Here is a 55427-nt window from a genome sequence, read left to right on the forward strand (position 1 = left end):
ACGCGGCCCTGCGGCTCGCCGTACTTCGCGACGTACCGTGCGACCTGACCGCCACCCGTCGAGTGACCGATGTGTACCGCATTCTGCAGATCGAGGTGCTCGACGACCGCGCTCACATCGCTCGCGTAGTGATCCATGTCGTGACCCGTCGCGATCTGCGACGACCGGCCGTGTCCCCGACGGTCGCTCGCGATTACGCGGAATCCCTTGCCGAGGAAGTACAGCATCTGTGCGTCCCAATCGTCGGACGACAGCGGCCACCCGTGGTGGAACACGATCGGCTGGGCGCTCTTGTCGCCCCAGTCCTTGAAGTAGATCTCGGCGCCGTCGTCCGTGGTGATGAAAGGCATGGGCTTGTCTCCTTTGTGTGGGTGGATCGGTTCAGCCGAGGTCGGCGATCGCGTCGGTGATGACGGTCACGACCTCGTCGGGGTGGGAGCGCATCACGAGGTGCGGCGCGTCGAGTTCGATGACCGAGCGGAAGCCGGCGCGCTCGTACCCGAACCGCTCGACGTCCGGATGGATCGTGCGGTCGGCCGCCGAGACGACACCCCACGCGGGCTTCACCTTCCACGCCGCGACTGGAGCCGGCTCGCCGAACGCGAGAGCCGCCAGCGGACGCTGCGACACCGCCAGCACCTCCGCGACCTCCCGATCGACCCCGGCGGCGAAGATCTCGGGGAACGCGTCGACGTTCACCGACACGTCGGTGCCGGGCTCGCCGCCGTCGACGGGGAACGGCGTGTAGATGAGGTTCGCGGCGAGATCCGAGTCGGGGAAGCCGCCCTGCAGCTGCCCGAGGCTCTCGCCTTCGTCCAGCGCGTAGCCCGAGAGGTAGACGAGACCGACGACGTTCTCGGCCACCCCGGCGACGGTGATCACCGCGCCGCCGTAGCTGTGCCCGACGAGCAGCACCGGTCCGTCGATCTCTTCGACGACGGAGCGGATGTACGCCGAGTCGCCGAGCAGGCTCCGGTTCGGCACGGCGGGCACGTGGACCCGGAAGCCGCGATCGAGCAGCAACCGCGTGACGGGGGCGAAACTCGCGGCATCCGCGAATGCCCCGTGGACCAGAACGACGGTGGGTGAAGCCATGGCGGGCATCCTTTCGGAAGGGGGATGCTCGTCACGCTAAAGCGCTTACCTGCCGCTGTCGTGGCCCTCGCAGTACACGTCTCAGCGCGTCGCACCCCGGTGCTTCGCCAGTCGGCTGCCCGAGGTGGGAGTCACGGTGTCGGGGGAGGGCAGCGCCACTGTTCCGTCGAGCACCTTCGCCCGCAACTCGACGAGCGCGCGCTCGCCGATGCTGCCCGGAATGCCGTAGCAGATCACGGTGTAGAGCCCCGGATGCGCTTCGAGGATCTGCCATTTCATGTCGACCCAGCCGTGCTCGGGGAAGTAGTTCGGCGCCGTGCCCGAGGTCAGGGGGAGCGCCTCGTGCTGGTCCCACATCTCGGCGAAATCGGCATCATCGAGAAGCAACCCGATGATCTCCTGCCAGCGCGGATCCGACGGATTGCCGTAGTACCGGACCCGCGACACCGTCGTCCGCGCGCCGTCCAGCCACGAATCGAGCGCCCGCACCTCGGGCGGAGCCTCGAACTGCATGAGCGCGAGGTTGTTGCCGACCTCGACGTATCCCGGCGCGACTGCCCGGATCAGGTCGTTGACGACCATGATGTCCTGGTTGCGGTCGATGATGTACGCCGCCGTGTGCTCCCAGTGCGTGATCATCTCGACCAGATCCGGCGGCGGTTCCTCGCCCTGGTGCACCTCGTACGGCGCCTCCGAATCCGGCAGGGCGAGACGCTGCAGGTAGGCCGTCCCCGCCCGGTCGAGCCGCAGAGCGCGAGCCAGCGAATTGCACACCTGCAGCGACATCTGGTGTCCGCTGCCCTGCTCGAGCCGCCGGTAGTACTCCGCGCTGATGCCGGCCAACCGCGCGACCTCCTCGCGCCGCAACCCCCGCACACGGCGGCGAGGTTCGGAAGGGATGCCGACGGCATCCGGAGTCAGTGCCGCGCGGCGCGCGCGGAGGAAGCTCGCCAGCGCGCTCTTCTCCGAACCCGGTCGATCAGAAGTCACGCGAGACATCCTGCCCGAGACGTGTGTCGGGTGGGGGTGTGCGCGTCAGGCGTTGCCGCTGAGCAGCCACATCATGAGGGCGCTCGTCGAGATCAAGCCGGTGATCGCGGCGATCGATCCGAGCGAACCGCCCACCAGCGCCATCACCTTCGACTGGCCGCGCGTCAGCGCGTAGATCCCGAGGCCGAACGCCGTCAGACCGAGGAGAAGCCCGGCCCACGGGACGAGTCCGGTGAGGAACGCGACGATCCCGACGACCAGGGCGGCGACGGCGAGGCCCTTCTTCGGCTGCGAGTTCGTGGGGAGGGGCGGCGACGCCCGGCGGTCCGGTTCGGACCGACTCGGTAGTTGGGACATCGCTCCCTCTCTTGTCGACTGCTCCTCAGGCTACCGGGCGACTGCCGGAGCGATGTCGGAGGCCCTCACCACAATGGAGGTATGACCGAACGGCCCCGCATCAGCATCGACGAGCACGTGACGCTGCTCGCCGGTGTCGTGCACGACGCGGTCAGCGTCGAGCGGCTGCTGTCGCACCTCGAGGTCGTGAAGGTGAAGGTCCTCGCCCGGGCCAGCGCGCTCGCCGAAGCGAACGCGGCGGGCAGTGCGAACGAGCGCGACATGGCCCTGCGCGAGATCGCCGCCGAGCTCGGGGGAGCGGTCGCGGCATCCGATCGGGTCATGCAGCGTCGCATCGACGAAGCCCGCACCATCGTGGAGGACTACCCGGCGGCCCTGAAGGCATGGGAACTGGGTCGCATCACTCGCGGTCACGTCCGCGTGATCACGGATGCCGGGGCGAACCTCCCGGGCGACGTCCGCCCCATGGCCGAGGCGATCGCCGTCGAGCGGTGCCGCCATGACACCCCCAACCGGGTGCGCGCCGAGATCGAGATCCTCGCGCACCGGATGCACCCGCGCTCCTTCACCGAACGGCATCAGGATGCCGCGGCCCGCCGGTCCGTGCGCATCGTGCCCGGCCAGGACGGCATGTCCGAGCTGATCGCGAACCTGCCCACCGTGCTCGCCGAGGGCATCCACGACCGGCTCACCCAGCAGGCCCGTGCGGTCATCGACACTCGCACGGAGCGCGGCGGCATCGAAGCCGTGGCAACAGACGAGCGGAACACCGATCAGGTGCGCGCCGACGTGTGCGCCGACCTGCTGCTCGCGGGAACGCCCGCGCTCGACGACACCCGCGACACGACCGCCGGTCCGCTCGGCGCCATCCGCGCACGCGTGCAGGTCGTCGCCCCCGCGACCGCCCTCGCCGGCGAAGACCCCGCGTGCGACCTCGTCGGACGTTCGCCCATCGACGCCGACACCGCCCGGCGCCTCGCCGGCGGCGCCCCATCGTGGGAACGTCTCGTCACCGACCCGATCTCGGGCACCGTGCTGGCCGTCGACACGTACCGTGTGCCGCTCGCCATGCGGCGCTACCTGCAGGCCCGCGACCAGCACTGCCGATTCCCCGGATGCCGCATGGCCGCCATCCGCTGCGAGGTCGATCACACGCACGATCACGCCCTCGGCGGCAAGACCGAGGTCACCAACCTCGGTCACCTCTGCCAACGGCACCATTCGATGAAGCAGTTCACCAAATGGCGGGTGCGACAACTCGGGGGTGGCGTCCTCGAATGGACCTCACCCCTCGGCAGAACGTATCGCGAAGACGCACCGACACCGGCCGTCGCGTTCGCTCCTGCCTGAGATGCCCGAGACTGTCGACATGGCCGGTTTACATCACGTCGAACTCTGGGTCGCCGACCTCTCCGCTGCGCAGACCGAATGGGGATGGCTGCTCGCCGAGCTCGGGTTCGCCCGCGAGAGCGTGTGGACCGAGGGGGAGTCGTGGGCAGCGGGCGGCGCCTACCTGACCCTCACGACGTCGCCGAACCTGTCGACGGCCGTGCACGACCGGCGCGCTCCCGGGGTGAACCACATCGCCTTCTCGGGCGGATCGCGCGACGACGTCGACGCGATCATCGCCGCCGCGCCTGACCACGGCTGGCGCCCCCTCTACCAAGAGCGGTACCCACACGCCGGCGGCCCCGATCACTATGCGGCGTGGCTCGAGAACTCAGCCGGAGCCAAAGCCGAGATCGTCGCCGACGCACACTGACACTCGGAGCATGACAGCGGTGCCAGGATGGTCCGGTGGCCCCTGACGTGAACGCGCTCCAGAACCATCCCGGTGACGTCGAGTACCCGGTCCGCTCGCGTCGGCGATACGCCCGCGTGCTCGAGGCGAAGCGCAAGGCCGACCCCGCCGAGATGCGTCGACGCGCTCTGCCCGTCACCCTCATCGCCGCCCCGTCGGTATCGCGGCCTTCGTCCTTTCGTTCGTGTGGCAGGTCGACGACGTCATCGTCAACTTCTTCGCCTTCGCTGTCGGAATGGCGGTGGGCCTTTTGATCGCCTCGATCATCCTGGCGCGACGGGATGCCGGTGCCCCCCGCCGAGCCCAGCTCGCCTACATCGCGGCATCCGGTCGACAGGCGCTCACGACGCGGCAGCAGCAGATCCTCGCGCTCGACTGCGCGAGCGATTTCGCCGCCCGCGGTTGGAACGGTTCGCTCGCGTTCACGCCCACGTACTCCGAGCTTCCCCAGGAGCTGCGCGCGAAGCACCAGGACGGCGAGAAAGGGTCGCCCTGGTTCTCGCTGCCCGTCGCGTCGCTCAAGCAGCTGCGCGGCGCCCTCGACGAGCAGTTCAAGATCGTCACTAAAGCCGATGCCGAGCTGCTCGTCGCCGACACGCTCACCATCGGCCTCAACTCGCAGCGCTTCGCCGAGGTCGTCCACAGTGACGGCGGCGAGCACATGATGACGCGCGTCGCCGGGCTGACCGAGATGCCCGTCTTCGACATCCAGGACCTCGCCCGCGGCACGGAGGAGCACCCCGCCCGGCTGCTGCTGGCCGCCGACATCGAACGCGGCATCGGCGGCATCCGTTACGCGTACGTCGCCGGCTACCTCACGGCCGACGAGACGTGGGCGCTGCTCGAGCCGCTCGCCGAGAAGGCGTTCGCCACCTACCGCAGCTGGGACGACTACTGGCGCGAGGTCATCATCGCCACCGCGTTCCGCACCGATTCACTGCAGGCCGTGCAGAGTCAGCGCGACGCGCTCGCCGACCTTCGCAGGTCTTCGTGGCCCGCGGCATCCGTCACCTGGCCGGCCAGCGGGGCGCGCGCATGAGGATCGCGACCGACCTCGCCGAGATCGAGCTCGACGTCGTGCACCGTTGGCTGTCCGAGGGCGCGTACTGGGCGCTCGGCCGCAGCCGTCACGTCGTCGAGCGCGCCGCGCGAAACTCCCTCAACTTCTTCGCCCGGGACGACGACGGGACGCCCCTCGGCTATGCCCGCGTCGTCACCGATTCCGCGACGTTCGCGTGGCTCTGCGACGTCTACGTCGACCCGGCCGCGCGCGGGCAGGCCGTCGGCAAGGCGCTCGTCGGCGCCGTCGTCGCCACGCTCGAGCCGATGGGCCTGAAGCGGACGCTCCTCGTCACCGCCGACGCGCACGGACTCTACGAGCAGTTCGGGTTCGAGCCGTACCCGACGCCCGAGCGCCTCATGCAGCGCGGCTGACGCAAGGCCCGGTCACTTCTCGACCTCGCGGCCCTCCGCGATCCAGGAACCCGTGCCGCCTTCGACGTTGGTCGTCTCGAGACCGTGGTGCTCAAGGAACGCCGCCGCCCGCGCGCTGCGTCCGCCGGCCTGGCAGATGAGGTGCAGGTCGTCGAGCTCGCGCAGCTCGTCCACGTGGTCGGGCACCGTGGCGAGGGGGATGTTGCGCGCGCCGGGCACGTGACCCGCCGCGAACTCATCGGGTTCGCGGACGTCGATGATGTTCGCGGGGGAGGCCTCGGCCAGCTGCGCCGTCGTGATGGAGTGCATACCTCGATGGTCGCAGATCAGAGCGGATGCCGGGCGGTCAGGCTCGTCAGATGGTGCTCCAGGAGACGGCGCGCGTGCGTCGCGGGATCCGCCGGATCGGCCCACAGCAGGTGCAGCGCGAGCCCGTCGAGGAGCGCCTGCAGACGGAGCGTCTCGAGCGCGATGTCGATCTCGTCGGGCAGGTCGAGCTGACCCAGTGCGACGCCGCAGATCAACCCGACACCGTCGTGCAGGTCGCGCACACTCTCGGTCAGGGTCGCGTCCGTCAGAGCGAGACTCCCCAGCTGCAGCTGCGCGATCAGCTCGACCCGGCGAGTCGTGTCGAGCGGCAGCAGCTCGAGCAGGACGGCGATCGCCAGCGGCATCCGCTCACCCGTCAACCCCGTCACGCGTGCGGAGACGGCGTCGTGGATCCGGTCGACGCAGTACCGGCGGAGCGCGAGCTGGGTCGGGAACGCGCGGCGGAGGGATGCCGTCGCCAGCCCTGCCTCATCCGCGATTTTCCGCACCGAGAGTGCGGCGAGTCCGTCACGGGCGAGGACGCGCATCGCGGCATCGCCGATCGCGCGGTCGCGCTCGTCGTGGTCGATCAGTCGCGGCATGCTCTCATCATGCCGCGACCGCGGGTGCCTTCTTCGGCCACACGGTGTAGCCGAGCGCCCAGAGGGTATCGACGGCGACGATCACGCCGAGGATCGGGAAGAACCGCAGCAGCTCCGACGTGCGCTCGGGAGCCCCGACCAGCAGGATCAGCCCGCCCAGCACGGCCGCCGCGATGGCGACGGCGAGCAGCGTGCGGGGGACGTCCTTCCAGCAGGCGCGTGCGTAGTCCCAGCCGTACCGTCCGGGGCGCGGCGCCGCGCCCCGGAACCATTGAGCGAATTTCGCGTCGGCCCACGCCACCATCCGGTGTCCGTACGCGACCGAGACGCCGATGTAGAGCGCGGCCAGGCCGTGATGCCACGACGCGGTACCGCCCCCCAGGAGATCGACCCCGACGAGGACGAGCAGGATCAGGTCGATGACCGGAGCCGCGAGCAGGAGCATCGCTCCCAGACGCGGGCGACGGAAGACGTAGCGGGCGACGAGACCCGCGATGATCGCGAGCCAGAAGCCGATTTCGCAGGCGATGATCGCCACCAGGATCACGAGGATTCCTTTCGTCCGAACGAGTCCGATCAAAGTAGCACGACTGTGCTAAATAAGCCGGCCGCCGGTCGCGATAGCGTTCCTTCGTGATCCCGATCGAGAACCTCCTCGCCTTCGCCCTGGCGTCGATGGTGATCATCGTCATCCCGGGTCCCGGGGTCCTGTTCGTCATCGGCCGATCCATCGCGCTCGGCCGTCGCGCGGGCGTTCTCAGCGTGCTCGGGAACTCGCTCGGCAACATCCCCGCGATCCTCCTCGTCGCATTCGGCGTGGGGGCCATCGTCGCGTCGTCGGTCATCGCCTTCACGGCGATCAAGATCGTCGGCGCGATCTATCTCGTCTACCTGGGCGTCCAGGCGATCCGGCACCGGAAGCACCGAGCAGAGCGGGACGGGCGAGCATCGGCATCCGTCGTCACCCTGTTGCGACAGGGCTTCGTCGTCGGTCTCACGAACCCGAAGACCATCGCGTTCTTCGTCGCCGTCCTACCGCAGTTCGTCGCTCGGGATGCCGGCCCGGTATGGGCGCAGCTGCTGATGCTCGGCCTGATCTTCCAAGTGATCGCCCTCGTCTGCGACAGCACGTGGGCGGTCGCCGCCGGCACGGCGCGCGTCTGGTTCGGGCGGTCGCCGGGGCGCCTGGCGACGCTGTCGGGCGCGGGCGGGGTCCTCATGATCGGGCTCGGCGGGGCGCTCGCCCTCACCGGCGCGAAAAGCTGACGAGCGGGAATGTTCCGGAGCGCTGATGCGCTGGAACACCCCATGACGAACAACACGAAGCCTGCACAGTCGTCCGGCACGTTCCGCATCGGCGGAGACCTCGAGGTCACCCGCCTCGGCTACGGCACCATGCAGCTCACCGGCCCCGGCGTCTGGGGTCCGCCGAAGGACCACGACGAAGCCATCCGCGTCCTCCGCCGCAGCGTCGAACTCGGCGTGAACTTCTTCGACACCGCCGAGTCCTACGGCCCGTACGTCGCCGAGGAGCTCCTCAAGGAAGCCCTCCACCCCTACGCCGACGACGTCGTCATCGCGACGAAGTCCGGCCTCACCCGCACCGGCCCGAACGTCTGGCCGCCGCTCGGACGCCCCGAGTTCCTGCGTCAGGGCGCGGAGATGAGCCTCCGGCGCCTCGGCCTCGAGCGCATCGACCTGTTCCAACTGCACCGCATCGACCCGAAGGTCCCCCTCGCGGACCAGGTCGGCGAGCTGAAGGCGCTGCAGGACGAGGGCAAGATCCGCCACATCGGCCTCTCCGAGGTTTCGATCGACGAGGTCAAGGCCGCTCAGGAGATCGCCGAGATCGTCACGGTCCAGAACCTCTACAACCTGCAGCACCGCGACGCCGAGGACCTCCTCGACTGGTCGGAGGAGCAGGGCATCGGCTTCATCCCGTGGTTCCCGCTCGCGACCGGCGGCCTCACCGGCCCCGACTCTCCGCTGACCGACATCGCCGAGCGCAAGAACGCGACCCCCGCCCAGGTGGCTCTCGCGTGGCTGCTCAAGCGCTCGCCCGTCATGCTCCCGATCCCGGGCACGTCGAGCGTCGCCCACCTCGAGGACAACCTCCAGGGCGCCGTCATCGAGCTGACCGACGAGGAGTTCGCGGAGCTCTCGAAGCTCGGCAGCTGAGCCCCGGCATCCCTGGCGTCACGCGTCCACCTCTGCAAGGGTGGGCGCGTGACGCATTTCAGCGGTCAACCCGTCGTTCGGATGTGGACCGGTGTGGTGCGCGCCGAGGATGCGGACCGCTACATCCGGTACGTGGAGCGCACCGGCATGGATGCGTATCGCGCCACCCCCGGCAACCTCGGCGCGTGGCTGCTGACGCGCGACCTCGGCGACGGCCGCACGGAGATCACGACCCTGTCGCGGTGGGAGAACCTCGCCGTGATCGCGGCCTTCGCGGGCGACGACATCGAGCGTGCGGTGTTCTACCCGGAGGACGACGAGTTCCTCATCGAGCGCGACGAGCGGGTCCGTCACTATCGGCAGGCGTGACCGTATCTTCTTCACCTGATCCCGCGTACGGTGAGCACTATGTGGACAGTTCTCATCATCTTGTTGATCATCTGGGTGGTGCTGTCGATCGTCGGTTTCGCGTTCGAGGGTCTCTTCTGGCTCGGCCTCATCGGCATCGTGCTCTTCGTCGGCACCCTCGTGTTCGGCTTCATCCGACGGAGCGCCGCCAAGAAGAAGGTCTGACCGGGGCTACGCCTGCCGGTGGTGCACGCTAGAGCCATGGCTGCTGTCTCGTCGCTCTACCGGTATCCGATCAAGGGCTTCACGCCCGAACCCCGCACCGAACTCGTCGTGCAGGCCGATGGGCGTATCGCCGGCGACCGCGTGCTCGCGTTCCGCTTCGCCGACGCCACGGCTCCCGAGGACGACGACGGCCTCGACTTCTGGCCGAAGAGCCGCGGCCTCGCGCTCATGGACTTCCCGTCCATCGCCCGCCTGCACGTCGAGGTCGCCGACGGCATCGTGCGCATGAGCGACGACGGCACGCTGCTGGTCGAGGCAGGGCTCGACGACACGGGTCGCCGTGAACTCGAGGACGCCGCCACCGCCTTCGTCGCGCGGTCCTCCGATGCAAGACTCCTGCAGCGCGAGGGCGTCCTGCCCCTCCGGCTCATCGGCGACGGTGTCACGTCACGGTTCCAGGATCGCGCGCGCGGCTACGTCTCGCTCCACGGCGAGTCGACCGTCGCGCAGGTGGATGCCGCGGTCCCGGCATCCGTCGATGACCGCCGCTTCCGCTCCAACATCGTGGTGTCGGGCACTGCGCCCTGGGAGGAGCTCGACTGGTCGGGCCGCGTCCGCATCGGCGACGTCGAGTTCGAGGTCCAACGCCCCATCGGTCGATGCGCCGCGATCACCGCGAATCCCGACACCGGCGAGCGCGATGCGCGACTGCTGCGCGTGCTCACGACCGAGTTCGGTCAGAGCGAGGCGACCCTCGGCATCCTGCTGCTTCCGGTCGGCGACGGCGGCACGGTGCACGTGGGGGACGAGATCGTCGCCGACCGGAACTGACCGCCTGGGAGCGATCCCATAGACTCTTCGTCGGCATTCCCCATGCACTCTCCGATCCACACCCCCGCTCCACCGCGCCGCGACATCCAAGGCCTTCGCGCCATTGCCGTCCTCGCGGTCATCGGCGCACACGCCGCAGGATGGCCGGCGGGCGGGGTCATGGGCGTCGACGTCTTCTTCGTCGTCTCGGGATTCCTCATCACCGGGATGCTGCTGCGCGAAGCGCGTGACACCGGCCGACTCGCGCTCGGCTCGTTCTACGCGCGCCGAGCGCGCCGCCTGCTGCCCGCGGCGCTGACCGTGCTGATCGCCGTCGGGGTCGCCGGCTGGTTCCTCTTCAACCGCACCCGCGGCGAGCAGACGCTGTGGGATGCCGCCTGGGCCGCCGTCTTCGCATCGAACTGGAACTTCGCTGCGCAAGGCACCGATTACTTCGCCGACACCGGAGCCGTCTCGCCGCTGCAGCACTTCTGGTCGCTGTCGGTCGAAGAGCAGTTCTACCTCGTCTGGCCGCTGCTGCTCCTGATCGTCGTCGCCCTCGTCGGCCGCACGCGGGTCAGGATCGTCGCGGGTGGTCTCGCGGCAGCGGTCGTGGCGGGGTCATTCGGCTGGGCGCTCGTCCAGTCCGATTCGCAGGCGACCGTCGCGTACTTCTCCACGCTGACCCGCGCGTGGGAGCTCGGCCTCGGCGCGCTCGTCGCCGTTCTCGTCCCCCTGCTGCGCCGCATCCCGCGCGCGCTCGGAGGCGTGATGCAGTGGACGGGCGTCGCGGGGATCGTCGCGTCGCTGCTGCTCATCGACCCGACCGGGGGAGGCTTCCCCGCCCCGTGGGCGGCGGCGCCCGTCGCCGCCACGGCGCTCGCGATCGCGGGCGGGGTCGGGGGAGACCCGCGCCACCGACACCTGTTCCCGCTCACCAACCCGGCGACGGTCTTCGTCGGCGACGCCTCGTACTCGCTGTACCTGTGGCACTTCCCGGTGGTGGTCTTCGCGGCAGCGCTGCTCCCGGCATCCGAGTGGCATGTCTGGATCGTGCTCGGCGCGAGCGCCGTCCTCGGCCTCGCGTCGTACCTGATCGTCGAGCAGCCCCTGCGCTACGCGCCGTTCCTCGGCGGGATGCCGCGCGCCGAGGCCCGTGAACCCGAACCGGAGCCGGAGCCCGTCCCCGTGCCGGTCGTTGCGGTCGCGACGACGCGCCCCGCGGGGTGGACGCCGGGGACGCGATACTTCCCGGGATCATCCCGGCCGGCGGCTCCGCGCATCGAGCCCGCCGCGATCGCCGCGGCGCCCGCCCCCGTCGCCGAGCCGGTCCTCGTCGAACCGGCCACCGAGCCGCGCGGGAGTGCGCTCTCCGCGTGGCGTGAGCGCTTCGCCGCGCAGGTCTTCCTCGCGACGGCCGGACTCGTCGTCGTCGCACTCGCCGGCGCGCTCGCGGTGACGGCATCCGGCCACGGTCCCCGGTTCGGTCTGCCCGAACTTGCCCCCGCCGCGTCGGCGCCCACGGTCTCGGGCGACCCCACCGCCGATCTGCAGGCAGAACTGGCCGCCGCCGTCACCGCGGACGCGTGGCCCGACCTCACCCCCTCGCTCGACCGCGTGATGGCGGCGTCGTCGGGAGCCAACCCCGCGCACGACTGCTTCTCGCCCGGCGCGGCAACGGCCTGCGGGTGGGGGAGCGGCGATGCGCCCGTGCACATCTGGCTCGTCGGCGACTCGACCGCCATGGCCTACGCGCCTGCCTTCCGCCGCATCGCGGACGACAGCGCCGGCAGCATCCGCGTCTCGGCCATGGGCATGTACGGATGCCGCTTCACCGACGTCCTCGTCGAGAACGACGACCCGCAGGTGATGGCGGGATGCCAAGCGCGCAAGGCCGCCGTGCGAGCCGCGATCCTCGCCGATGCGCCCGACCTCGTCGTCATGTCCAACGCGTTCACGCTCGGGCGGACTGTCGACGGCACCGACCTGTCGGCGGACGCGCTCATCGCCGCACAGCGACGCGAGGCCGACACCTACGGGATGGGCGAGCGGATGCTGCACCTGGCCCCGCCGCCCCAGGGAGTGAGCCTCGCCGCCTGCTACACGCCGACGTCGTCGCCCCGGGCGTGCGACAGCGCGGTCGACGGAACGTGGCGCACGATGGAGGCCCTCTCGGAGCGCGCCGCCGCGGACGCCGGCGACCATGCGATGTCGTCGCTCGCGTTCACATGCGCCGACGAGGTCTGCCCGCCCTTCGCGGGGTCGATCCCGACGAAGTACGACCAGACCCACCTGACCGTCGAATACGCCGAGCACATCGCGCCGGCGCTGCGGCAGGCGCTCGACACCGCGGGTCTGCTGACCACGCGCTGACGACCTGCGCCAAGATGGCGGGATGCCTCTCCTCCCCGCCCCGCGCCTCATCGACCCCGCCGCCGTCCCCGCCCTGCGGTGGGGTGTCATCGGCACCGGGATCGCCGACCAGTTCGTGCACGCTATCCACACCCACACGACGCAGCGCGCGGTGGCCGTGACGGCACGCGACACGACGAAGACCGACGCCTTCGCAGAGCGGCACGGCATCGCGCGCACGCACGACTCCGTCGATGAGCTGGTCGCCGACCCCGACGTCGACGTCGTCTACGTCGCCACGCCGCATCCGCTCCACCGCGAGCAGGCGCTCGCCGCCATCGCCGCCGGAAAGCACGTGCTCATCGAGAAGCCGATCGCGATGACCGCGGCGGACGCGCGCGAGATCCTCGACGCCGGACGCGCAGCAGGCGTGCTCGTCGCCGAGGCGATGTGGACCCGCTACCTGCCGCAGGCCGACGTGATCCGCCAGCTGCTCGAGGCGGGGACCCTCGGCGATATCGACCTCGTCCGCGCCGACTTCGGCTCGCTCGTCCCCTTCGACCCCGCGAGTCGGATGTTCGCCCCGGCGCTCGGAGGCGGCGCCATGCTCGACCTCGGCGTCTACATCGTCGCGTTCGCCTCGTCGATCATCGGACCGCCCACGACGATCCGCGCCGTCGGCACCCTCGCGCCGACCGGTGTCGACGACAGCGCCACGATCGCCCTGAAGACGGATGCCGGGGTCCAAGCCGCCCTCACGACGACCTTCGGAGCGGTCACGCCGATCGAGGCATCCGTCTTCGGCTCCCGCGGCCGACTCGATGTCCTCAGCCCGTTCTACGGGCCCACGGGGCTGCGCCTCAGCGTCGATGGGCAGGTCGAGGAGTGGCGCGACGACACCCTGCCGCAGGTGCACGACGGGCTCGGCTATCAGGCGACCGCGGTCGCCTCGTTCGTGGGAGCCGGGCTCGTCGAGTCCCCGCTGCACCCGCACGACGAGGTCGTGTCGGTGCTCGCCACGATCGACGAGGTCCGCCGTCAGATCGCCGCTGGTTGAGCACGTGCTGGTGGCCCGGGGTTAGCCTTGATCACCATGACCATCCAGCACACCGTCGTCTTCGCCCTGCACCACGCGGAGGATTCCTCCGAAGAGAAGACGTTCCTGACGGACGCGCAGCGGTCCCTCTCGGCCATCCCCGGCGTCCAGCAGTTCCGCGTCAACCGTCAGATCAGCCCGCGCAGCGACCTGCGGTGGCAGTTCACGATGCTGTTCGACGACCAGGCCGCCTACGACGCGTACAGCGCCCACCCCGACCATGTCGCCTTCGTCGAGAGCCGCTGGAGCCACGAGGTCCGCGACTTCCAGGAGTTCGACTTCGTCGCCGGCGACTGATCGGGGCGTTCGGGGCGCTCAGCGCTCCGAACGCACGTCCGCGAGCGACGGGTAGTCGGTGTAGCCCTCTGCTCCGCCGGTGTAGAAGTACTCCGGACGCGGCTCGTTCAGCTCGGCGCGCTGCTCCCACCGGATCGGCAGGTCCGGGTTGGCGATGACCGGGCGGCCGACGGCGACGGCATCGGCCCATCCCTCGAGCACGAGCTCCTCGGCCTCTTCACGCGTCGTGACGACCCCGAAGCCCGAGTTGAGGATCGTGGGCGCGCCCGCCGCGTGGCGGATGTGCTGCACGATGTCGCTCTTCGGGTCGGCGTGCAGGATGTCGACGAACGCCAGACCCAACGGGGCGAGGCCCTCGGCGAGGGCCGTGTAGGTCGCACGCGCGTCGGCGTCATCGCTCTCGAGGACACCGGGGATCTGGTGCTGCGGCGAGAGACGGATGCCGGTGCGCTCCGCCCCGACCGCCTCGGCGACCGCGCGGGTCACCTCGATGCCGAAGCGCGCGCGGTTCTCGGGAGATCCGCCGTACACGTCGTCGCGGACGTTCGACTCGGGGGAGAGGAACTGGTGGACGAGGTAGCTGTTCGCGCCGTGGACCTCGACACCGTCCATGCCCGCGGCGATCGCGTTGCGCGCCGCCTGCACGAACTGCGCGACGGTCTCTGCGACCTCCGCCGTCGTGAGGGCGTGCGGGACGGGGAGGTCGACCTTCTCGCCCGTCACCGTGCGCCCCTGGCCGGGGGAGGCGATGGCGCTCGGGCCCACGACCAGGTCGACGCCCGAGATCTCGGGGTGCGAGACGCGCCCGCCGTGCATCAGCTGCATGACGATCGTGCCGCCCTCGGCATGCACCGCGTCGGCGACGCGACGCCAGCCGGCGATCTGCTCATCGGTCTCGATGCCCGGCTGGCCGGGGTAGGACTTGCCGGCGACCACGGGCCAGGTGCCCTCGGTGACGATGAGGCCGACACCGGCGCGCTGGCGGTAGTACTCGACCATCACATCGTTCGGCACACCGTCCTCCGCAGCCCGCGTGCGGGTGAGGGGTGCCATGACGACACGGTTGGACAGATCGAGGGCGCCGAAGACGGCGGATTCGTACAGGCTCATGTTGAGGGGCAACGACACGTCAGCACGGTCGTATTCCCCTCCACTCTCACTCGGCCGGGGGAGCACCCTCCTCGGCCGGTGCCGCGTCGACCAGGTCGTCGTGCGCCTGCTCGAACTGCGAGCGGTAGAGGCGGTAGTAGGCGCCCTGCTGACCGATGAGCTCTTCGTGCGTGCCCTTCTCGACGATGTCGCCGTGCTCCATCACGAGGATGAGGTCGGCGTCGCGGATCGTCGACAGGCGGTGCGCGATGACGAACGAGGTGCGTCCCTCGCGCAGCGCCGCCATCGCGTGCTGCAGCAGGAGCTCGGTGCGCGTGTCCACGGATGACGTCGCCTCGTCGAGGATCAGCACCGCCGGCTGTGCCACGAAGGCACGCGCGATCGTGATGAGCTGCTTCTCGCCGGCCGACACGTTCGAGGCGTCCTCGTCGAGGAGCGTCTCGTAGCCATCGGGCAGCGAGCGGACGAACCGGTCCACGCGCGTCGCGACCGCGGCATCCACGATCTCGTCATCGGTCGCCGAGGCGCGGCCGTAGCGGATGTTCTCGCGGATGGTGCCGGCGAACAGCCACGGGTCCTGCAGGACCATGCCCGTCCGCGAGCGGACGTCGTCGCGCGAGAGCTGCGCGATGTCCTGCCCGTCGAGCAGGATGCGGCCGCCGTCGAGCTCGTAGAAGCGCATCAGCAGGTTGACGAGCGTCGTCTTGCCCGCACCCGTCGGGCCCACGATCGCGACGGTCTGCCCCGGCTCGACGCGGAACGACAGATCCGTGATGAGCGGGTGCTCGGGTGCGTAGGCGAACTTCACGTGCTCGAACTCGATCACGCCACGCCCTTCGCCGCGGGCCGGCGCGTCAGCGGCATCCGGTTCCTGCTCGTCGGCGTCGAGGAGCTCGAACACGCGCTCGGCCGAGGCGGTGCCCGACTGGACGACCGCGGCCATGCCGCCGAGTTCGGACAGCGGCTGTGTGAACTGCTGCGAGTACTGGATGAACGCCTGCACGTCACCGAGACGCAGCTGACCGCTCGCGACCTGCAGCCCGCCGAGCACGGCGATGCCGACATAGGTGAGGCTGCCGACGAAGGTCATCGAGGGCATGATCATGCCCGAGAGGAACTGCGCCTTGAACGCGGCCTGGTAGAGCTCCTCGTTCTCCTCCTGGAACTTCGCACGGGCATCGGCCTCGCGGCCGAACACGCGGACCAGCGAGTGCCCCGAGAACGACTCCTCGACGCGGGCGTTGAGGCGGCCGACTTTGCGCCACTGCACCCCGAACGCCTTCTGCGACTTCGGGCCGATGACGCCGAAGATGATCGCCATGAGCGGCAGGGCGATGAGGGCGACGATCGCGAGCTGCCATGAGATCGAGAACATCATGACGAGCACGCCCACCACGGTGAGCACCGCCGTCAGCGCACCCGACAGCGACTGCTGCATCGTCTGGGTGATGTTGTCGATGTCGTTCGTGACACGGGAGATGAGCTCGCCGCGCTGCACACGGTCGAAGTGCGACAGCGGCAGGCGGTTGAGCTTCGCTTCGACGTCTTCGCGCAGGCGCCACATCGTGCGGACCATGATCACGTTGATGACGTAGCCCTGCGCCCACGTCAGGATCGCCGACACGACGTAGATGACGAGCACCCACGTGATGATCACCTTGAGCGCGTCGAAGTCGACGCCCGAGCCGGGCGTGTAGTTCTGCATCGCGGCGACGATGTTGGCGAAGTCGTCCTGGCCCTGACCGCGCAGCGCGGCGACCGTCTCAGCCTGGCTCAGCCCGGCGAACGCGGGGTTGTCACCGAGCATGTTCGACAGGAACCCTTCGAAGACGATGTTCGTCGCCTCGCCGAGCACCTTCGGAGCGATCACCGCGAGGACGACACCGATCGCTCCGGCGAGCGTCACGAGGCCGAACATCCACTTGAACGGCGCCAGCAGGGCGATCATGCGGATGAAGCTGGGCCCGAACTGCGACGCCTTGCCCGGCGCGACCGAGTCCCACGATCCGCTGTTCAGGCGCGCCTGCTCGGCGAGCTCGGCTTCGAGCTTCTCCTCGTCGGTCATCTGCGTGTCCGGCGCGCTCATGCGTCCACTCCCAGCTGCGATTCGACGATCTCTCGGTAGGTCTCGTTGGTGGCCAGGAGCTCCTCGTGCGTTCCGACACCGACCATGCGGCCGGCGTCCAGGACGACGATGCGGTCGGCGTCGGTGATCGTCGACACACGCTGCGCGACGACGATCTTCGTCACCTCCGGTAGCTCGCGCCAGAGCGCCTGACGCAGCCGGGCATCGGTGGAGAGGTCGAGGGCCGAGAACGAGTCGTCGAAGACGAGGACGTCGGGCCGGTGCACGATCGCGCGGGCGATCGAGAGCCGTTGACGCTGCCCGCCGGAGACGTTCGTCCCGCCCTGCGAGATGCGGGCGTCGAGCCCGCCGTCCATCTCCTCGACGAAGTCGCGGCCCTGTGCGATCTCGAGAGCGTGCCAGAGTTCCTCGTCGGTCGCGTCCTCGCGCCCGAAGCGGAGGTTCGACGCGATGGTCCCGGTGAACAGGAACGGCCGCTGCGGCACGAGGCCGATGCCCTTCCAGAGCTCGTCGAGGTCGGCTTCGCGGACGTCGACACCGGCGACGCGGACCGACCCACCGGTGACGTCGAACAGGCGGGGGATGAGCGAGACGAGCGTCGTCTTGCCGGCACCGGTCGACCCGACGACGGCGACCGTCTCGCCGGGCGCGGCCGCGAAGGTGAGGCCCTCGAGCACGGGCGCATCCGCGCCCGGATAGGTGAAGGCGACGTCGTCGAACTCGACCGCACCGGGGCGCGGGAACTCCCGCACCGGCTTCTCGGGACGTGCCAGCCCGCCCTCGACCGCGAGGACCTCGCCGATGCGGTCGGCCGAGACAGCGGCGCGCGGGATCATGATCGTCATGAAGGTGGCCATCAGGACGCCCATGAGGATCTGCCCGATGTACTGCATGAAGGCGAAGAGGGTGCCGATCTGCACGCTGCCCTCGTTGACCTCGATGCCGCCGAACCAGATCACGCCGACGACCGTGATGTTCAGCACGAGCATCGCGAGCGGGAACATCAGCACGAACAGCGACCCGACCTTGCGGCCGACGACGAGGATGTCGGTGTTGGCGCCGCGGAAGCGCTCCTCCTCGATCGGTTCGCGCACGAAGGCGCGGACGACGCGGACGCCGGTGAGCTGCTCGCGAAGGATGCGGTTCACGGCGTCGAGCTTCTTCTGGTAGCTGCGGAACAGCGGCACCATCCGGCTGATGATGAGGACGCCGATGACCAGCAGCGCCGGCACCGAGACCCCGATGAGCCAACTGAGCCCGACGTCCTGCTGCAGCGCCATGACGATGCCGCCGATGGCGAGCAGCGGAGCGGTGACGAGCATGGTCGCGCCCATCATCGCGAGCATCTGGACCTGCTGCACGTCGTTCGTGTTGCGGGTGATCAGCGATCCCGCGCCGAACTGGGTGACCTCGCGCTCCGAGAAGCCGCTGACGCGGTCGAAGATGTCGCGGCGGATGTCGCGCCCGACCGCCATGGCGGCCCGCGCGGCGAAGAAGGTGGCGACGATCGAGGCCACGATCTGGCCGAGGGCGATGACGAGCATGAGCACGCCGTGCGACCAGATGTAGCCGACGTCGCCCTGCGTGACGCCCTTGTCGATGATGTCGGCGTTCAGGCGGGGAAGGTACAGCGCAGCCATGGCGGAGGCGAACTGGAAGAGCAGCACGCCGATCAGCAGCCAGCGGTAGGTCCGGAGGTACCGAACCAGAAGGGTTCCGAGCATATTCTCAGAGTGCCACCACCCGCCGACATCCGCGTCCCCCTGCGGGCGGATGTCCGCTCAGGGCGTAGGCGTCAGCTCGCGAGTTCGAGGAGCTCCTTGACGTGGCCGACGACCTCGCGGGGTCGGAACGGCTTGGCCACCACCTCGTCGACGCCGGCGCGGATCGCGTCCTCCTGGTCGGAGGTGTGGACGCGCGCGGTCAGCATGATGATGTGCGGCTGCGGGATGTCGGTGCTCCGCCGGATCTCGCGGGCCGCCTGGATCCCGTCCGTCCCGGGCATCATCCAGTCCATGAGGACGACCCGCGGCCGGTCCGCGCGGACCCGCTCGACGCCCTCGCGACCGTTGCCCGCGCGAGCGGTCGAGATCCCGGCGCGCTCGAGACTCGAGACGAGGAGCATAGCGATGTCGTCGTCGTCGTCAACCACAAGAACCGAAATCGCCACCCCCGTACTCTGACACCGATCCTGCGGTGCGGGTAATCCGAACCCCGCCGCCGGTTCGTCGGGGGCTGTCCCCGGCACGGGAGGGGGACCCGAGCATGAGCGATCGTCCGATGTGGAAGCCGATGCGACCCGAGGAGCTGTTCTCGCGGCTGCAGCTCCCGTTCGTCGCCGGGGTGACGTTCGTCGTCATCGCGGCCTGCCTCGCCGTCCCGAGCCTGTGGTCCGCCGGGCCCGTCCTCGCCGGCGTGGGTCTCGCGTATGCGGCATCCGTCGTCTTCCTCCTGCCGCAGCGCGCCTGGCTGCTGACGCCCGGGGGGATCGTCGTACCGCTCGTGGACATCGTCGCGCTCGCCCTGCTGCGCGCCTCGCTCTTCCCGTACATCCCGACCGTCGGCGTCCTCTGCCTCATGCCCTTCGCGTGGATCGCGCTGCGGTACCGCTGGCAGGCCCTCGCCCTCGTCTTCCTGGGCGGGCTGCTCATCTCGGCACTTCCGCTGCTCCTGCAGGTCGAGTCCGTGTCGACGCCGCTGATGGTCCTCAACCTCCTCACACTGCCGTTCCTGACCACGGGCATCTCGGTCGGTATCCACCTCGCCGTGAAGAGCTTCCGCAAGAGCCGACAGGAGGTGGAGGATGCCGCGCACCGCCTGCAGGCGAACCTCGAACAGTCGCGCGACGATGAGATGGTCCTGCGAACCGTCCTCGACACGGTGAACGGGGCCGTCGCGTTCTACAACGCGGAGGGTCGCCCCGTGCTGGCCAACCGCGCCGCACACAAGCTGACCGGTGTGGTCGGCTTCCGCTTCGACGAGGCGCCGTACGCCGGGCCGCACGTGTTCAAAGCCGACCGGAAGACCCCGGTTCCGTGCGCCGAGCAGATCATCCCGCGCGCCCTCCGTGGCGACGCCATCCGTAACCACCTGGAATGGTTCGGCCAGCCCGGCGACCAGGTCGCGATCCTCTCGTCCTCGGGTCGCGTGCATCGCTCGAACGGCGAACTGCTCGGCACGGTGGTCGCGGCCTACGACGTCACCGACCTCGCCGACGCCATCGAGGCGCGCGAGGAGTTCCTGACGACCGTCTCGCACGAACTGCGGACGCCCCTGACCTCCGTCGTGGGGTACGCCGAGCAGGTGATCGACATCCTGGGCGAGGACGCCGAACGCCTCGGCATCGGCACGGCGCTGGGCGCGATCTCGCGCAACAGCGAGGTGCTGCTCGAACGCGTGTCGCAGCTGCTCACGGCCGGCAACAAGAAGATGGTCCTCGCGCCGACGGTCGTGGACGTCGCGGAGCTCGTCGAGGAGACGGTCGCCGTCATGGTGCCCCTCGCGCGGCAGGCCGGCGTCGCGCTGTCGCTGGAATGCGACGAGAACGTCATCGCCGAGCTCGACGCCCGGCGGATCGAGCAGGCGGTCGAGAACCTCCTGACGAACGCCGTCAAGTTCACGCCGTCCGGGGGCTCGGTGTCCGTGAGGGTCACGCACGTTGCGGACGGAGACCACGTGCGCATCGCGATCAGCGATACCGGTATGGGCATGACGGCCGACGACGCGCGCCGTGTGTTCGACCGTTATTACCGGGCGACCGCCGTGCGGAAGAACGCCGTCCAGGGCATCGGGGTCGGCCTGTCGATCGTCAAGTCGATCGTGTCCGCCCATGCCGGCGATGTGGGCATCGAGAGCGAGCCCGGCGAGGGGACGACGATCACGCTGTGCCTTCCGCGGATGCGCGAGCCCGTCGCGCCGGCGGAGGATTTCGCGCTCTCGGCGTGACGACGGCTCCGTCGCTATGCTGTCGCCGTGACAGGCCCCGGAGACGAGCGCCGCAGCCCTCACCGGGCGCGGGACGCGCGGTGGCTGCGCGAGGCGACCGATCGCGTCCCGACGGCGTGGATCCCCGGCATCCTCACCGCGGTGTTCCTCGGTGCGGCCGCGGCGTTCGGCGGGCTCGAGGCGGTCGCCGCCCCGCCCGTTGCGACCCTGCAACCGGGGGAGACGCACGTGAACGACATGCTGTCGATCACGGTCGAACGTGCCGTGCTGATCGACACGCTGAGGGACGCGGGTCTGTCCGCGGACCCGGACAAGGGGGAGCGTGTCGTGGCGGCCGTGGTGCGGGCGGAGAACGTCTGGGACACCGCTCTGCCGGCGGCGGCCCAGGGGAAGGGGCTGTCGGGGTCGATCATCGCCAGTGATCTCGGTGGGCGGCATCCCGACGCGGTGGCTCGACTCGACGACGGGAACACGGGCCCGTGGTTGCAGCCGGGGGTCCCCGTCGAACTGGTCGTGGGGTGGATCATCACGAAGGACGAGCTGACGGATGCCGATGAGCTGTCGCTCGAGATCCGCGACTTCTCCCTCGTCACGGGGAAGTTGGTCGTGAACGGGGAATGGTGGGACAGCCCGGTGGTCGTCGCGAAGATGGACGTCCCGCTCACCGATGTCGGCGCGGGCGCGAACCAGCCGAGCCAAGGGGCATCCCGGTGAAAAGCGTCACGGTGTGGGCCGGGGGCATCGTCCTGCTGGTCGCGGCGTGGGGAGTCACGCAAATCCCCGCAGGCCAAGCGTTGACAGAGTCGTCCTTCGTCCAGTCCGTCGACGTCGGAGACCGCGCCGTCGGACGGCAGATGGCCGTCACCGTCACGGACGTCGCCGCAGCCGAGCGGATCTCGGATGAGGTCGGCTGGGCCGCCGACGGGGCGTGGGTCGTCGTGGACCTCAGCGTCGAGGCCGTGAACACGGAGGAGGGCGCCGTCCTCGGCCTGGCCACCCTCCTGATCGACGGCGACACCTACCGCGCCAGCGAACGACCCGTGTCGCTGCTCGGCAAGGCGCTGCAGGTGGGGGTGCCGAAGACGGGGAGTGTCGCGTTCGAGCTCCCGGCGGGGATGCGGGACGGCACCGCCGTCATCCGCTTCACCGTGAGCGATCGCGACTGGCGTCTCGATTCCGTCGTCGAGTTCACCGTCGATCTCGGCAGCCTACGCTGGGACGACGAACGCGAGCTCGCCCCGCTCGCGGGGGGTGGCGTGTGAGTGCCTGGTGGCGCAGCAATCGGCGGGCCCTGCTCGCGCTCGTCGTCGTCGTTCCCCTCACCGCGGGGGTCTTCCTCGGGTGGGAATGGTGGAAGGTCGCGCGGTACGAGCCCACCTTCCCGACGGTGGCCGAGCAGGGCCGCGCCGCGGACTTCGCCGACATCACCTTCGGCCCGGCCACCGCGACGGAGGTCTCACTGCTGGGCGTGACGGCTCCCGAGGGGACGAAGTTCCTCTGGGTGCGCGTTCCCGTCGATCGTCACGGCGCGGCGACCGGCTGCACGCTCACGGGGTTGCGTGAGTTGGGCGGACAGGGCCGCTTCTGGAGGGACGAGTCCAAGACGGTCGACTGGGACTACCGCCGGTACACGGCGTGCCCGAACGACCGGCGGAGCGACCTATTCCCGCGCGGGGCGTTCCAGATCGACGTGCCGTTCATCGTCCCCGACGACGTCGAGGGCCCGCTCGGTGTCGAGCTCGTGATCCCGGACGAGCTGCCGGGCTACGTCCGACTCGTCGTCGTGCCCTGACGCGACGACGGGCGCCCCGATGAGCGCGCCCACCGTCGCGTCGTAGGCACCGGCGATCACCACGGTTCGGATCGGTTCGATGATGACCGGGGCGATGAGGAGGAACAGTGCCCCGCCGGCGCGCCAGAAATCGTCGGGGCTCTGCGGTCCGACCAGGCGGGTGACCCCGAAATCGATGAGATCCTGCGCCAGCAGGACGAGGACGTAGGCGAGGACGTAGCAGCCGATCAGCACCGGGCCACCGCGCCACATCAGGACGACCGCGCGCCAGATCGGCTGGAAGCGCGAGCCGAGGCTCGCGCCGATGTCGGCGAGTCGGCGACGCAGCCGCTGCGGGATGCTGCCGTACCGCTGCCGGGCCCGCTCGGCGATCCGGCCGCGCCACTGGACCCCCCGTGGCGCCACAGCCTGGCCGTAGACGACGCCGGCGACGGTGAGCCAGGCGAGCGGGACGGCGACGAGTCCCACGGCTTCGCCAGCGACCGTGGCGACGGCATCCCACACCCATCCCAACGGGGCGAACCAGTCGCCGATCGACTCCCGCAGCTGGCCCACCCACGCGATCGCGCGGCGGGACTGCACCCACGCGGTCAGCTGTCCGGTGGCGTCGCCGATGAAGTAGGCGGCGAGGAAGATCCAGAGGCCGTCGAGGTAGGTGGCGACGAGCGAGCTCCAGCGGGGCAGTCGACCGCGCCACCGGCTCCACACCCACCGTCCGACGAAGGCGAGCACGACCACCGTGATCGTCATCGCATCCCACGGGAGCTTGTCGATGGCGCCGGAGACGTCGGCGTCCACTCCGGTGACGATGCCTTCGGCGATTCTCCCGTTCGTGACCTGCAGCGCGGTGTCGAGGTAGGTCGCTACGTCCTCGTTGAGGAAACCGAGGGCGGCGTACACCGCCAAGAAGGGGAGCACGGACGACAGCATCGCGTCACGGAACGCGACCCGTCTGCCGTGCCCGTCGGCTGGGGGCGGAGCGATGGCGCCGAGGCGCGTCATCCCGTCCCGTAGGACGAGGAACATCCCGACGAGGCTCACGAGCTTGGCGAGGATCGCGAGAGGGATGATCAGCATGCCGCCGAGCGCCGTGTAGCCGCCGACGTACCCCGCGACCTCCAGCCCGATGTAGCGGCCGAGAACCCCCGCGAGATACCAGGCGACGAGCGCGGGCCAGTGGCGCACGAGGAGGCGCCACGTCATCCCGAGCATCGTCCGCACGGTCTTACGGTAGCGGCAGGTGGGATGCCGCGTGGGTCGCCGTGGGACGAGCGATCAGGCAGCGGCGGCGGGCAGGTCTGTGCCTGGGATCGCCGCGAGGAGCTCTCGGGTGTACGTCTCGCGGGGTGACTCGAAGATCTGACTCGGAGTCCCCGACTCGACGATGCGACCGCCCTGCATCACGTGGACGTGATGCGAGATCATCCGCACCACGGCCAGGTCGTGGCTGATGAACAGGTAGCTCAGCCCGAGATCTCGCTGCAGCGCGACGAGCAGTTCGAGGATCTGAGCCTGCACGATGACGTCGAGCGCCGAGACCGCCTCGTCGAGGACGATGAGCTCGGGCTCCAGCGCAAGCGCGCGGGCGATGGCCACACGCTGACGCTGACCGCCGGAGAGCTCCGCGGGCAGACGGGTCATCAGCTCACGAGGAAGGGCGACCTGATCGAGCAGCCCCTCGACACGATCGCGCCGCGTGACAGGCGTGCCGATCCCATGGATCTGCAACGGCTCCGCGATGCTGTCTCCGATCGTCATCCGCCCGTTGAGAGAGCCGAAGGGATTCTGGAAGACCGGCTGCACGCGCCGACGGAAGCGGAAGAGCTCGCCCTTCGACATAGACGCCACCGTCGTTCCGTCGAATACGACGGATCCTGCCGTTGGTCGCTCCAAGCCGAGAGCCATGCGCGCGGTCGTGGACTTACCCGACCCCGACTCGCCCACGATCGACACCGTCTGTCCGCGCGGGATGACGAGGCTGGATGCCTCGACCGCCACGAAATCCGGGCGGCGGCCGCGGACGGGGTAGGTCTTGCCCACGGCATCCAATCGCATGAGGGGCTCACTGTCCGCTGCCGGACCGACGAGCGACGATGAGGTGAGGCTCGGCGCGGCCGCGAGCAGGCGGCGGGTGTACTCAGCCTGAGGCGCGCGCAGGAGGGTCTCCGCGCGGCCGGACTCGACCATCTCGCCGCGGTACATCACGAGCACCTTGTCGGCGCGTTCGGCCGCCAGCTCCAGGTCGTGCGTGATGAGCAGGACGGACGTGCCCAGCTCTGCCGTCAGGTCCACGAGCCGGTCCAGGATGGTGCGCTGCACGGTGACGTCGAGGGCACTGGTCGGTTCGTCGGCGATTAGGAGTTTCGGGCGGCAGGCGAGTCCCATCGCGATGAGCACTCGTTGACGCATCCCTCCCGAGAGCTGGTGGGGGTACTGCGCGGCCCGGCGCGCGGCATCCGGGATCCCGACGATGTCGAGGAGCTCGATCGCACGACGCCATGCCGCGCGGCCGAGACCCATGCGGTTGATCTTCAGAACCTCGGCGATCTGATCGCCGACACGCTGGATCGGGTTGAGGTTGGACATCGGATCCTGCGGAACCAACCCGATCCCGGCGCCCCGGATCGCCGTCATCTCCTTCTCGGACGCGCCGGCCAGATCCCGCCCGGCGAACATGATCGAACCGGAGGCGATCCGCCCGTTCGAGGCGAGAAGCCGATTGACGGAGGCGGCAGTCGTGGACTTTCCCGAACCGGATTCACCGACGACCGCGACCGTCTCACCGACGCCGACGTCGAAGCTGATGCCACGGATGGCGGAGAACACACCTCGGGCCGTCGTGAACTCGACGCTCAGATCACGTACGGACAAGACGGGGGAAGAGGTCATCGGGAGGTCCTTTCGATGTGAGCAAGAGAAGGGAGGAGATTCGAGCTGCGGCCGAGCCACACGGCCATGGCACTCGCCGCGATGAGTCCGCACACGGCGCCCGCGCCGAAGAGCCACGCGAACGTCGCTCGCGAAGGCTCGGTGGCTACGGCCGTCGACGCGAGAACGATCGCCGCGATGACCCCCGCGATGGCGGAGCCGACCTGGCGCATCATGATGTTCAAGCCGTTGACGGCGCCGGTCGCGTGGAGAGGCGCGACGTCCATCAGGATCAGGGGCATCGCGGCGAACGTGAAGGACGCGCTCCCCGAGACGAGCAGGGCGCAGAGGGCGACGATGACGGGATCATCGAGCACGAGCATTCGTGACGCGCTTGCAACGGCGACCGAGACCGCACCAGCGGTCACCGTGTTCCGGGCTCCCCACCGCGTGGCGCACATGGTCGCGAGAGGGGCGGCCGCGATCGAGGCGAGACTCGCGGGGGTCTGGATGAGTCCGGTGAGCAGGACGCCGCCGCCCAAGCCGACGCCCTCTCGCCCCGTGGTCTGCGAGACGTAGACGGTTCCTGTGAAACTCAGGAAGAACGCGATCCCGACGAACATCGCGGTGATGTGCGAGGAAGCGATCGGCGCGAGCCGTGCGAGTCGCACGTCGACGAATGGCGAACGTGCGCGGAGTTCGTATCGAACCCACCACGCACCGACCGCCATGGCTGCGATCCAGCACACGATCGATGTCGGCGGGATGCCGACCGAGCCGATGAGGCTCAGCGGGATGAGGGTGAGCAGCAGGATGCCGCTGAAGGTGACGGCCCCCACGAAATCGAACCTCGAGGAGGTTCCCGGCGCGCGATGCGGCACGATGATCGCGACGAGCCCGGCCGCGACCACCGCTGTCCCGGCAGAGGTCCAGAACACCCCGTGCCAGGGGAAGATCTGCAGGAGAAGACCGGCCAGCGGGACACCCAGTCCTGTTCCTATCCCGAGCGTGCCGCTGACGATGCCGACGGCCCACGGGAGCGACGCAGGCGCGAGCATCGTGCGGGAGACAGCCAGGGCGAGGCCGATCACGCCGCTCGAGAATCCCTGGAGTGTGCGTCCGAGGAGCAGCATCCACAGGGTGTCCGACATCGCCGCCACGACCGAGCCGACCGCCAGGAATACCAGTGCGACGACGATCATGCGGGCCAAGCCGAACCGGTCGCCGAGCCAACCGAACAGGGGCGCCGCGACTGCGCCGGCGAGCATGGTCGATGTGGCGATCCATTGCGCGTCGGCAGCGGAAACGCCGAGCCAGTCAGAGAACCCGGGGAGGAGGGGGAGGACGAGGGTCTGAGCGAGCGACGCGACGACACCGGCGAGGGCCAGCGTCGCCAGCATCAGACGGGCTCGCCACCCCCCAACCGGCGTCGTCATCATCGTGTGCTGTCCTTATCCGCAGATCAGGCGATCGCGTAGTCGCGGGACTCCACGTGCGCTGTCGAGACACCCCACGACGATTCGACGTCGTCGAGGAAGACCGTCTCGCCGAAGCTCCAGTCGATGGCGAAGAGCGCGTGATCATTGCGCTCCGCGGTGAACTCCGCCACTGCGTCGCGGACGACGTAGGTGCCGTAGTCCCGCTGGCCGGCGTCCCGCGCAGTCGTCTCGACGCAGATGTTGGTCGTGACCCCGCAGATGACGAGGTTGCGGATCCCGAGGCCGGTCAGCACCGGCTCCAGCCGCGTCCCATAGAAGGCGCTCGGCCGCGACTTGTCGATCACGATCTCGCCCGGCAACGGGGCGAGCTCGTCGATGATCTCGATCTCCGCCTCGCCGGCTCCGAGCGAGTTCGACGACACCCGATCCTGAGCCTTGATGCCTCGGATGGGACCGAAGTCCACCATCCCTTCGTGGTACACGTACCGCGTGTAGATGACGGGCACGCCGGCGGCTCGGGCATCCGCGATCAGGCGTTTCGTGCCGGGGATCGCGGCGCGGAGCGGAGTCACGTCAACGCCGCTTCTGCCGAGAGAGTCGGTGTTGTCGAAGAAGGCGCGCTGCATGTCGACGACCAGTACGGCCGTGTTCTCGCGAGGAATCGTGCTCATGGTTCTCGTCCTTTCGTAGGGGTGTCAGTTGAAGATGAAGAAGCCGTCGGGACGCGGGGTCCAGTCGAGCCCTGCCTTCGAGCCGTAGGTGTAGGTGTCGATGAACAGCGGGGCGTAGTAGGTGTTCTCGGTGACGATCTCCGAGATCCGGCCCAGCATCTCGGAGCGTGCGTCGGCATCGGGCTCCGCGATCTCGGACACGAGGAGCTGGTCGATCTCGGCGTTGGAGAAGTAGCCCTGTCCGCCGGTCCGTGTCAGCATGCTCAGCGGCAGGTCGGCATCCATCACCGATGGGGCGAAGGCGAACAGATACGCTCCGGGCAACTGGTTCGAGAACCAGTTGTTGCTGTAGGTGCCCGCCTCCTGACCGTCGAGATCGACGGCGAAGCCGGCTGCCTCCAGGTATCCGGCGGTCGCCTGAGCGAGCTGGTCGATCTGGGGCAGTCCGGTCGTTGGGTAGGACAGGACGATCGGCGTGCCGTCATAGCCCGAGTCGGCCAGCATGCTTGCGGCAGCCTCGGGGTCGTAGGCGGTCGGCGCGATGTCCTCGTTGTAGCCGAAGGTCACCTTGGCGACGAGCTGACCCGTCGGCTCCACGGAACCGTTCATGAGGTCGTCGCTGATGGCTTCGCGGTCGATGGCCATGTCCGCCGCCTTCCGGATTTTCGGGTCGGCGAGCGGACCGTCGGTCCCGTTGAACCCGAGGTAGAGCACTCGGTTGCTCTGTTGATCGACCACGTCGACGTTGTCGGCCCCGCGGACCGTGGCGACCTGCGACGCGCCGAGGAGGGCGACGTCGAGATCGCCTGACTGCAGGGAGTTCGCACGGGTGGTCTCGTCGAGCACGAATCGGAACTCGATGCGCTCGTAGTCGCCCTGATCGCCGAAGTAGTCGTCGTTGCGCGACAGGACGACGGAGTCGCCCTTCTGCCATTTCTCCACTTTGTACGGACCCGATCCGACAGGAGCGCTCGCGAACCCCTCGGGATCGGCGGTGTAAGCGGCCTTCGGGAGGATCGGGACGAGCGTCACCTGCCGGTCGAACGGTGCGTAGGGAGTGTTGAGGTGGAAGACCACTTCGGTGTCCGACGTCGCTTCGACGGAATCGATTGTCGTCATATAGCCGGCGAGGTTGGCCTCGGGGTCCGCCATGGTGGTCTCATACGTGAAGACGACATCGCTCGCAGTGACGGGCGACCCATCCTGGAAGGTCGCGTCGTCCCGCAAGGTGAAGGTCCACGTGGTCAGGGACTCTTCAGCCGTCCATTCCGTCGCGAGCGCGGGCACGACCGCGCCCTTCTCATCGATCGTCGTCAGTTGGTCGAAGACGTCGTAGAAGATGTTGAGGGCATTGAGGTTGGTGTCGTAAAGCGGGTTGAGCGACGACGGTTCGCCCGTCAGAGCGACGACGATCGAGTCGTCGGCATCGGCAGCGGCCTGATCGAAACCTCCGGCGCATCCGGAGAGCGCGAGCGCGCTGACCGACAGAGCTGACGCGGCGAGGATCCAACGGGGGAGCGGGTGCGAGTGGGACACGGTATCTCCTGAATCGGTGCTGTTCGGGTGGTGCAGGTCTGGCGTCGGGAAGTCGGAGGACGGGCTCAGCGCGAGCGAGGGCGTTCGAACGCCTGTGACAGGAACTGTGCTCCGGCGATCAGTAGGAAGACGGCGGCGGCGGGGATGATCGTCAGCCACGGATCCGATTGGAGGTACCGCTGTCCCTCGTTGATCATCAGTCCGAGGCTGGGCGTCGGAGGTTGGATGCCGAGGCCGATGAAGCTGAGCGACGACTCGATCGTGATCACGACCCCGACCTGGAACGCGGACAGGATGAGCACCTGCGGCATGACGTTTCGGAGGAGGTGGCGGCGGAGGATCCATGCGGTGGAGGCCCCGGCCGACAGTGCCGCAGCGACGAACTCCTGCTCGCGGAGCGACAGCACCATCGCTCGTACGACGCGGCCGTACGTGACCCAGTTGGTCAACCCGAGAAGGATGACGAGGAGAGCGGGGCTCGAGCCGAGGGTCGCAACGAGAACGATGAGGAGAAGCACGACGGGGATGGCCAGCTGGACGTCTCCGATCCCCATCAGGATCGTGTCGGTCCGTCCCCCGCGATACCCCGCGATCAGCCCGATGAGGAGTCCGATCACCGCGCTGACGGCGACCGCTCCCACAGCGATGAGCAGGGATACCCGGGTCGCAACACCCAGCCGGCTGAGGAGGTCGCGTCCGAGTTGATCCGTTCCCCAGGGATGCGCTGCGTCAGTGAACGGCGGGGTGAGGCTCGCTGCGAGATCCTGGGAACTGATGTCCGACCCCGGGAGGGCGGGGATCACGAACGCGAGGAGCAGCACCACGGCGATGAACGAGCACGCCACGACGGTGGAGGGGGTGCTGGCGCGCACCCGGGCCATCGTTGCAGCGGTACGCAGCTTCAGGCTTCCGGAGGCGGCGGTGGCGGTAGTCATCGGGCGAGCCTCACTCTGGGGTCCATGGCGGCGTACAGCATGTCGACGATCAGATTGATCGCGACGAACACGATGGCGATCACGACGACGCCCGCCTGCACGATCGGATAGTCACGCTGCTCGACGCCTTGGACGATCAGCCTGCCGAGACCCGGCCAGTTGAAGACGGTCTCGATGATGACGAGGCCACCCACCAGCACACCGAGATTGATGCCGGCGACCGTGATGAGGGGGAGGAGGGCGTTGGGAAGTTGATGGCGGAGCACGACCCTCGACCGTGACGCTCCCTTCGCCAGGGCCGTGCGCACGAAGTCCTGGTGTCGGCTTTCGGCGAAGGCCTGGTTGAGCAGCCGCAGGTACAGGGCGACTTCGAACGATGCAATGGTCGCGATCGGGAGCACATAGCTGGCGTAGGACGTGCGTCCGATCGCAGGGAGCGCCCCGAGCCAGATGGAGAACACCAGGATGAGGAGGATGCCGAAGAGGTAGGGCGGAATCGCCTGTCGCGTGGTCGCGACCCACAGCATCGCGGCACGGACCGTATCGCTCCGGGACAGCTCCCCGAGGACGGCGATGATGATGGCGAGAAGGAGTCCGATGGCGAAGGAACTGAGCGCGAGTTCCAGCGTCGCGGGGAGTCGCTCGAGGACCAGGTCTGTTGCAGATACACCCTGTCGGATGGAGTCGCCGAGGTCGCCCTGCACGGCCCGGGCCAGGAAGGAGACGTACTGATCCGCAAGGGGGCGGTCGAGTCCGAGCGTCGTACGCATGGCGTCGACATCCGCCTGCGTCGCCTCCTGCGGGAGCATGAGCCTGACCGGGTCACCAGTGAGTCGGGCGAGGACGAACGCAAGGCTGAGCACGGCGAACACCGTGAGTGCGGTGCGCACGGCACGCGACAGGATGAAGCGACCCATAACCGTCCGTTCTTAAAACGTCCAATGTTTACGACGATGACGATATGGGTTCTTCGTAGCGGGCTCGTATCAGCCGTGTAACCGCGAGATTTCAGCATTTGCGGGCGATGTGTGCGAATATCCGAAAAGGAGGGGCTTTTTGGGATACCGTGGGCGGGGCCCGCCAGCGGGTCCGGGAGGAGAGGGCATGGACGTTCCGCAGCCCGCGGGCGGACTCACGGTCCACCGCATCGAACCCGCCTATCGACAGGTGGCCGGTCAGCTGCGACGCATGATCATCGACGGCACTCTCGCTCCGGGTGCGCAGCTGCCGCCGGAGGACAAGCTCGGCGCTCAGTTCGGTGTCAGTCGCAATACGATCCGTGAAGCTCTGAGGATGCTGTCGTCGCAGAATCTGACCCACACGCGTCGCGGCGTCACGGGCGGGACGTTCATCGCGCAGCCCACCCCCGAGGCTCTTCAAGAGAACATCGTCACGAGCCTTCAGCTTTTGAACGGCTTCAACGTGATCAACGGGGACGAGCTGTTCGAGACGCGCGTGATCCTCGAGGTCCCCTCCGCTCGGAGCGCGGCATTGCGGCGGACGGACGCTGACCTTGAGCGGCTCCGCACGGCTGCGAGTCGTGTCGAACATGGCCGGACTGTGCTCGACCGCACCGTGTCGAGCCAGGACTTCCATCAAGCGGTGATGGATGCCGCCGGCAACAAGCTCGTGTCCCTTCTCGCCCCGCCCGTCTGGGATGTCTTCCAGCAGGACTCATTGTCGACGGGCCGATCGAGCGACCGGTGGGACGACATCGACGACGAACACCTGGAGATCCTCGGCCACATCGAGGCGCGCCGTGCCGATGAGGCGGCGGAGGCGATGCGGATCCACCTCGAACGTCTGCACGCCCATGGCTGACGACGGAGCTTGGCCGGCCTCATGACAGCGACGTTCACCGAGGTCACCCGCGCGGCCTGCGCGCCGGAGGAGCTCTTCACCCTCTCGCTGTCGATCGACGCGCATCTCGCGTCGATGGCGCGCTCCGGTGAGCGCGCTGTCGCCGGGGTCACGAGCGGGACCATAGGGCTGGGAGAGACGGTCACCTGGCGGGCGCGGCATTTCGGTGTCGTGTGGACGATGACGTCCCGGATCACCGCGCTCGAGCACCCGCGTGGGTTCGTCGACGAGCAGGTGCGGGGGCCGTTCCGATCGTTCCGCCACGAGCACCGCTTCGAGCGCGACGGGGACGGCACCGTGATGACGGATGTCGTGACGCTGCGCTCGCCGCTGTTCGGCCCGATCGTCGAACCGCTCGTGCTGCGCCCGTATCTGCAGCGGCTCATCCGCGCCCGGAACGCCGTCCTCGTCGCCGCGCTGTCCGGGCCGCGGCCGGATCCGACTCCCTGAGAGCTGTTCATGCCCGTCCAGCGGGGATTTCGGGGCCGCGCGCGATAGCGTGGGAAGGCGCACTCCGTCGGCGCACGGAGACTGTCTGAGTTCGTCGCTCGCGCCGCCGGCCCCCGGATCGGTCCGCTCACGCAGCCGGTCCACCGAAAGGAACCCATGAGCACTGGCAGTGAACCGGCACGCGCGTACGCGCACGTCACCGGCGGAACCGCACGGTTCACGACGGTCGACGGTGCCGAAGAGACCCTCGAAGCCGCCGACGTCGACGCCGTCCGTCGCCTCCTCATCGACCGGGTGCGAGCGGATGCCGTCGCTTCCGGTGCGCCCATCGAGCTCGTCACGAGCGGCGACCGCGGCGAGCATCACCTCCTCGTCGACCCGGCGGGCGACATCGACGTCGAGGTCGACGACCGCACCGTGACGCGTGCCGAACTGCGACAGCAGGCCTGGTGGACGACGGAGCCGGAGGCCGAGGCTGAACCCGAGGTCGAGGCCGAGGCCGAGGTGGAGGCAGAGGTCGAGGTCGAGCCGGAATCCGCGGCCGAGGATGCCCAGCCGGAACCCGCGGCCGAGCCCGCCCTCGTCGCCGAGGTGCCCTCCTTCTTCCCGCCTGCCCGCTCCGACGACGCCGCGATCTCCGAGGCGCCCGCCGCGTACGACGACGGCGACGATGACGACCTGGACGACGACGTCGTCGACACCCCAGCAGAGTGGGTCCCCGCCCGGGTGACCGAGATCCCCGCCGCAGCACCGGCCGCCCCCATCGGGGCCGACGCCGCCAGCGCCGACAACGGCACCGATGACGCCGACGCCAACAGCGGCACCGACCCGGTCGACGTCGCGCGCGCATCGTTCGAGTCGGACGAGCAGCCCCCCATCGATGCGCCGCCGACGACCGACGCCGGTCCCGCCGCCGACACGCCCTTCGAGGCATCCGCTTCCCAGGGGTCGCGTCCGTCGTTCATCGAACCTGCCGGCGAACACCCCGCCACCGTCTCCGGGTGGCGCTCGTTCTTCGTGCGCCTCGGCATCCCGATCCGCCCGTCGAAGGCCGAGCTCGAGCGCGCCGAGCGCGAGCGGGCCGTCTCCCGCCAGTGGGCCGGATGCCGCGCCATCGCGGTCGCCAACGGCAAGGGCGGCGTCGGCAAGACGATGACCACCGCTGTCCTGTCCGCGGTTTTCGCACGCCACGGCGGCGGCAACGTCCTCGCGTGGGACAACAACGACACCCGCGGGACGCTCGGCTGGCGCACCGAGCAGGGCGACTACGACACGACGATCCGAGACCTGTTGCCCGAAGCAGCGAGACTGCTCGAAGCGACGGCATCCGTCTCGGACATCGCCCGCTTCGTCCATCACCAGTCCGTCGACCGTTACGACGTGCTGCGCTCCAACCCCGAGCTGCTCGCAGCGGACCAGCGCATCACGACGGCGGACTTCGATCTGCTCGCTCAGGTCGCGGCCCGCTACTACCGCATGGTGATCTTCGACTCCGGCAACGACGAGTCGGCCGATCGCTGGTTGCGGATGATCGACTCCGCCCACCAGCTCGTCGTCCCGACGCTCGCCGCTCCCGAGTCGGCGGAGTCGGCGGCGCTCCTTCTCGACGCCCTCCGCAAGCGCGACGAGCACTCCCGTCGCCTCGCCGACGGAGCGGTCGTCGTGGTCGGGCAGTCCGAGCGGGCCGGGATCAGCGCGGCGCAGCGCATCGCGGCGGGCTTCGAGGGCCACGTCCGCGCGGTCGAGATCATCCCCTTCGACGACTCCCTGAAGGCGGGCCGCATCCGCTACGACGCGCTCCAGCCCCGAACGAAGGACGCATGGATGCGCGCGGCGGCCGCGGTGGCTCAAGGACTGTAGGTCCGGTCTGCGTCCTCGCTCTCGGAGTAGCCGGCTTCTGGGCGAACTGATCAGGCGCGGACCGCTCGAGTGGGACGGCGCTGGAGGTCACCGCCGCAGTTCGGGCAGGCGGCATCCGTGAACCCGACGACACAGGACGCGCACCACGTGCACTCGTACGAGCAGATGAAGGCCTCGGCGGCCGCGGGCAGGGCGCGGTCGCACGATTCGCAGGCGGGTCGCATCTCGAGCATCCTCCGACGATACGAGTGCCGACATCGCCGCCGAAGGGGAACGGATGCCGGAGGTCGAAGGAATCCTGCCGATCCGAGGCGCCGGGCATGCGGGAGGATGGGCGAATGACCGGTCCCGATCACGACGCGCGGCTGATCGAGGTCGCCACGCGGCTCAGTGTCACCCCGGCCGGTGTTTTCGTCGCGCAGCGGACCGCCGCCGCGAAGGATGCCGAGGATCGAGATCTCGCCGCGGCCATCCGTGGCCTGCGGAAGCCCGTCCTCGCCGCGTGGGTGGTCAACCTCCTCGCCGCAGAAGACCCGCAGGCGCTGGCGCCCGCCGTCGAGCTCGCTGAGGCGTTCCGTGACGCCGCGGATGCCGGTGACGCACGCGCGCTCGCGGAGCTCACGGCGCGGCGCCGCGGCATCCTGCACGACCTCGTCGACCGTGCCCTCGCCCTCGCCGCCGACAACGGCGTGGACGTCGGTGCCACCGCCCGCGCCGCGGTCGAGCAGACCCTGGACGCAGCGCTGCGGGATCCGGATGCCGCGGCCGCCGTCGCGAGCGCGCGCTTGCTGCGTCCCATCGAGGCGACCGGCATGGACCGGCCCGATCTGACCGACGCGGTGTCGGGTCCGTTCGATGCGGGCTCTGCTGAGCCGGACGGAGGGGACGAGCTCGCCGATCGACGCGCCGCCCGCGACGCCGCTCGAGCAGCGGCAGAGGCCCGCCGCCACGCCGAGACCACCCAGAAGCAGCTCGCCCGCGCGGAGGATCGACTGGCGGCCGCCCAGGCGCGGGTCGCGTCGCTCGAAGAGCGCCTCGCCGAGATCGACCGCGAGCGCGCCCGGACGGCGAACGATCTCGACGCCGTTCAGGAAGAGGCGGCCCAGCTCACCGAGGAACGCGCGGCCGCTCGCGATGCTGCCCGCCGGGCGAAGAAGGCCGCTGAGGCGGCGTCCACATGATCAGCTGCGCGAGCGGTGCTGATCGAGCGCGGTCGTCGCGGTAGACCAGACCAGGGTCTGCACGACCTCTTCGGCGCGGTCGTAGCGGGCGCCGGACAGCACGACGTACACGGCGCCGACGACGTCGATGAAGCCGGCCACCTGGCCGCCGATCCGCACTTCGTAACGAGCGTCGCCGATCAGATCCCACTGGATCCGCGAGGCCCGGGTCGCGGCATCCGCCGGTCGACGGGCCGGTAGCGCGCGCAGCGTTTCAGGATCCACATACATCTTCCGCACCTCGTCCCTCGCACCCGGCCGACACTTGTCCCAGGGGCCCACCATCGCCCGGGCTCCGGTCGGTGCAGAGGGGATTGACGGGATGCCGCGAGGTCGCTAGGCGAGGACGGGGGAGTCGGCTGCCGTCTGACGCACGGCATCCGTCACCGTGTCGAGAAGCTCGGAGGACAGGTTCCACCGCTGCCAGTACAGCGGGACCTCGATCGTGTCGTCGGCGAGGACGACGAGGGATCCGTCGGCGACTCCCGCCTCGAACTGACCGGGGAGCAGCATCCCCCAGCCGAGTCCCAGGACGATCGCCTGCGCGAACTCGGCCGACGCGCTGATGACGTGGCGTGGCGGCTCCCGCCGTGCGCCGTGGCGATGTGCGAAGGAACTCTGCAGGGTGTCGTGGCGGTCGAAGTCGACCCGGGGAGCGCTCTCGAGCGCCGCGCGGTCGAGCCCCCGCGGGAACCATCGTTCGGCGAAGTCTTGCGTCGCGACGGCGGTGTACCGCATCCGTCCGAGCGGGGAGGCGACGCACCCGGCCACGGGCTCCCGCTGCGACGTCACGGCGGCCATGACGGTACCGGCGGCCAGCAGCTGCGCGGTCCGTTGCTGGTCCTCGCGGTGCAGTTCGAACGTGACCGGCCTCACCGTGGTGGCGGCGGCGAGGGCCGGCAGGAACCAGGTGATCAGCGAGTCCGCATTGACGGCGAGCGACACGAGAGGAGCGTCGGTGTCGTCGCCGAGCGCCCGCCGCGCGTCGTGCTCGAGAAGGTCGAGCTGGCGCGCCAAGCGCACCAGTGGCTCGCCCGCCTCGGTGGCGGCGATCGGCTTGGTCCGGCGCAGCACCGGCCGGCCGACGCGCTGCTCGATGACACGGATGCGCTGACTCGCGGCGCTCGGCGTGATGCCGAGGCGTGACGCCGCGCGGTCGAGCGTGCCCGCGTCGATGGCCGCCACGAGGGTGCGCAGGTGCTCGAACGGGATGTCCACGCCCGTCACTCTACTGAAGGAATGCTTCAGATCCTGAAGAATCTTTCGCTGTACTGCACACTCAGGGATCCCTAACGTGGACGACGTGTCTCCTGATCTCGCCGCCTTCCTGTCCGCCCTGGGCCTCTGTCTGGGTCTGATCGTCTCGATCGGGGCGCAGAACGCGATCGTCCTCCGCCAGGGGCTGCGCCGGGAACACGTGGGCATCGTCGTCCTGGTCTGCGTCGTCAGCGACGCGATCCTCCAGACGCTCGGCGTCGCAGGAGTCGCGACCCTCGTGACCGCTCACCCGTGGCTCGAGACACTGGCCCGGTGGGCGGGAGCCGTCTTCATCGCGGGCTTCGCGATCGTCAGCGCGCGTCGCGCCTGGCGCGGCGGGGGCAGCCTCGACGCCGCCCCCGACGACCAGGCAACGGATGCCGCGGCGGCTGGCGGCACCGTCCTGGCCCGGCCGCGCACGGCCACCCGGACGGCGACGCTCCTGACGATCCTCGCCGTGACCTGGCTGAACCCGCACGCGCTCGTCGAGACCACCGTCGTCCTGGGATCCGTCGCGGCGACGCACGGCGATGCGCGCTGGTTCTTCCTCGCCGGCGGCATCACCGCCAGCACGCTGTGGTTCGTCCTCTTCGGCTACGGTGCGCGCTACTTGGCGCCGCTGCTGCGCACCGAACGAGCGTGGCGGATCCTCGACGGCGGGATCGCCGTGATCATGCTCGTCATCGCCGTGACCCTCGTCCTCGGGTGAGGTCAGGGGAGCGGAGGAGCGTCAGTGCGCGGCGTCGTACGCGTCGAGCACCTGCGCGGGAACACGGCCGCGCTCCGACACCTGGTAGCCGTTCTTCGCGGCCCACTCGCGGATCGGCGCGTAATCGCGCTGGCCGGAGCGCTTCTGCACGCGGCCGCCGCCGGACGAGCCGGCCGGGCGACCGGCGGACGTGCGGTTCGACACGCGCCGGGCAGCGTCGATGTACGGTGCCAGCGTCTCGCGGAGCGCGTTCGCGTTGTCGTGGGTGAGGTCGATCTCGTAAGCGGTGCCGTCGACGGAGAAGAGGACGGTCTCGCCGTCGCCGACTTCGAGGACGGTGCCGTCCAGGTCGTCGACGAGCTGATGCACGATTTTGCGGGCCATGCGCTGAGCATAGTGGCGCCGGTGGCGGCTACGGCAGCAAGCCGGCCCGGCGCGCCTTGGCGACGGCCGCGTGGCGGGTCGAGGCATCCAGCTTCGCCATCGCCGCCTGCAGGTACGACTTGACCGTCCCCTCCCGCAGCGACAGTGAGGCGGCGATCTCGGCGTTGGTGGCGCCGAGGGCGCAGCAGGCGAGCACGTCGAGCTCGCGCGGCGAAAGGGCGACGTCGAGCGGGGCGTCGGCCGCGGTAGGCCGGGCGATTCCGGCGAGTCGTCGCTCGACGGCGGCGATCCGCTCGCGCAGGTCGGGATCGCCGACGGATGCCGCGATGCTCCGCAGCTCCGCATAGCTTTCGCGGAGGTCCTCCTGCGCGGCTGCCGGGAGAGCCGGCTCGGCGGGGAGGAGGGCTGCCACGCGGCGGTCGACCTCGTCGCGCACGCGGAGTTCGGTCGCCAGCATGTCGGCGGCGCGGAAGGCGGGGCGACTGACGAGGTCGCCGACCGGCCCCGGGGTCCACGAACCGCAGTAGACGATGCCGCGCGGACGGCCTGTCACCACGACGGGGACGGCGAGGAGAGTGGAGATGCCCTCGCCGAGGATCGCGCGGTCGTAGTCGTGCGTGATGGTGCGAGCGGTGCGGTAGTCGAGCGCCAGGCGCGGACGCTTCTCGAGCATCGCCGCTCCGCCGAGGCCCCGGCCCGCTTCGACGACGAGACCCTCGATGCTGCGCGTGCGGGTCCCGGCGATTGCGGTGACATGGACGGCGCCGCCGCGCTCGAGTCCGCCGAAGACGACGGGAAACCGGGTCTGACGAGCCAGATCCGACACGGCTCGGGAGACGAGCCGCGTGTCCGCGTCGCTCTCTGCCGACGATCCCACGCGTACCTACTTCCGGGGGTGACGGCACCTCTGCCGCCTTCGTACGGTCGAACCTACCACGCGGCTGATTCCCAGGAACGGCCCGTGAGAGCACTGTCGCTCACCCCATGAGGCAAGGAGGCCACATGTCGTCCCAGTCCCCCCACGGAGGCGTGGAAGGGAGTGCCATCGACTACGTCGCGGTCGAAGGATCGCCGCGTTTCGTCGAACTGAAGAAGAAGCATCGCAGCGTCGTCTTCCCGCTCGCCCTGCTCTTCCTCGTCTGGTACTTCGTCTACGTCCTGCTCTCGTCCTTCGCGCCCGACTTCATGGCGCAGGAGGTCTTCGGCCACATCACCATCGGCCTGCTCCTGGGCCTCGGCCAGTTCGTCACGACGTTCGCGATCACGATGGGCTACGTCGCCTTCGCGAACCGCACGCTCGACCCGATCTCGTCCGAGATCCGCTCCGACCTCGAGCGTCAGGAGGCGCGATGACCTCCGTCCTGCTCGCTGCCGCACCCGCCACCGCTGCGGAGAACAACCCCGTCCTCAACATCTCGATCTTCGGCGCGTTCGTCGCGGTGACGCTGTTCATCGTCATCCGGGCGAGCCGCAACAACAAGACGGCGGCCGACTACTACGCCGCCGGTCGCTCGTTCACCGGCCCTCAGAACGGTTTCGCCATCGCCGGTGACTACCTGTCGGCGGCATCCTTCCTCGGCATCGTCGGCGCCATCGCGATCAACGGCTACGACGGCTTCCTCTACTCGATCGGCTTCCTCGTGGCGTGGCTTGTCGCGCTGCTGCTGGTCGCCGAGCTCATGCGCAACACCGGAAAGTTCACGATGGCCGACGTGCTGTCGTTCCGTCTGAAGCAGCGCCCCGTGCGCCTCGCGGCCGCGATCACGACGCTCGCAGTCTGCTTCTTCTACCTGCTGGCGCAGATGGCCGGTGCCGGTGGACTCGTATCGCTCCTCCTCGGCATCACCGAGCAGATCGGGCAGTCGATCGTCGTCGCCGTCGTCGGTGTCCTGATGATCGTCTACGTGCTCATCGGTGGGATGAAGGGCACGACCTGGGTGCAGATCGTCAAGGCGTTCCTGCTCATCGGCGGCGCCATCGTCATGACGATCTGGGTGCTCGCGATCAACGGGTTCAGCCTCGACACGCTCCTCGAGTCGGCCGTCCAGAAGTCGACCACCGACCCGCAGGAGGCGATCCTCGGTCCGGGGTTGCAGTACGGCGCGAACCCGTGGGACTTCATCTCCCTCGCGATCGCCCTGGTGCTCGGCACCGCGGGCCTGCCGCACGTCCTGATGCGCTTCTACACGGTGCCGACCGCCAAGGAGGCTCGTCGCTCCGTCGTCTGGGCGATCTGGCTGATCGGCCTCTTCTACCTGCTGACGCTGGTCCTCGGCTACGGCGCCGGTGCGATCGTCGGGTCGGAGACGATCAAGGCGGCACCCGGTGGCGTCAACTCCGCGGCCCCGCTGCTCGCGGCGGCTCTGGGCGGACCGGTCCTGCTGGGCTTCATCTCTGCGGTCGCCTTCGCGACGATCCTCGCGGTCGTGGCCGGACTGACGATCACGGCGGCGGCATCCTTCGCCCACGACATCTACGCGAACGTCGTGAAGAAGGGGAACGTCCCGCCGGACGGCGAGGTCAAGGTCGCCCGTCGCACGGTCATCGTGATCGGTGTGCTCGCGATCCTCGGCGGCATCGGTGTGCAGGGCCAGAACGTCGCGTTCCTCGTGGCACTGGCCTTCGCGGTCGCCGCCTCGGCGAACCTCCCGACGATCCTGTACTCCCTGTTCTGGCGCAAGTTCACCACCCGCGGCGCGGTGTGGAGCATGTACGGCGGTCTCGCCACCGCGATCGTGCTCATCGTCCTGTCGCCCGTGTTCTGGGGGACCGAGACGAGCGTGTTCAAGAACGTCGGCACGGCGATCTGGCCGCTCAACAACCCGGGCATCATCTCAATCCCCGTGGGCTTCCTCCTCGGCTGGCTGGGGTCGGTGACCTCGCGCAAGGCGGAGGACGCCACCAAGGCCGCCGAGATGGAAGTCCGCTCGCTGACCGGGTACGGCGCCGAGAAGGCGGTCGACCACTAACCGAGCGGATGCCGCGACGAGGCGGGCAGGGACGGCCTACACGTCCCTGCCCGCCTCCGTCATGCTCGGCCCGTCCCCGAGGCGACCCGCTCCTCGAGATCGAGGAGGAACCGCTTGTGCTCGGGCCGACCCCCGTACTCGCCGATCGACCCGTCGCTGCGGATCACCCGATGCGCGGGAAGCACGATCGACCACGGGGTGCGGGCGCACGCGGTCCCCACCGCGCGATGCGCCCGCGGCGCCCCAGCCGAGATGGCCACCTCGGCGTAGGACGCCGTTTCGCCGTACGGCACCTCGGCGATCGCCTCGAGTGCGCGTCGGGTGAAGCCCGCAGTGAGTCCCCAGTCCAGCGGAACGGTGAACTCCCGACGCTCGCCCGCGAAGTACTCGTCGAGTTCGGCCGCCGCGGCGGCGGACGGACCGTCGTCCTCGGTGAGCACGGCATGCAGCAGCAAGCTGAGCCGGGCCACCTCGGCGTAGGCCGGGCCGTCCAGGACGGACAGCGCGGCGAGGCCCTCGCCGGTCGTCACCAGGAGGGCCTCGCCGATCGGTGTCGGGTGCACCGAGTAGGTTGCGTTCGTCATGCCCTCATCATGGCGCGGGGTCACCCCGGCGCACGTCGGGGGAGCGGCTGGGTGGGGAGGAGCGGCATCCCGGACCGGATGTGGAGGAAACGAGGCGTACACGACAGCCGATCCGCGAAACTCGGCCGTCGATCCCGCTTTCCCAGCGCGACGCGCCTAGTGTTTCTCGTGTGTGGCGAGCAGAGAGCGGTGCTGTGCGCGGCGAGACGGCCGAGCAGATGCCCTCGGTGACCCCGGCGGACGTGACGCTGTCCGACCCGGAGGTGCTGGTCATGCACGCGGCGGTGCCCGAGCGGAAGCGTCTGCGCGAAGAAGCGGCGCAGCTCGGCGGTGCGTCGACGCTGCTGCACTACCGCGACGACGGCGATGCCGGCATCGATATCACCAAGGCGCACCCGGGCAGCCTGCCCCAGTTCATCACGGGGCGGCCGACGCTCCTGTCCAACATGTTCCGCGACGAGGTCGCCCTGCGCACCGCGCGGTTGGCCGCCGAACGCATCACCTCGAAGGACGTCGAGCTGCGCACCGCGCGCGGGCTCGACACCGTGCACCTGGCCATCGGCATGGCATCGTGGCGCATCGGCAGCACGAGCTGCATGGCCCCCGTGCTGCTGCGCCCCCTGACGATCCGCCGGCACCACACCGATTTCGACCTGCGCCTCCACGGCTTGTTCCGCGTCAACCCCGAACTCGTCACCGCCGCGCGCCTCCATTTCGGTGTCGACCTCGACGGCGACGCACTGGCGGCCCTCGCTTACGACGGCGGGGTGTTCCAGCCGCAGCCGGTCATCGATCGCCTCCGCGCCCTCACGGCGCAGGTCCCCACCTTCACGGTTCAGCCGCGACTGATCGTCTCGACCTTCGCCGACGTCGCCTCCGACATGGAACGGGATGCCGTCGACCTCGACCATCCCGTCCTCAACGCACTCGCCGGCCACCCCGCCGACCGCGAGCGCCTGTCGTTCGTCCGGCCGCAGCCCGCGTCGATCGGTCTCGACGACCGCACGCCCGCCGCCGACCGGCTGCTCCTCGACGCGGATGCCGAGCAGGAGGCTGTCCTCGCTCGGATCACGGAGGGGCAGTCGCTCGCCGTCCACACGCTCCCCGGCACGGGCGGTACGCAGACGGTCATCAACGCCGTCGGCGAACTCGTCCGCTCGGGCAAGCGCGTCCTCGTCGTCAGCGCGCGCCGCTCGACCCTCGATGGGGTGCGGCACCGCCTGACCGGTATCGGACTGCAGGGTCTCGCCGTCTCACCCACGCGTCTTCACCGCGACCTCGTTCGCGCGATCGGTCGCAACGAGAAGGCCGAGCAGCCCAAGGTCGCCGAAGTCGACGACGCGCTCGTGCGCCTGCGCTCGGTCCTCCGCGACTACCGCGCCGCGCTGACGCAGCGTCACGCCTCGGTCGGCGTCTCGCCGCTCGAAGCACTCCGTGAACTGACGCGCATCGGCGAGCACGAGCCGCAGCCCTCCGCGACGACCCGTTTCGACCTCGCCACCGTCCAGCGGCTCGCCACCCGTCGCGTCGAGGCGGCCGAGGCTCTCGCGGCATCCGCTCGGCTCGGCGAGTTCCGCATCGGACCCGACGACTCACCCTGGTACGGGGTCGCGTTCTCGACCACGGAAGAGGCGCGCGCCGCGCACGCCCTCGCCGGTCGACTGCACCGGACCGAGGTGCCCGGGCTCCTGGAGCGCGGGTACGAACTCATCGGGCAGACCCGGATGCGGCCGTTCACGACGATCGCCGAGATGGGCACGTACGTCCAGCTGCTGCAGGGCATCCGCGCGTCTCTCGACCGCTTCAGCCCCACGGTCTTCGAGCGGCCCCTCACCGACCTCATCGCCGCCCACTCGTCGCGTCGCGACTCGGCACAGATGACCCCCGCGAACCGGCGCCGGCTGCGTCGCCTGTCGAAGGAGTACGTGCGTCCCGGCATGCACGTCACCGACATGCACGAGGCGCTGATGCGGGTCCAGAATCAGCGTGCGCAGTGGCAGCAGCTCGTCGACGCGGGCGTGACGCCCGAGATCCCGATCGGGCTCGACGACGTCGCCTCCGCCTGGCAGCGCGTGAACGCCGATCTCGCCGACCTCGACCGCGCGCTCGGGCGGACGGAGGGGCTCGCGTCGCTGCCCGTCCCGCAGCTGCTCCGGACGCTCGCCGGGCTCGCCGCGGCATCCGACGTCTTCGACAACCTTGTCGAACGTGCGGCCCTGCGGAGCGAACTCGCCCAGCTGGGGCTCGAGCCGCTGCTCATGGAACTCTCGACGCGTCACGTGCCCGAATCCGAGGTCGCGAGCGAGTTCGAGTACGCCTGGTGGCGCTCCGCCCTCGAGGCGATGCTGCGGTCGGACCGCGCCCTCCTCGGCGCGAACACGCAGGTGCTGGACAGACTCGAGCGCGACTTCCGTCTCGTCGACGAAGCCCACGCGTCGTCGTCCGGACCGCTCCTGTCGTCGGAGCTCGCCAAGCGCTGGCGCATCGCGATCGTCGACGAACCGCGCGAGGCCGCATCGCTGAAGGCGGCGCTGCGCGGCGGGACCGCGTCGGCGGACGAGCTCGTCGCGGCGGCCCCGACCCTCATGCGGGTGCTCGCTCCGGTGTGGCTCGCCTCGCCGTACGAAGTGCCGCACGTGCCCGACCATCCCGACTTCGACGTCGTCATCATCGCGGATGCCGCGGCTCTCTGCCTCGCCGAGGCGACGCCCGCGCTGCGACGCGCACGCCAGATCGTCGTCTTCGGCGATCCGGTCACGCAGAAGCCGACTCCGTTCCGACTCTGGTCGGGTCGCGGCGAGGAGTTCGAGGCGCCCGAGGTGCCCTTCGACGACCGGAGCGTGTTCGACCGACTGAGCGAGCTCCTCCCCGTCGAGACACTCACCCGCAGCTACCGCGCGGGTGGAGAGGATCTCGCCGAGCTCGTCAACGACGCCTTCTACGGGGGAGCGATCAGCTCGCTGCCGTGGGCCGGTTCGTACCTCGGCCGCGGCAGCCTGAGCGTCGACTACGTCGAGGGCGGCACGGGCGCGCCGGATCCCGATACGGGAGCGGTGGAGAGTCCGGATGCCGAGGTCGCCCGCGTCGTGACCCTCGTCGTCGAACATGCGATCAATCGCCCGGCCGAGTCGCTCATGGTGGTGACCGCGTCGGCGCGCCACGCCGATCGCATCCGCGCCGCCGTCGCGAGTGCCTTCGCGGGACGCTCCGACGTCACGGACTTCGTGGGTCGCGAGACGGCCGAACCGTTCGCCGTGCTCGGCCTCGAGGAGTCCGTCGCCGAGAGCCGCGACCGCGTCATCTTCTCGCTCGGCTTCGGGCTCACGAAGCACGGGCGCGTCCTCAGCGACTTCGGCGACCTGTCGACCCCCGACGGTGAGCGGCTGCTGACGGTCGGGATGACGCGCGCCCGCCGGTCCATGGTCATCGTCTCGTCGATCCGTCCCTCCGCGTTCGACGAGGGACGCCTCACGCACGGCGCCGCGACGCTCATGTCGATCCTCGGGCGCATCGCCGCGCGCGGCCGCGACGCTCGCCTCGAGGACCTCGCCGACCCCCTCACGCTGACGCTCGCCCAGCACCTGCGAAGCCTCGGGGTCTCGGTCGACGTGCACTACCGCGGTGGTCAGCTGCCCCTCGTCGCCCAATACAAGGGCAAGGCCGTCGTGGCCGACCTCGACCCCGAGAGCACGCACGACAGCCTCCGCGAGACACTCCGTCGCCGTCCCCAGCTGCTGCGTCGCCTCGGGTGGCACTACGTTCGCGTGCACGCCTTCGAGGTCTACAACGACCCCGCCGCCGTCGCTCTGCGCATCGCCGGTGTCATCGGCGTGCAGCCCGAGACGCCGTCGGCCCCCGGTTCCACCCAGCCGATCGATGTCGACTGAGCGCCAGCGCGTCGAGCGGGTCCCGGGCTCCCGGCGCGCGAAGCTGACGCCTGCGCCCGGGACGGACACGACCCCCGAGACGACGAACGGGCCGGACGCGGGGGAACCCCCGGCATCCGGCCCGAACGATGATCGCCTGCGGAACGACGTCCCGCCGCACTACTGACGCGTCAGATCGACGGCGACGGCGGCTCGGCCGACCGGCGGGTCGCCGGCGCGGGTGCACTGCCCTGCTGCTCGAGCAGGTCGCGGATCTGGATCAGCAGCTCGGCTTCCGTGGGGAGCTTCGCCGCCTCCTCGACAACGCCCGCCTTCGCGGCCTGGCGTTCCTTCCACTTGTTCATTGGGACGACGAACACGAGGTACACGACAAGCGCGACGGCGAAGAAGCTGATGACAGCAGTGAGCAGGCCGCCGAGAGGAAAGGTCACTTCATCGCCATGGAGACCGACGAAAGTCGGGCCGATCGCTCCCGTCTTCTCGTCGGGCTTGTAGACGAGGGCGATGAGCGGATTGATGATGCTGGTCACGATCGCCGTCACGAGCGCCGTGAAGGCACCGCCGATGACGACAGCGACTGCCAGGTCGATGACGTTGCCGCGCATGATGAAGTCTTTGAAGCCTTTGATCACGGCTACTCCTTCCGATGCCGGCTTGCGGCCGGGTGTTACGAACCCGCGGGGGCGGGCGAAGCGGACGCTCCGGATGATGTCGATGATGTCGAAGAAGACGAGCTCTCGCCAGAGGGCTTCGACCCGCTCGACGAACGCGAGTCCGTGCGGTAGAAGCCCGAGCCGTTGAAGGTGACGCCGATCGAGCCGTACTGCTTGCGGAGTGCGCCGCCGCATTCGGGGCATTCGGTGAGGGCGGCGTCGGAGAACGACTGGACGGCGTCGAAGCGGTGGCCGCACGAAGTGCAGGCATAGGCATAGGTGGGCATGAGACCTCGGTGGATCAGCGGGTGGGAAGGAGGACGGTGCGGGTCGGTGTCACGACACCCGAGACGGGCTGGTCGTGCACCTCGCGGGGGACGGAGTCGATGAGCTCCGAGTCGAAGATGACGGCGTAGACGGGCGGGCACTTCTCCATCGAGCCGATGGTCTTGTCGAAGTAGCCGCGTCCCCAGCCGAGCCGCATCCCGGTCGTGTCGACGGCGGCCGCGGGGATGACGAGCAGGTCGACGTCGTTGACGGCGACGGGGCTGAGGAGTTCGCCGACGGGTTCGGGGAGCCCGAACATGCCCTCGGCGGTGTCGCCCTCCTCTTCGGCGACGGCCCAGTCCAGCAGACCATCTGCACGGGTGACGGGAAGGAGGACCCGGATGCCGCGCGCCACCGCCGCGGCGATGAACTCGCGCGTGCCCGGCTCGGTCGGGGTCGAGAGGAAGCAGGACATGGAGCGGACACCGTGCTCGGTCACGAGGGCGTCGAGCTGGGCACGGATCCCGGCTGCGGCCTCCTCGAGGGAGGCGGCGGAGCGCTGCTGCCGGCGTTCGCGGAGCTCGGCGCGAAGGGCGCGCTTCTCGGTGTCCAACGGGCCGGTCATGGTCCGATTCTAAAGGGACACGCCCGTGCCCCGACGTGTCCTCCGCGAGACGTGCGGCATCTGTAGGGTGAGGGGCATGTCTGCTGAGCGCATCAAGGCCGTCATCCCCGCCGCCGGCCTGGGGACTCGCTTCCTGCCCGCCACGAAAGCCATGCCGAAGGAGATGCTGCCCGTCGTCGACAAGCCGGCGATCCAGTACGTCGTGGAAGAGGCTGTGGCAGCCGGTATTGATGATGTGCTCATCATTCTCGGGCGCAACAAGAACAACATTTCGAACCACTTCGACTCGGTCCCCGAGCTCGAGTCGAACCTCTCCAAGAAGGGCGACCACGAGAAGCTCAAGCGGGTGCAGGACTCGTCCGACATGGCAGACATCCACTTCGTCCGTCAGGGCGAGCCGAAGGGGCTCGGTCACGCCGTCCTCCGGGCACGCTCGCACGTCGGCGACAGCACTTTCGCCGTGCTCCTGGGTGACGACCTCATCGACGCGCGTGACGTCCTGCTCGAGAAGATGCTCGAGCAGAACAAGAAGACAGGCCTGACCGTGATCGCGCTGATGGAGGTCTCGCCCGACCAGATCCACATGTACGGCGCGGCAGCCGTCGAGGAGACCGGTGAGACCGACGTGGTCAAGGTCACGGGCCTCGTCGAAAAGCCGAAGAAGGAGGACGCTCCCTCCAACTACGCGATCATCGGCCGATACGTGCTGACGCCCGGCGTGTTCGACATCCTCGAGCGCACCGAGCCGGGCAAGGGCGGCGAGATCCAGCTGACCGATGCACTGCAGGAGCTCGCCTCGACCGAGGGCGTCCTCGGCGTCGTCTTCCGCGGTCGGCGCTACGACACCGGTGACCGCGCCGACTACATCAAGGCCATCGTGCAGCTCGCCGTCGACCGCGACGACCTGGGGGCGGAGCTTCGCCCGTGGCTGAAGGATTTCGCCTCGGGCCTCTGAGCCCGGCGGGTCGCTGATGGGCATGGAGGGCCCGGTCGTGCGCGCGCACGGTCCGATCTCGATCCGGCTCGTGCGTCCCCGCGATGCGAAGCCGCTGCAGACCGAGCTCGAACAGAACAGGTCGTGGCTGCGGCAGTGGGAGGCGACGAGCCCCGACGGTCCGGTCTCGCTCGACATGCGATCCGGGGTGCGGCGACTGCTGCAGCAGTACCGTGACGGCTCGGGCGTGCCGTTCGTCATGGAGTACGACGGCGAGGTGACCGGTCAGCTGAACGTCTGGGGGATCGCTCGCGGTTCGCTGTCGTCGGCCACCATCGGCTACTGGGTGAGCGAGCGGTTCGCCGGCCGGGGGATCACCCCGACGTCGGTCGCCCTCGCCACCGACGTGTGTTTCGAGGATCTGCGCCTCCACCGCATGGAGATCTGCATCCGACCCGAGAACACGAAGAGCCTCCGCGTCGTCGAGAAGCTCGGTTTCCGGTACGAGGGACTGCGTCGTCGGTACATCCACATCGACGGCGACTGGCGCGACCATTACGCGTTCGCGCTCGTCCGTGAAGAGGTCCGCGAGGGCGTCCTGAACCGGTGGCTGGCCGGGCGGGCGCCGGCGGATGCGGCATCCATCCCGCCCTCGGACCGTTAACCCTCAACCAAAGGTTCAGACACGCCCAGCGGATGCCGGGCCGCACCGCTTCGGGAACATACGGTGAGCGACATGGGTGAGCAGGTGATGGGTGGCGGGGTGATCGTCCTCGTCGCTGTCCTCTTGTGGCTGTTGTACCTTCTGCCGTCGTGGCACAGCCGTCATCAATACCAGGCCGCGGAGCGGAACGCGGTCCGGCTCAACCAGGCGCTGCGCGTCCTCGCCGAGACCAGCGAGACCCCTGGTGAGGTCCGCCTCGAGCTGAACGCGCGCACCGCCCTCGCCCAGCAGAAGCTCGCACGCCGCGTGCAGGCGGAGAAGGAGAGCGTCGGCCTCGAAGCCGCGCGCGCCGAACTCGCTGCCGCGAAGGCGCAGGCCGCCATCGACCGCGAACTCGCCAAGGCCGAGCGGCGTCAGGCTGCCGCCGACGCCGCGGCCCGGCGCGAGAAGGCGCGAGCGGATGCCGCACTCGCCCGCGAGCGCGCGATCGCCGGGGCCGCCGCCGCCCGCGCCACTCCCGCCGTCCGCCGTGCACGGACGCGTCGCCGGGTGCGCCTCACCGCTTCCGTCGTCGGTGTGCTGGCTCTCGGCGTCACCGGTTTCGGTGGCTACCTCGGCGCCATCGGCGCCGGCTGGACTCTGCTCGTTGCGGGCGGAGCCGTCGCCCTCTCGAGCCTGCTCGTACTCGGCCGGATGAACACGGTCGCGCGACGCGCGGCATCCCGTTCGATCGAGATCGAGGTCGTCCGCGAGGCGATCGCACTCCAGGACGTCGTGCTCGAGTCGGACCGTGTCGAATGGACGCCGCGCACGCTGCCGCGTCCGCTCACCGCGTCGGCCGGGTCGCGCGCAGCGGCCGTGCTCGACGCCTCGGACGCCCGCGATGCGCTCCGCCAGGCGGCCGTCGAAGAGGCTCTCCGCGAGCGCGTGGCACAGGCCGCGCCGCCGTCGATCGACACCGCCCGTCGCACCCGTGCCGCCGAGGTCGCCTTCGCCGGACCGGCTGATGACGAGCGCATCGAAGCGCACGTGCGCGACCTCCTCGCACGCCGCGCATCGGGCCAGTAGGAGCCCGCCTCGCGTTCGAGCGGCCCGATCGGTCGTGGTAATGTTGAGGCTTCCGGGCCTGTGGCGCAGTTGGTAGCGCGCTTCGTTCGCAATGAAGAGGTCAGGGGTTCGAATCCCCTCAGGTCCACCACCGGAAAGACCCCCGTTCGCGGGGGTCTTTCGCCGTTATCGGGGGAGTGCGACTGCGGCGCGCGCGTCGTCGAGCTCGGTCGCACGGCGCTCCGGCGACCAATCGAGCTCGGTGCCTGCGACATCCGCCGCCGCCGACAGGACCTCGTCGCCGGGGTCGCCGCGGCGGCCGATGCCGGTGCGGTTCAGCAGGATGTCGGTGAGGTGCACGGCGGCCTCGTGTCGGGCCGCGAACGCGACACCGGCGAGCAGTTCACCGTCATCCGTCGCCTCGCGTGAGAGGACGTCGGACTCGGATGCCACGGCCCGGAGGGCACCGGCATCCGATCCGTACAGCCGGTCGATCAGGTCGGCCGTCCCCGTGTCGGCGAGGTCCGCGCCGTCGAGCGGCACGTCGGCGGTGCGGCTCGGCGCGGCGACGCGGCCGATCGATCGTGCGAGCGCGGGGACGACCTTCTCGGCGAACGCGCGCGCCGTCGTGTACTTGCCGCCGGTCGCGGTGACGATGCCGGGGACGCCGTCCTTGGCGTGGTCGACGAGCTCTGACGCGCGCGAGGCGCGGTAGGTGTCGGTCCCGCTCGTCTCGGTGAGCGGCCGGAGGCCGCCGTACGCGGCGACGACGTCCGACATCGACAGTTCCACCGGCAGGCGACCTGCGGCGTTGATCTCGCTGAGGAAGCGTTCGATCGATTCCCGCGTCAGCCGCCAGTCCGAGACATCGCCGGTGTAGGGCGTCTCGGTCGGACCGATGAGCGTCCGCCCGCGCCACGGTGCGAAGCTGAAGTGACCGCCCGACGACACGGTCAGCACCATGGTCTCGGTGATCGGCCTCGTGATCAGGTAGATGCCCTCTGACCGCACTTCGGGGCGGGGGCCGGCAGCGCGCTGCAGCAGGCCCTCGGCGGCGAGCACGTCGTACGCCCACGGTCCGCTCGCGTTCACCGTCACGCGGGCCCGCACCTCGTGTGCCGTGCCGGTCACGAGGTCGGTCACGCGGGCCCCGCGAACGCGTCCGGCCGCGGAGATCAGGCCATCGGCCTGCACGTGGTTCGCGACCCTTGCGCCATGCGCGACGGCGGACCGCACGAATGCGAACGTCAACCGTTCGGGCGAGAGCATCATCGCGTCGTGGAAGAGGATCCCGTGCTCGAGATGCCCCAGCCCGCGCAGGCGCAGCTCTTCGCGGCTCAGGCTCCGATGACGGGGGATGCGGTGGCTCGCCGGTACGCGGTTGCGATCGAACGACAGCACGTCGTACGCCGTGAGGCCGACGTGCTCGATGAGCCCCGGGTCGGGGAGGACCATCGCGATGGGGGAGACGAGCCCCGGAGCGATGCGCGACAGGGTGCGCCGCTCGGCGAGGGACTCACGGACGAGACCCACTTCGAGGTTCTTCAGGTAGCGGAGACCGCCGTGGATGAGCTTTCCCGTCGCGGCCGAGGTCGCGGCGCCGAAGTCGCCCTTCTCGACGAGCGCGACCGACAGCCCGCGACTCGCGGCCTCGTAGGCGATCGCCGCTCCGGTGATGCCGCCGCCGACGACGAGGACGTCGACGACCTCACCCTCGGCGGGCAGGGAACGCCGGACCGTCGTCGTCATCGGGCGATCACCGACCGGATGCCGCGCAGGAGGCGCTCTCGCTCGCTCGGGATGTCGAGCATTCCCAGCCGCAGCACCCGCGCGGCCGTCGCCCACCGGTCGAGGCGCGCCGTCGTCATTCCCGTCACGTCGAGGTACTCCTTCAGGTACATGCGTCCCATCGCCCCGCGCGCCGCCCCGTAGACGAGCAGCTGCGCCCTGGTCGCCCCCGGGAACAGCTCGGCCTCGGTGAACAGCAGCCGGGTCATCGCGACGTCGGCCGCGGGATCACCGCAGGCGGTGGACTGCCAGTCGATCGTCGCGATGCCGCCGCCGTGTCGGAACACGTTCATCGGGTGGAAGTCGAGGTGCAGGACGCTCTCGCCGCCGGGGAGCGACGCGAGGTGATCGAGGAGCGCTAAGCGCTCGCGCGCGGTGAGACCGGCGAAGGGCGCAGTCCCGACGAGGTCCGCCGCGACGTCGCGCACGTCGGGGAAGCGGTCGCTCGCGACCCGGTGGATGCGCGCGTGCTCCTGCGCCAGCGCGCGGGCGACGCGCCCCATTCGCAACGGGCTCTTCTCGGCGACGGTGGTCAGGGCGACCCCCTCGATGCGGTCGAAGACGACCGCGCGCCGGCCGTCGGCATCCGCTCTGCCGTGGCAGCGGATGGGGGTGAGGCCGAGGTCGAACGCGGCCGTGGCGTCCTCGACCTCGCGGCCGATCGCCTCATCGGGCCAGTCGTCGTGGAAGACCTTCACGACGGTGGCCGTCGTCAGGGAGTGGACGTCAGCGGAACGTCCGTGCGCCACGAGCTCGCCGACCGCGGTCACGCCGACACCGGCTTCGTGGTTCCGTACCCGAGGCGCATCGCGTGCGCGACGACCTCCTGCTGCTGTGCGGGGTCGAGTGCCCGCGGCGTGCCGACGCTCGCGGCGCGCAGGTAGAGCTCCGCGAGCCACTCGACCAGCAGCGCGTTCTCGACGGCGGCCGTGAGGTCGGCGCCGAGCGCGACCGTGCCGTGGTTCGCCATGAGAGCTGCGAGACGGCCGTCGAGGGCCGCGCCGACGGCGGCGGCCAGGTCGGGCGTCCCGAACGCGTGGAACGGGGCGACGCGGAGGGATCCTCCCAGGACGAGTTGCTGGTAGTGCACGACCGGCAGCTCGTCCAGGACGAGCGAGAGCGCCGTCGCGTTCGGCGCGTGCGTGTGGACGACCGCCGACACCTTCTCGGCCGGAGCGGCGCGCAGGACCCCGAGATGGAGGGCGAGCTCGGACGTCGGGGCGAGCGTTCCCTCGACCACGGCACCGCCCAGATCGACGACGGTCACGTCATCGGCGGTCGCCTTACCCAGGACGACGCCGGTCGCCGTGACGGCCACGACGTCGCCCGCCCGGGCGCTGACGTTGCCGGCGGTGCCGATGAGCAGGCCGTGACCGGCGAGAGCGCGGGATGCCGCGGCCACAGACGCGCGGAGATCGTGATGGTGCGACGTCATCGTCATGCTGCTAACGTTGCCGCCACCCCTAACCAAAGTCAAGTTTGATTTCATGGACACCACGGACGACACCCCTCAGGACTGGGCCGCCCTCGGCCTGCGCCGGACCCCGACGCAGCAGCGGTCGCGCCAGAAGCTCGCGCAGGCGATCGCCGCCGCCGAGGACATCGTGCTGCGAGAGGGCGTCGACGTCATCACGCTGCCGCGCGTCGCGGCCGAGGCCAGGGTCAGCGTGGGGGCGCTGTACCAGTACCTGCCCGACCGTGAGGCGATCCTCGCCGCCATCGTCTCTCGGTACCACGACCGCCTCGAGCGCCTGCTCGACGACGCGATCGAGCGTCTCCGCAGCGACCCGCGCGGCGAGGACCCCGTCGGCAGCGTGCTCCGTGCCGTCGTCGCCGTCTACCAGGACGAGCAGTCCGCCAGGTCGCTCGGCACGGTCGCGATCTCCGCCGAGGCCGATGCCGCGCGTCGCCGCCACAAGCGGGCGATGGCCGATCGCGTCCACACGCTGCTGCGCGAAGCGGGTGTGCTCGACGGCGTGGACGACGAGCGTGGCGCGGCCGTCGCCCGGGTAGCGTTCGCGTCGGCCGACGCCGTGCTGCACGACGCCTTCGCCGCGCCCGAGCCGGAGCGGGCCGTGCTGCTCGCCGAGCTCGAACGCGCGCTCCGCGCCTCGCTGGGTACCTGAAGAGCGGGGTGCGTGAAGCGCCGGGCACCTCAGCTGCTCAGCCGGCGGTCCGACGCCACGCCGGGACGGCCGCGACGAGCAGGAGCGCGGGCAGGAGGAACGCGATCCCCGAGCCGGTGACGTCGGTGAGCACCCCGACGCCGACCGCCCCGAGGACGGCGCCCGCGTAGTTGAAGAGGTTGACCCGTGCGATGACCTCGTCGCTGCGCGCTGGATCGATGGACCCGGCCAGCCCGAACGCGATGGGGACCAGCGCTCCGACGGCGAGACCGCTCACCGCGAAGGCGATGATCGTGACGACCGGCGAGGGGACCGCGGCCACGACGACCGCACCGGCGACGCCGAGGACGAGGCCGATGGCGAGCAGACGGGCGCGACCGATGCGGCGGACGACGGCATCCGTCACCATCCGCGCGATGAGCACGCCGCCCTGGTAGGCCGCGAGGCCGACGGGGGCGAGCGCGACGGCGGCGCCGATCGACTCGAGGTGGATCGAGCCCCACGAGCTCACCGCCGAGTCGACCGTGTACGCGGCGAGGATGACGAGTCCGACGACGGTGATCGCGCGTCCGTCGAGCCTGGGACCTCGGGGGCCGCTCCATTCCGCGCTCCGCGCCGCGCGCTCGCGGCTGAGCAGACGCGCCCCGAAGGCGACGAACGCGATCTGCAGGGCGGCGGCGGCGACCAGCGCGGCGACCGCGGGCGCCCCGGAGGCGAGGATCCCCGCCATCCCGAGCGCGCCGACGATCGACCCGGCCGTGAGGGTCGCGAAGAAGCGTCCGAGCAGCGGGGTCGCGCGCCCGCGCTGGGCGAGGACGCCCTGCATGTTCGAGGACGCGTCGATCAGCCCCAGCCCCAGGCCGTAGAGCAGCACGGATGCCGCGAGCATCGCGGTTCCCGGCGAGAACGCCGTGGCGACCAGTCCCACCGCCTGCAGCGACAGGCCCACGACGACTCCCCGACGGCTGCTGGCACGCCGGGCGATCGCGTCGGCGACGAGCGAGCCGAGTGCCGCGGCCACGCAGACTCCCAGCAGGATCGCCGCGATGCCCGTGGCATCCAGTCCGGTGCGTTCCTGGAAGGCGGGGAGCGCCGTCACGATGACGGAGTATCCGAGACCCTGCAGGCCGTACACCGCGGCTGTCGCGGCGACGGTGCGGGGTGTCGTCGCGGATGGTGCCGTCGTGGCGGTCACCTCACACCGCCGCGGGGTGGCGCATCCGGAGGGCGGCGAAGGCGTCGGCGGCGATCTCGACCGTGCGGTCGACGTCGGCCTCGGTGACCGCGGCGTTGAGGAAGTGATTGTGGTGCGAGGTGAGGTACGCGCCGCGGCGCACGCACTCGGCGATCCAGTCCTGATGCAGCATGAGCGAGTCCGCCGGATCGGCCACCCGCAGGTAGAAGAGGGCGGGTGCGCCCGAGGCCACGAGCGTGTAACCCGCGTCGGAGGCCGCCTCGGTGAGGCCGTCGGTCAGCCGTCGGCCCAGGCGCTCGAACAGCGCGGGGGCGTCGAGCGCGCGGAGCTTCTTCTGCGTCGCGATGCCGGCCGCGAATGGCACGGCGCTCATCCAGTAGCTGCCCGTGTAGGTGATCGAGCTCACCGCCTCCTTCAAGGACTCGCGGCCGAGGAGCGCCGAGACGTTGTAGCCGTTCGCGAGCGCCTTGCAGAAGCAGATCAGGTCGGCCTCGAAGCCGAAGTAGTGGTCGCTGCCGGCGAGGTCGAGGCGGAAGCCGGCGCGCACGTCGTCGATGATCAGGACGACGCCGTGCTCGTCGCAGAGCTTCCGCACGGCCTGCCAGTACCCGTCGGCGGGAAGCTGGTTGTCGACGAAGTTGCCGTGCATGTACGGCGTCGAGATGAGAGCCG

Annotated in this window: 60 protein-coding genes and 1 tRNA gene (2 of these 61 running past the window's edge); 29 read left to right on the forward strand and 32 right to left on the reverse strand. The window is 69.8% G+C overall.

The features are described 5' to 3' along the window. The 4 genes from H286_RS0102050 to H286_RS0102065 all read right to left on the reverse strand — a co-directional run. On the reverse strand, window positions 1-350 hold the beginning of the coding sequence (locus H286_RS0102050; RefSeq protein WP_020096913.1) for an alpha/beta fold hydrolase. The gene continues 487 nt to the left of window position 1, outside the view; 350 of the gene's 837 nt are visible here — the first part of the coding sequence; the start codon lies at window positions 348-350; the stop codon falls past the left edge of the window. Window positions 351-381: 31 nt separating this feature from the next. Then, window positions 382-1095, reverse strand: coding sequence for an alpha/beta hydrolase (locus H286_RS0102055; protein ID WP_020096914.1), 714 nt, complete (start codon window positions 1093-1095; stop codon window positions 382-384). An 81-nt stretch (window positions 1096-1176) separates the two neighbouring features. Further along, a complete protein-coding gene (locus tag H286_RS14380) occupies window positions 1177-2085 on the reverse strand; it encodes a helix-turn-helix transcriptional regulator (protein ID WP_020096915.1) in 909 nt (302 codons plus the stop codon). Between the two features lie 45 nt (window positions 2086-2130). Then, window positions 2131-2442 (reverse strand): hypothetical protein, encoded by a 312-nt coding sequence (locus H286_RS0102065; protein ID WP_020096916.1) that lies wholly within the window; start codon window positions 2440-2442, stop codon window positions 2131-2133. A gap of 81 nt (window positions 2443-2523) precedes the next feature. Here H286_RS0102065 and H286_RS0102070 point away from each other — a divergent pair, with 81 nt between their 5' ends. The 4 genes from H286_RS0102070 to H286_RS0102085 all read left to right on the forward strand — a co-directional run bounded on the left by H286_RS0102070 (window position 2524) and on the right by H286_RS0102085 (window position 5677). Beyond that, window positions 2524-3792: an HNH endonuclease signature motif containing protein gene (locus H286_RS0102070; RefSeq protein ID WP_020096917.1), complete on the forward strand. Its 1269-nt coding sequence runs from the start codon at window positions 2524-2526 to the stop codon at window positions 3790-3792. 19 nt (window positions 3793-3811) lie between these two features. Continuing rightward, window positions 3812-4204 (forward strand): VOC family protein, encoded by a 393-nt coding sequence (locus H286_RS0102075; protein ID WP_020096918.1) that lies wholly within the window; start codon window positions 3812-3814, stop codon window positions 4202-4204. Between the two features lie 223 nt (window positions 4205-4427). After that, complete coding sequence (locus H286_RS14385) at window positions 4428-5282, forward strand: DUF1266 domain-containing protein (RefSeq protein WP_020096919.1); 855 nt, start codon at window positions 4428-4430, stop codon at window positions 5280-5282. After that, on the forward strand, window positions 5279-5677 hold the full coding sequence (locus H286_RS0102085) for a GNAT family N-acetyltransferase (RefSeq protein WP_036324076.1): 399 nt from the start codon (window positions 5279-5281) through the stop codon (window positions 5675-5677). Before H286_RS14385 ends, H286_RS0102085 begins: the two co-directional genes overlap by 4 nt. A gap of 12 nt (window positions 5678-5689) precedes the next feature. Here H286_RS0102085 and H286_RS0102090 read toward each other — a convergent pair whose 3' ends face one another. Genes H286_RS0102090 through H286_RS0102100 form a run of 3 tightly spaced genes read right to left on the reverse strand, consistent with a single transcriptional unit; the run spans window position 5690 to window position 7135 of the window. Continuing rightward, window positions 5690-5986, reverse strand: a complete 297-nt coding sequence (locus H286_RS0102090) for a rhodanese-like domain-containing protein (RefSeq protein WP_020096921.1) — start codon at window positions 5984-5986, stop codon at window positions 5690-5692. Window positions 5987-6003: 17 nt separating this feature from the next. Beyond that, the gene (locus H286_RS0102095) at window positions 6004-6588 is read right to left on the reverse strand and encodes a TetR/AcrR family transcriptional regulator (RefSeq protein WP_020096922.1); all 585 of its coding nucleotides are present in this window, start codon (window positions 6586-6588) and stop codon (window positions 6004-6006) included. A 7-nt stretch (window positions 6589-6595) separates the two neighbouring features. Further along, window positions 6596-7135, reverse strand: a complete 540-nt coding sequence (locus H286_RS0102100; RefSeq protein ID WP_020096923.1) for a hypothetical protein — start codon at window positions 7133-7135, stop codon at window positions 6596-6598. Window positions 7136-7221: 86 nt separating this feature from the next. Between H286_RS0102100 and H286_RS0102105 the strand changes: the two genes are divergently transcribed. Genes H286_RS0102105 through H286_RS0102140 form a run of 8 tightly spaced genes read left to right on the forward strand, consistent with a single transcriptional unit; the run spans window position 7222 to window position 13894 of the window. Continuing rightward, a complete protein-coding gene (locus H286_RS0102105) occupies window positions 7222-7854 on the forward strand; it encodes a LysE family translocator (RefSeq protein WP_020096924.1) in 633 nt (210 codons plus the stop codon). Between the two features lie 42 nt (window positions 7855-7896). Then, window positions 7897-8766 (forward strand): aldo/keto reductase, encoded by an 870-nt coding sequence (locus H286_RS0102110; protein WP_020096925.1) that lies wholly within the window; start codon window positions 7897-7899, stop codon window positions 8764-8766. 48 nt (window positions 8767-8814) lie between these two features. Next, window positions 8815-9135 (forward strand): hypothetical protein, encoded by a 321-nt coding sequence (locus H286_RS0102115; RefSeq protein ID WP_231370869.1) that lies wholly within the window; start codon window positions 8815-8817, stop codon window positions 9133-9135. A 39-nt stretch (window positions 9136-9174) separates the two neighbouring features. Beyond that, a complete protein-coding gene (locus H286_RS15000) occupies window positions 9175-9339 on the forward strand; it encodes a hypothetical protein (RefSeq protein ID WP_018188508.1) in 165 nt (54 codons plus the stop codon). 36 nt (window positions 9340-9375) lie between these two features. Then, complete coding sequence (locus tag H286_RS0102125; RefSeq protein ID WP_020096927.1) at window positions 9376-10170, forward strand: MOSC domain-containing protein; 795 nt, start codon at window positions 9376-9378, stop codon at window positions 10168-10170. A 42-nt stretch (window positions 10171-10212) separates the two neighbouring features. Continuing rightward, complete coding sequence (locus tag H286_RS0102130) at window positions 10213-12522, forward strand: acyltransferase family protein (protein ID WP_028497360.1); 2310 nt, start codon at window positions 10213-10215, stop codon at window positions 12520-12522. Between the two features lie 22 nt (window positions 12523-12544). Further along, complete coding sequence (locus tag H286_RS0102135; protein ID WP_020096929.1) at window positions 12545-13558, forward strand: Gfo/Idh/MocA family protein; 1014 nt, start codon at window positions 12545-12547, stop codon at window positions 13556-13558. Window positions 13559-13594: 36 nt separating this feature from the next. After that, window positions 13595-13894, forward strand: coding sequence for a Dabb family protein (locus H286_RS0102140; RefSeq protein ID WP_020096930.1), 300 nt, complete (start codon window positions 13595-13597; stop codon window positions 13892-13894). Between the two features lie 18 nt (window positions 13895-13912). On the opposite strand, the gene H286_RS0102145 is transcribed toward H286_RS0102140, so the two are convergent. The 4 genes from H286_RS0102145 to H286_RS0102160 form a co-directional block, all read right to left on the reverse strand. Then, the gene (locus H286_RS0102145) at window positions 13913-15004 is read right to left on the reverse strand and encodes an alkene reductase (protein WP_028497361.1); all 1092 of its coding nucleotides are present in this window, start codon (window positions 15002-15004) and stop codon (window positions 13913-13915) included. 46 nt (window positions 15005-15050) lie between these two features. Next, entirely contained in the window at window positions 15051-17090 is a 2040-nt protein-coding gene (locus tag H286_RS0102150) for an ABC transporter ATP-binding protein (protein WP_020096932.1), read from the reverse strand. Further along, window positions 17087-18814: an ABC transporter ATP-binding protein gene (locus H286_RS0102155; protein WP_020096933.1), complete on the reverse strand. Its 1728-nt coding sequence runs from the start codon at window positions 18812-18814 to the stop codon at window positions 17087-17089. Before H286_RS0102155 ends, H286_RS0102150 begins: the two co-directional genes overlap by 4 nt. 71 nt (window positions 18815-18885) lie before the next feature. Next, on the reverse strand, window positions 18886-19260 hold the full coding sequence (locus H286_RS0102160) for a response regulator (RefSeq protein ID WP_231370870.1): 375 nt from the start codon (window positions 19258-19260) through the stop codon (window positions 18886-18888). A 95-nt stretch (window positions 19261-19355) separates the two neighbouring features. Between H286_RS0102160 and H286_RS0102165 the strand changes: the two genes are divergently transcribed. Genes H286_RS0102165 through H286_RS0102175 form a run of 3 tightly spaced genes read left to right on the forward strand, consistent with a single transcriptional unit; the run spans window position 19356 to window position 22297 of the window. Continuing rightward, a complete protein-coding gene (locus H286_RS0102165) occupies window positions 19356-21035 on the forward strand; it encodes a PAS domain-containing sensor histidine kinase (protein WP_020665413.1) in 1680 nt (559 codons plus the stop codon). A gap of 27 nt (window positions 21036-21062) precedes the next feature. Further along, on the forward strand, window positions 21063-21749 hold the full coding sequence (locus H286_RS0102170) for a hypothetical protein (RefSeq protein WP_020096936.1): 687 nt from the start codon (window positions 21063-21065) through the stop codon (window positions 21747-21749). After that, a complete protein-coding gene (locus H286_RS0102175; protein WP_020096937.1) occupies window positions 21746-22297 on the forward strand; it encodes a hypothetical protein in 552 nt (183 codons plus the stop codon). The genes H286_RS0102170 and H286_RS0102175 overlap by 4 nt, the downstream gene beginning before the upstream one ends. 398 nt (window positions 22298-22695) lie before the next feature. Here H286_RS0102175 and H286_RS0102185 read toward each other — a convergent pair whose 3' ends face one another. The 7 genes from H286_RS0102185 to H286_RS0102215 all read right to left on the reverse strand — a co-directional run bounded on the left by H286_RS0102185 (window position 22696) and on the right by H286_RS0102215 (window position 31193). After that, a complete protein-coding gene (locus H286_RS0102185) occupies window positions 22696-24039 on the reverse strand; it encodes a hypothetical protein (protein ID WP_231370901.1) in 1344 nt (447 codons plus the stop codon). A 63-nt stretch (window positions 24040-24102) separates the two neighbouring features. After that, on the reverse strand, window positions 24103-25716 hold the full coding sequence (locus tag H286_RS0102190) for an ABC transporter ATP-binding protein (protein ID WP_020096940.1): 1614 nt from the start codon (window positions 25714-25716) through the stop codon (window positions 24103-24105). Beyond that, complete coding sequence (locus H286_RS14395; protein ID WP_020096941.1) at window positions 25713-27095, reverse strand: MFS transporter; 1383 nt, start codon at window positions 27093-27095, stop codon at window positions 25713-25715. Before H286_RS14395 ends, H286_RS0102190 begins: the two co-directional genes overlap by 4 nt. A gap of 62 nt (window positions 27096-27157) precedes the next feature. After that, the gene (locus tag H286_RS14400; protein WP_020096942.1) at window positions 27158-27805 is read right to left on the reverse strand and encodes a cysteine hydrolase family protein; all 648 of its coding nucleotides are present in this window, start codon (window positions 27803-27805) and stop codon (window positions 27158-27160) included. Window positions 27806-27829: 24 nt separating this feature from the next. Beyond that, window positions 27830-29341, reverse strand: a complete 1512-nt coding sequence (locus tag H286_RS0102205) for an ABC transporter substrate-binding protein (protein WP_020096943.1) — start codon at window positions 29339-29341, stop codon at window positions 27830-27832. A gap of 65 nt (window positions 29342-29406) precedes the next feature. After that, window positions 29407-30276, reverse strand: coding sequence for an ABC transporter permease (locus H286_RS14405; protein ID WP_081630824.1), 870 nt, complete (start codon window positions 30274-30276; stop codon window positions 29407-29409). Next, window positions 30273-31193 carry an ABC transporter permease gene (locus H286_RS0102215; RefSeq protein WP_020096945.1) on the reverse strand — a complete coding sequence of 307 codons (921 nt, stop codon included), beginning with the start codon at window positions 31191-31193 and terminating at the stop codon, window positions 30273-30275. Before H286_RS0102215 ends, H286_RS14405 begins: the two co-directional genes overlap by 4 nt. Window positions 31194-31380: 187 nt before the next feature. Here H286_RS0102215 and H286_RS0102220 point away from each other — a divergent pair, with 187 nt between their 5' ends. The 3 genes from H286_RS0102220 to H286_RS0102230 all read left to right on the forward strand — a co-directional run bounded on the left by H286_RS0102220 (window position 31381) and on the right by H286_RS0102230 (window position 34446). Then, window positions 31381-32097, forward strand: a complete 717-nt coding sequence (locus tag H286_RS0102220) for a FadR/GntR family transcriptional regulator (RefSeq protein WP_020096946.1) — start codon at window positions 31381-31383, stop codon at window positions 32095-32097. A 21-nt stretch (window positions 32098-32118) separates the two neighbouring features. Further along, window positions 32119-32586: an SRPBCC family protein gene (locus H286_RS0102225; protein WP_018188495.1), complete on the forward strand. Its 468-nt coding sequence runs from the start codon at window positions 32119-32121 to the stop codon at window positions 32584-32586. Window positions 32587-32742: 156 nt separating this feature from the next. Then, window positions 32743-34446: a ParA family protein gene (locus tag H286_RS0102230; protein ID WP_020096947.1), complete on the forward strand. Its 1704-nt coding sequence runs from the start codon at window positions 32743-32745 to the stop codon at window positions 34444-34446. A 50-nt stretch (window positions 34447-34496) separates the two neighbouring features. Here the strand turns inward: H286_RS0102230 and H286_RS0102235 are convergent, their stop codons facing one another. Next, window positions 34497-34679, reverse strand: a complete 183-nt coding sequence (locus H286_RS0102235; protein ID WP_018188492.1) for a DUF1272 domain-containing protein — start codon at window positions 34677-34679, stop codon at window positions 34497-34499. A 105-nt stretch (window positions 34680-34784) separates the two neighbouring features. Between H286_RS0102235 and H286_RS0102240 the strand changes: the two genes are divergently transcribed. Beyond that, entirely contained in the window at window positions 34785-35627 is an 843-nt protein-coding gene (locus H286_RS0102240; protein WP_020096948.1) for a hypothetical protein, read from the forward strand. On the opposite strand, the gene H286_RS0102245 is transcribed toward H286_RS0102240, so the two are convergent. Both H286_RS0102245 and H286_RS0102250 read right to left on the reverse strand, forming a co-directional pair. Beyond that, the gene (locus H286_RS0102245; protein WP_020096949.1) at window positions 35628-35897 is read right to left on the reverse strand and encodes a hypothetical protein; all 270 of its coding nucleotides are present in this window, start codon (window positions 35895-35897) and stop codon (window positions 35628-35630) included. A 105-nt stretch (window positions 35898-36002) separates the two neighbouring features. Beyond that, window positions 36003-36893 (reverse strand): LysR family transcriptional regulator ArgP, encoded by an 891-nt coding sequence (locus tag H286_RS0102250; RefSeq protein WP_020096950.1) that lies wholly within the window; start codon window positions 36891-36893, stop codon window positions 36003-36005. A gap of 67 nt (window positions 36894-36960) precedes the next feature. Between H286_RS0102250 and H286_RS0102255 the strand changes: the two genes are divergently transcribed. Further along, window positions 36961-37632, forward strand: a complete 672-nt coding sequence (locus H286_RS0102255) for a LysE/ArgO family amino acid transporter (RefSeq protein ID WP_020096951.1) — start codon at window positions 36961-36963, stop codon at window positions 37630-37632. Window positions 37633-37653: 21 nt separating this feature from the next. Here H286_RS0102255 and H286_RS0102260 read toward each other — a convergent pair whose 3' ends face one another. Both H286_RS0102260 and H286_RS0102265 read right to left on the reverse strand, forming a co-directional pair. Further along, complete coding sequence (locus tag H286_RS0102260) at window positions 37654-38016, reverse strand: histone-like nucleoid-structuring protein Lsr2 (protein ID WP_018188487.1); 363 nt, start codon at window positions 38014-38016, stop codon at window positions 37654-37656. A gap of 28 nt (window positions 38017-38044) precedes the next feature. Further along, entirely contained in the window at window positions 38045-38893 is an 849-nt protein-coding gene (locus H286_RS0102265; protein ID WP_020096952.1) for a helix-turn-helix transcriptional regulator, read from the reverse strand. 125 nt (window positions 38894-39018) lie between these two features. Here H286_RS0102265 and H286_RS0102270 point away from each other — a divergent pair, with 125 nt between their 5' ends. Next, a complete protein-coding gene (locus tag H286_RS0102270) occupies window positions 39019-39369 on the forward strand; it encodes a DUF485 domain-containing protein (protein ID WP_176770663.1) in 351 nt (116 codons plus the stop codon). Next, on the forward strand, window positions 39366-40985 hold the full coding sequence (locus H286_RS0102275; RefSeq protein ID WP_018188484.1) for a solute symporter family protein: 1620 nt from the start codon (window positions 39366-39368) through the stop codon (window positions 40983-40985). The genes H286_RS0102270 and H286_RS0102275 overlap by 4 nt, the downstream gene beginning before the upstream one ends. Before the next feature lie 59 nt (window positions 40986-41044). Here the strand turns inward: H286_RS0102275 and H286_RS0102280 are convergent, their stop codons facing one another. Further along, window positions 41045-41569, reverse strand: coding sequence for a methylated-DNA--[protein]-cysteine S-methyltransferase (locus tag H286_RS0102280; RefSeq protein ID WP_020096953.1), 525 nt, complete (start codon window positions 41567-41569; stop codon window positions 41045-41047). 218 nt (window positions 41570-41787) lie between these two features. On the opposite strand from H286_RS0102280, the gene H286_RS0102285 reads away from it, so the two are divergent. Both H286_RS0102285 and H286_RS15005 read left to right on the forward strand, forming a co-directional pair. Next, a complete protein-coding gene (locus H286_RS0102285; RefSeq protein WP_231370902.1) occupies window positions 41788-45456 on the forward strand; it encodes a DEAD/DEAH box helicase in 3669 nt (1222 codons plus the stop codon). After that, window positions 45446-45622, forward strand: coding sequence for a hypothetical protein (locus H286_RS15005; RefSeq protein ID WP_018188481.1), 177 nt, complete (start codon window positions 45446-45448; stop codon window positions 45620-45622). Before H286_RS0102285 ends, H286_RS15005 begins: the two co-directional genes overlap by 11 nt. Before the next feature lie 4 nt (window positions 45623-45626). Here the strand turns inward: H286_RS15005 and mscL are convergent, their stop codons facing one another. The 3 genes from mscL to H286_RS0102305 are packed head-to-tail and all read right to left on the reverse strand — an operon-like array spanning window position 45627 to window position 47001. After that, window positions 45627-46088, reverse strand: coding sequence for a large conductance mechanosensitive channel protein MscL (gene mscL, locus H286_RS0102295; RefSeq protein ID WP_018188480.1), 462 nt, complete (start codon window positions 46086-46088; stop codon window positions 45627-45629). A gap of 35 nt (window positions 46089-46123) precedes the next feature. Beyond that, complete coding sequence (locus H286_RS0102300) at window positions 46124-46396, reverse strand: FmdB family zinc ribbon protein (protein WP_018188479.1); 273 nt, start codon at window positions 46394-46396, stop codon at window positions 46124-46126. Between the two features lie 14 nt (window positions 46397-46410). Beyond that, window positions 46411-47001 (reverse strand): 5-formyltetrahydrofolate cyclo-ligase, encoded by a 591-nt coding sequence (locus H286_RS0102305; RefSeq protein WP_020096955.1) that lies wholly within the window; start codon window positions 46999-47001, stop codon window positions 46411-46413. Window positions 47002-47077: 76 nt separating this feature from the next. Here H286_RS0102305 and galU point away from each other — a divergent pair, with 76 nt between their 5' ends. From galU to H286_RS0102325, 4 genes are all read left to right on the forward strand, one after another. Continuing rightward, window positions 47078-47956: a UTP--glucose-1-phosphate uridylyltransferase GalU gene (gene galU / locus H286_RS0102310; protein WP_018188477.1), complete on the forward strand. Its 879-nt coding sequence runs from the start codon at window positions 47078-47080 to the stop codon at window positions 47954-47956. A 22-nt stretch (window positions 47957-47978) separates the two neighbouring features. Then, window positions 47979-48599 (forward strand): GNAT family N-acetyltransferase, encoded by a 621-nt coding sequence (locus tag H286_RS0102315; RefSeq protein WP_081630844.1) that lies wholly within the window; start codon window positions 47979-47981, stop codon window positions 48597-48599. Between the two features lie 72 nt (window positions 48600-48671). Then, on the forward strand, window positions 48672-49667 hold the full coding sequence (locus H286_RS0102320) for a hypothetical protein (protein WP_028497364.1): 996 nt from the start codon (window positions 48672-48674) through the stop codon (window positions 49665-49667). 54 nt (window positions 49668-49721) lie between these two features. Then, window positions 49722-49797: transfer RNA gene (locus H286_RS0102325), tRNA-Ala, on the forward strand. Between the two features lie 35 nt (window positions 49798-49832). Here H286_RS0102325 and H286_RS0102330 read toward each other — a convergent pair. Genes H286_RS0102330 through H286_RS0102340 form a run of 3 tightly spaced genes read right to left on the reverse strand, consistent with a single transcriptional unit; the run spans window position 49833 to window position 52875 of the window. Beyond that, window positions 49833-51395 carry a glycerol-3-phosphate dehydrogenase/oxidase gene (locus H286_RS0102330; RefSeq protein WP_020096958.1) on the reverse strand — a complete coding sequence of 521 codons (1563 nt, stop codon included), beginning with the start codon at window positions 51393-51395 and terminating at the stop codon, window positions 49833-49835. Continuing rightward, entirely contained in the window at window positions 51392-52204 is an 813-nt protein-coding gene (locus H286_RS0102335; protein ID WP_020096959.1) for an aminoglycoside phosphotransferase family protein, read from the reverse strand. The genes H286_RS0102330 and H286_RS0102335 overlap by 4 nt, the downstream gene beginning before the upstream one ends. Continuing rightward, window positions 52201-52875, reverse strand: coding sequence for a class II aldolase/adducin family protein (locus tag H286_RS0102340; RefSeq protein WP_020096960.1), 675 nt, complete (start codon window positions 52873-52875; stop codon window positions 52201-52203). Before H286_RS0102340 ends, H286_RS0102335 begins: the two co-directional genes overlap by 4 nt. A gap of 46 nt (window positions 52876-52921) precedes the next feature. Here H286_RS0102340 and H286_RS0102345 point away from each other — a divergent pair, with 46 nt between their 5' ends. Continuing rightward, a complete protein-coding gene (locus H286_RS0102345) occupies window positions 52922-53560 on the forward strand; it encodes a TetR/AcrR family transcriptional regulator (protein WP_020096961.1) in 639 nt (212 codons plus the stop codon). Window positions 53561-53597: 37 nt separating this feature from the next. Here the strand turns inward: H286_RS0102345 and H286_RS0102350 are convergent, their stop codons facing one another. Then, complete coding sequence (locus H286_RS0102350; protein ID WP_020096962.1) at window positions 53598-54755, reverse strand: MFS transporter; 1158 nt, start codon at window positions 54753-54755, stop codon at window positions 53598-53600. Between the two features lies 1 nt (window position 54756). Next, window positions 54757-55427, reverse strand: the 3' portion of a protein-coding gene (locus H286_RS0102355) for an aminotransferase class III-fold pyridoxal phosphate-dependent enzyme (protein WP_020665414.1). It continues 595 nt past the right edge of the window; the window shows 671 of its 1266 coding nt (coding positions 596-1266); the start codon falls outside the window, past its right edge; it ends in the stop codon at window positions 54757-54759.

The sequence above is a fragment of the Microbacterium sp. 11MF genome, assembly GCF_000383475.1.
Classification (GTDB): domain Bacteria; phylum Actinomycetota; class Actinomycetes; order Actinomycetales; family Microbacteriaceae; genus Microbacterium; species Microbacterium aquilitoris.

Coding starts and splice junctions, on each gene's coding strand:
- H286_RS0102055 (WP_020096914.1), bottom strand. CDS start 1,095: ATGGCTTCACCCACCGTCGTTCTGGTCCACGGGGCATTCGCGGATGCC.
- H286_RS0102065 (WP_020096916.1), bottom strand. CDS start 2,442: ATGTCCCAACTACCGAGTCGGTCCGAACCGGACCGCCGGGCGTCGCCG.
- H286_RS0102070 (WP_020096917.1), top strand. CDS start 2,524: ATGACCGAACGGCCCCGCATCAGCATCGACGAGCACGTGACGCTGCTC.
- H286_RS0102075 (WP_020096918.1), top strand. CDS start 3,812: ATGGCCGGTTTACATCACGTCGAACTCTGGGTCGCCGACCTCTCCGCT.
- H286_RS0102085 (WP_036324076.1), top strand. CDS start 5,279: ATGAGGATCGCGACCGACCTCGCCGAGATCGAGCTCGACGTCGTGCAC.
- H286_RS0102090 (WP_020096921.1), bottom strand. CDS start 5,986: ATGCACTCCATCACGACGGCGCAGCTGGCCGAGGCCTCCCCCGCGAAC.
- H286_RS0102095 (WP_020096922.1), bottom strand. CDS start 6,588: ATGCCGCGACTGATCGACCACGACGAGCGCGACCGCGCGATCGGCGAT.
- H286_RS0102110 (WP_020096925.1), top strand. CDS start 7,897: ATGACGAACAACACGAAGCCTGCACAGTCGTCCGGCACGTTCCGCATC.
- H286_RS15000 (WP_018188508.1), top strand. CDS start 9,175: ATGTGGACAGTTCTCATCATCTTGTTGATCATCTGGGTGGTGCTGTCG.
- H286_RS0102125 (WP_020096927.1), top strand. CDS start 9,376: ATGGCTGCTGTCTCGTCGCTCTACCGGTATCCGATCAAGGGCTTCACG.
- H286_RS0102130 (WP_028497360.1), top strand. CDS start 10,213: ATGCACTCTCCGATCCACACCCCCGCTCCACCGCGCCGCGACATCCAA.
- H286_RS0102135 (WP_020096929.1), top strand. CDS start 12,545: ATGCCTCTCCTCCCCGCCCCGCGCCTCATCGACCCCGCCGCCGTCCCC.
- H286_RS0102140 (WP_020096930.1), top strand. CDS start 13,595: ATGACCATCCAGCACACCGTCGTCTTCGCCCTGCACCACGCGGAGGAT.
- H286_RS0102145 (WP_028497361.1), bottom strand. CDS start 15,004: ATGAGCCTGTACGAATCCGCCGTCTTCGGCGCCCTCGATCTGTCCAAC.
- H286_RS0102150 (WP_020096932.1), bottom strand. CDS start 17,090: ATGAGCGCGCCGGACACGCAGATGACCGACGAGGAGAAGCTCGAAGCC.
- H286_RS0102155 (WP_020096933.1), bottom strand. CDS start 18,814: ATGCTCGGAACCCTTCTGGTTCGGTACCTCCGGACCTACCGCTGGCTG.
- H286_RS0102165 (WP_020665413.1), top strand. CDS start 19,356: ATGAGCGATCGTCCGATGTGGAAGCCGATGCGACCCGAGGAGCTGTTC.
- H286_RS0102185 (WP_231370901.1), bottom strand. CDS start 24,039: ATGCTCGGGATGACGTGGCGCCTCCTCGTGCGCCACTGGCCCGCGCTC.
- H286_RS0102190 (WP_020096940.1), bottom strand. CDS start 25,716: ATGACCTCTTCCCCCGTCTTGTCCGTACGTGATCTGAGCGTCGAGTTC.
- H286_RS14395 (WP_020096941.1), bottom strand. CDS start 27,095: ATGCTGGCGACGCTGGCCCTCGCCGGTGTCGTCGCGTCGCTCGCTCAG.
- H286_RS14400 (WP_020096942.1), bottom strand. CDS start 27,805: ATGAGCACGATTCCTCGCGAGAACACGGCCGTACTGGTCGTCGACATG.
- H286_RS14405 (WP_081630824.1), bottom strand. CDS start 30,276: ATGACTACCGCCACCGCCGCCTCCGGAAGCCTGAAGCTGCGTACCGCT.
- H286_RS0102215 (WP_020096945.1), bottom strand. CDS start 31,193: ATGGGTCGCTTCATCCTGTCGCGTGCCGTGCGCACCGCACTCACGGTG.
- H286_RS0102220 (WP_020096946.1), top strand. CDS start 31,381: ATGGACGTTCCGCAGCCCGCGGGCGGACTCACGGTCCACCGCATCGAA.
- H286_RS0102225 (WP_018188495.1), top strand. CDS start 32,119: ATGACAGCGACGTTCACCGAGGTCACCCGCGCGGCCTGCGCGCCGGAG.
- H286_RS0102230 (WP_020096947.1), top strand. CDS start 32,743: ATGAGCACTGGCAGTGAACCGGCACGCGCGTACGCGCACGTCACCGGC.
- H286_RS0102235 (WP_018188492.1), bottom strand. CDS start 34,679: ATGCTCGAGATGCGACCCGCCTGCGAATCGTGCGACCGCGCCCTGCCC.
- H286_RS0102240 (WP_020096948.1), top strand. CDS start 34,785: ATGACCGGTCCCGATCACGACGCGCGGCTGATCGAGGTCGCCACGCGG.
- H286_RS0102245 (WP_020096949.1), bottom strand. CDS start 35,897: ATGTATGTGGATCCTGAAACGCTGCGCGCGCTACCGGCCCGTCGACCG.
- H286_RS0102260 (WP_018188487.1), bottom strand. CDS start 38,016: ATGGCCCGCAAAATCGTGCATCAGCTCGTCGACGACCTGGACGGCACC.
- H286_RS0102270 (WP_176770663.1), top strand. CDS start 39,019: ATGTCGTCCCAGTCCCCCCACGGAGGCGTGGAAGGGAGTGCCATCGAC.
- H286_RS0102275 (WP_018188484.1), top strand. CDS start 39,366: ATGACCTCCGTCCTGCTCGCTGCCGCACCCGCCACCGCTGCGGAGAAC.
- H286_RS0102280 (WP_020096953.1), bottom strand. CDS start 41,569: ATGACGAACGCAACCTACTCGGTGCACCCGACACCGATCGGCGAGGCC.
- H286_RS0102285 (WP_231370902.1), top strand. CDS start 41,788: ATGCCCTCGGTGACCCCGGCGGACGTGACGCTGTCCGACCCGGAGGTG.
- H286_RS15005 (WP_018188481.1), top strand. CDS start 45,446: ATGTCGACTGAGCGCCAGCGCGTCGAGCGGGTCCCGGGCTCCCGGCGC.
- H286_RS0102300 (WP_018188479.1), bottom strand. CDS start 46,396: ATGCCCACCTATGCCTATGCCTGCACTTCGTGCGGCCACCGCTTCGAC.
- H286_RS0102305 (WP_020096955.1), bottom strand. CDS start 47,001: ATGACCGGCCCGTTGGACACCGAGAAGCGCGCCCTTCGCGCCGAGCTC.
- galU (WP_018188477.1), top strand. CDS start 47,078: ATGTCTGCTGAGCGCATCAAGGCCGTCATCCCCGCCGCCGGCCTGGGG.
- H286_RS0102315 (WP_081630844.1), top strand. CDS start 47,979: ATGGAGGGCCCGGTCGTGCGCGCGCACGGTCCGATCTCGATCCGGCTC.
- H286_RS0102320 (WP_028497364.1), top strand. CDS start 48,672: ATGGGTGAGCAGGTGATGGGTGGCGGGGTGATCGTCCTCGTCGCTGTC.
- H286_RS0102330 (WP_020096958.1), bottom strand. CDS start 51,395: ATGACGACGACGGTCCGGCGTTCCCTGCCCGCCGAGGGTGAGGTCGTC.
- H286_RS0102340 (WP_020096960.1), bottom strand. CDS start 52,875: ATGACGATGACGTCGCACCATCACGATCTCCGCGCGTCTGTGGCCGCG.
- H286_RS0102345 (WP_020096961.1), top strand. CDS start 52,922: ATGGACACCACGGACGACACCCCTCAGGACTGGGCCGCCCTCGGCCTG.